Genomic DNA, 57671 nt, shown 5'->3' with positions numbered 1-57671 from the left:
TCTTCGTCGCCGAGGCGGACGAGTCCGACCGCAGCTTCCACAAGTACGCCCCCGAGGTCGCGATCGTCCTCAACGTCGAGCTCGACCACCACGCCAACTACGCGTCGATGGACGAGATCTACGCATCGTTCGAGACGTTCGTGGACCGCGTCACCGAGGGCGGCACACTGGTGATCGCGGCCGACCACGAGGGCGCGCGGGAGCTGACGCGCCGGGTCGCCGGGCGCGGCGTGCGCGTGGTGACCTACGGCGAGTCCGAGGACGCCGACGTACGCATCCTGTCGGTCGTGCCGCAGGGGCTGAAGAGCGAGGTCACCGTGGTGCTGGAGGGCGCGGAGCTGACCTTCGCGGTCTCCGTCCCCGGCCGCCACTACGCCCACAACGCGGTCGCCGCGCTGGCGGCGGGAGCGGCCCTGGGCGTCCCGGCGGCCGAGCTGGCCCCGGCGATCGCCGCCTACACGGGGGTCAAGCGGCGGCTCCAGCTGAAGGGCGAGGCCGCGGGGGTGCAGGTCATCGACTCCTACGCGCACCACCCCACCGAGATGACCGCCGACCTGGAGGCCATGCGCGCGGCGGCGGGCGACGCCCGGATCCTGGTCCTCTTCCAGCCGCACCTGTTCTCGCGGACCCAGGAGCTCGGCAAGGAGATGGGCCAGTCCCTCGCCCTCGCGGACGCCTCCGTCGTGCTGGACATCTACCCGGCCCGTGAGGACCCGATCCCCGGCGTGACCAGCGAGCTGATCATCGAGGCGGCCCGGGCCGCGGGCGCCGACGTGACGCCGGTGCACGACAAGGCGGACGCCCCCTCGGTCGTCGCGGGAATGGCGAAGCCCGGGGATCTCGTTCTCACCATGGGAGCGGGCGACGTCACCGACCTCGGCCCGCTCATCCTGGACCGTCTGTCGAACTGAGGGGCTGGAGGCTCATGCCGTACGACGTCGAGAAGCCGGACGAGCAGTGGCGCGTGGAGCTGAGCCCGGGCGAGTACGCGGTACTGCGCCAGGCGGCCACGGAGCCCGCCTTCACCGGTGAGTACACCGACACCAAGACCCGGGGCGTCTACTCCTGTCGCGCCTGCGGAGCGGACCTGTTCACCTCGGACACCAAGTTCGAGTCGCACTGCGGCTGGCCGTCCTTCTTCGACCCGAAGGACACCGACGCGGTCGAGCTGATCGAGGACCGGTCGCACGGCATGGTGCGGACCGAGGTGCGCTGCGCGCGCTGCGGCTCGCACCTCGGGCACGTGTTCGAGGGTGAGGGGTATCCGACGCCCACGGACCAGCGCTACTGCATCAACTCCATCGCGCTGCGCCTCACCCCCGAGCAGGACTGAGGCCGCGCTCAGCGGATCCGGCACTCCTTCTGGGTGAGGGGTGCCGTTTTCCCCGCCGTGCGGCGGCACACCACCCGGGGTTCGGAGGTGCCGTCGGCGGCGCGGCTGACCTCCTTGAGGACGATGCTGTGCCCCCTGCGGTCGCCGTACAGCGGCGCCCCCGTGAAATCGATGGTGCCGGTGGCCATGCCCTCGATCTTCACGCTGCGCAGATTCACCCAGGTCGAGGCCCGGCTCTGCGGCCGGTCGCCCCGGGTGGCCGCATAGAACAGGACCCGGGTCGCGTCGTGGGCGAGCGCGGTCTGGCCGCTGGCCAGGGCGGGGCTGTCGTAGCGCAGGCGGTGGCCGCGCAGTCCGGGCAGGTGCTTGGCGGCGTCCAGGTAGAAGCCCGTGCTGGTGGCGGCGATCTCCAGCTCCGCGAGGGCCGCGTGGTACAGCGTGACCTTCGGGGCGACGGACTGGCCGCCGCCGGCGAAGTCCGCCTTGGACAGGTCGTCGCCGGTGAGGATGGCCAGGGGCTTGCCGGCGCAGCCCGGCTCGGTGCCGAGCTGGTTCATCAGCGGGTCGATGTCCTCCACCCGGCCCGCGAAGTAGATCACCGACGGGACCCGGCCGCCGCGGCAGATCTCCTGGGCGTGCGAGCGCAGCTCCGGCTTGCCGCCGCTCAGGGTGTAGCGCCGCTGGTCGAGCGGGGTGAAGCCCTGCCGGCGCAGCATCCGCTGGCCGTAGCGGGCCTGCTCGTCGGTGTAGAGGTCGTCGGTCCGCGCCGTGTCGCGGGCCAGGACGAGGGAGTACTGACGCCGGTGCGGGGTGCGCAACTGGGCGGCGATCAGGCCAAGTTGCCGGGTCTGCCACTCGTCGGTGGCGGCCAGGCTGAACCAGTTGGCGAACTCGCGGGGCAGATAGGTGGCGGAATTCGTGCCGGAGACGACCGGCAGGCCGGCCTCCATCAGGATGCGGGTCGTCGCCCGGCTCGACTTCAGGTCGCGGCCGGTGCCGACGACCCCCACCACGGTCGGGTCGTGGGCGGCGTACGCGGCGATCGCCTCCGCCATCTCCACCTGCCGGCCCAGGTCCACGCCGCCGTTGGCGATCAGGACGCGCAGCTTCACGCTGGAGTTCTCGTTGATGACGGCCTGCGCCAGATACACGCCCGCCAGCTCCTCGGCGCCCTTCACCAGGGAGGAGCCGGCCGCGGTGTCGGCGCTGAGCGGCCCGGCGTAGACGACGGTGACGTACTTGCCGGCGTGCCGTCCGAGCACGTCCGCGTTCTGCCGGGCGATGAGTTCCTCCAGGTCGGCCACCGTCCAGGGCGCGTCGTCGTCGGCTGTGAGCGCCTTGACGTCGTCACCGGCCAGGGGCGCGGGCAGCCAGTCGGCGAAGCGGACGCCGTCCGTCGCGATGCCGATGCACTCCGTGCGGCCGTCGGACCCCAGCTCGCGCCGGGTGTCCCGGTTGGCGGTCAGCACGGACGCCGAGCAGTACCGGTCGTGCAGGGCGTCGGCCCGCATGACGGTCGCGGCGGTGGCCAGGGCGACGACCAGCACCAGGGTGTGCAGCGCCCACACCAGCCGGGCGGGCGTCGGCCGGGCGGAGGCTCGCAGGTGGAGGCGGCCCTCCTCGACGGGGCCCAGCTGGTCGTGCGGCAGCGGGACCTTCATCACCCACGGGAGGACGGACCGTCCCCGGCTGGGTGACTGTTCGGCGCGCAGGTTGCGGCCCCACTCCTGGTACCAGGTGCGCAGCCGGACCCCGAACGTGGGCGGCGCGGTGTCCGGCACGGGAGCCGTCCGGACGACGCTGCGCTCCAGGCGCGGCACGTCGTGCGCGCGCACCGCGGCCACCACGAGCAGCGGGTCGAGCTCGCTGCGCCGGCTGCGGACGTCACTGATGGCCCGGATCAGCTCGATGCCGCCGTTGCGGTCGTCCGCGTGCGGCAGGAACAGCATCGGCGGCCGGGGGCGTTTGAAGCCGCGCAGGTCCCAGCTCCAGCGGCGGTGGTTGTCCCGCAGGTCCTCGCGCAGCGCCAGCACGCACAGCTGGAGGTGGAAGTCGCCGCCGGCCGCCAGCGCCTCCGCGACGTCGTGGGCCCGGGCCGCGATCGCCTTCCAGGAGCGGACCGGCCGCAGCAGCGACACCTCGGTGGGCTCCTCCTGGTCCACCGCTCTCAGGAACGTCGTCGTCATGAACCAGCGGCTCTCCCGGCGCAGCCACAGGAAGATCGGGGCCCGGCCCGGCAGGACGTAGTTGAGGACGGTCAGCAGCAGCAGGAAGACCAGACCGGCGCCGACCGCGACGTACCACTCGCTGCGGGCCAGGAGCGCGGCGAGGACGGTCACGAGGCTCGCCGGGAGGATGTGCGCCATGTCGAAGAGCGGCAGACCGGAACGCCAGCGGGCGGTGTTCTTCGGCCGCCAGCGCTGCTGCGCCAGTTCGTTCAGCAGCCGCAGGCGCTGGTCCTGTCCCGCCTCGGGGCTGCCCGGGGCGGGGGACGGCCAGCTGTCGCCGAGCGCGGCGACCGCGTCGTCGATGGCGTGCACCAGCCGCAGCCGCGGGAACGCGTAGCGCCGGTAGACCGCCTTGGGGCCGCCCCACTTGCGCGGGTCGCTCAACGCCCTTACCAGGGCGGCGGCCCGGCGCACCTCCGTGGCCCCCTCGTAGGAGTCCTGCGTCACCGCGCAGCGCGTGCCGTGCGCCTCCTGGCCCGTGTGCAGCTGGCGGACCAGTCCGGCCACCGCGTCGTCGTCCCCGCTGTCCTGCGCGTGCACGACGAACACCGGCATCGGTGGTTCGGTGCTCCTGCGGAAGTCCTGGATGAGGATCTCGAGCTGGTTCTGGAGATGGCGCGCGGCGTCGCTGTCCGGCATGCCGTCGTGGCCCCCAGGGCAGTCCGGCGGCGTGCGAGCGTCCTTCACCATGGGCAACCCCCCGTCAACCTTCGGTGACCTACGACAGTAACCGGTGCCGATGGGGTGCGAGTGGGTGACGAACGAAGTCGAAGGGCCCGGTCCGGTGCCGGGCGACGGCCGGGCCGGCTCGCCGGGCCCTCCGGGTGGCGTACGACGAGTTCGGCAGCCCGCGCGACCCGCTGCCCCTCACCGGCGCCGACTCCCTCCCCTCGACGCCCGGCGCGCACGCCCCGCAGCGTGCGGACCGGCCGTCACCGCTTCGCACTTGGACGCGGTGCCGCCCCGGCCACGGGAGGGCCGAGGCGCCGCGGGGAGCGGTGGACGCGGCAACCGCTCCTGCGGAAACGTGAGTTCCGGCCGCCCGTTCGCTGGGCATCGTGTCAGGGGCGCGGGCCGTACCGTCCCGGAGGGGGAGCGGACGGGCCGTGCCGTCCGGGCGAAGGGATGGGAAGCCATGACGTCACCGCTGCCCTCGGGCGAGATGCTGCCGCAGCCGGTGCTGAACCCGCCGGCCTCGGTCGCGGTGTTTCTGGTCGCCACGATCGAACCCGGCGGGGAAGGCGCCGTACGGGAGGCGCTGGGCTCGGTCGCGGGCCTGGTGCGGTCCGTCGGCTTCCCCAGCCCCGACGGCGGTCTGGGCTGCGTCGCCGGGGTCGGGTCCCGGGCCTGGAGCCGGCTGTTCGGCGGCCGGCGCCCCGCCGAACTGCACCCGTTCCGCGAACTGGCCGGGCCCCGTCATCACGCGCCGTCCACCCCGGGAGACCTCTTCTTCCACATCAGGGCCGCCCGCACCGACCTGTGTTTCGCGCTGGCCGCCGAGCTGCTGCGGCGGCTGCGCGGCGCCGTCACCGTACGGGACGAGACACAGGCCTTCTCCTACTTCGACTCGCGCAACCTGCTCGGCTTCGTCGACGGCACCGAGAACCCGGTCGGGCAGGCCGCGGCCGACGCGGCCCTGGTCGGCGACGAGGATCCCGGCTTCCGGGGCGGCAGTTACGCGCTGGTGCAGAAGTACCTGCACGACGTGGACGCCTGGGACGCCCTCGCCGTCGAGGCGCAGGAGAAGGTCATAGGCCGCACCAAGCTCACCAACCTGGAACTCGACGCACCCGGTTCGCACAAGGACGTCAACACCGTCCTCGGCCCGGACGGCGCGGAGTTGCGGATCCTGCGCTCGGCGATGCCGTTCGGCAGGCCCGGGCACGGGGAGTTCGGCACGTACTTCGTGGCCTACGCGCGCACACCCGGGATACCCGAGACGATGCTGCGCACCATGTTCCTGGGCGGGCCGGGCTCGGGCCCCGACCCGCTGCTGGACTACTCGCGCGCCGTCACCGGCAGCCTGTTCTTCGTGCCGCCGGCGGGCTTCCTCGACGACCTGCCCGGCAGTTGACGCTCCAGCACATCGCCTTGCGCGAGGGGAAAGCCGCACTGCGCAGCACTCGTCGGGGCGGGGCGGGGCGGGGCGCCGGCGGGCGCGGCGGACGGTGGGCAGCCGACCAACGCCACCGCGCACACCCCCGCGGGCACGCAGGTGTCGGTGGAGATGGCCGTTGCACCCGGCGCGGCCGAGGTGCGGGTCGCCGACACCGGGCCGGGCATCCCGCCCGGCGACGGGCGCGCGTCTTCGACCGCTTCTACCGCGTCGACAAGGCCCGCAGCCGCGACCGAGGGGGCAGCCATCTGGGCCTGGCGGTCGCCCGGTCCCTGGTCCGCGCCCACGGCGGCCGCATCGAGGTGAACAGAGCACCGGGAGCGATGGTGTTCACCGTGCGCCTGCCAGGAGCGGCGTACGCCCTGCGGACCGGTGAGAGCCGCCCTCTAGACTCGTCCGGAAACAGCCCGTACGACCACTGGCCAACGCTTCCGCCAACCCGAAGGGCCCCGGCGCCTTGATACGGATCGAATCAGTCACCAAGCGCTATCCGGACGGCACGGTGGCTGTCGACCGGCTCTCCCTGGAGATACCCGACCGCTCGATCACCGTCCTCGTCGGGCCCTCCGGCTGCGGCAAGACGACCACGCTGCGGATGATCAACAGGATGGTCGAACCGAGTGAGGGAACGATCCTCCTCGACGGCGAGGACATCCAGCGCCGGCCCGTCACCGCCCTGCGCCGGTCCATGGGGTACGTCATCCAGAACGCCGGCCTCTTCCAGCACCGCACGATCCTCGACAACATCGCCACCGTGCCCCGCGTGCTGGGCTGGGGCAAGCAGAAGGCGCGGGCCCGGGCGGCCGAGCTGATGGAGCGCGTGGGCCTCGACGCCGCGCTCGCCAAGCGGTACCCGTACCAGCTCTCCGGCGGCCAGCAGCAGCGCGTCGGCGTGGCCCGGGCACTCGCCGCCGACCCGCCCGTCCTGCTCATGGACGAGCCGTTCTCGGCGGTCGACCCGGTCGTGCGCAAGGGACTCCAGGACGAACTGCTGCGCATCCAGGACGAGTTGGGCAAGACCGTCGTCTTCGTCACCCATGACATCGACGAGGCGATCAAACTCGGCACGATGGTCGCCGTGCTGCGCGAGGGCGGTCACCTCGCCCAGTACGCACCGCCCGCCGAGTTGCTCTCCAGCCCCGCCGACGCCTTCGTCGAGGACTTCCTCGGGGCAGACCGCGGCATCCGGCGGCTGTCGTTCTTCCCCTCGGCCGAACTCCCCCTGACCACCGGCCCGGTCGTCCCGGCCGACGCCACCGCCGAGCGGATCGCCGCCGCCGGCGCCGACTGGCTGCTGGTCACCGACGCCGAGGGCAGGCCCCTCGGCTGGGCCGGGCGGCAGCACCTTTCGGCCGGTGACATCGACACCGGCCGACTCCTGCCGCACGGACGGCCGTTCGTCCCGGGCACCGACTCCCTGCGGGCCGCCCTGGACTGCGCGGTGCTCTCCCCGGCCGGCTGGGCCGTCGCCGTGGACGACACCGGGCGGGTGACCGGCGTGGTCTCGCAGGCGACCATCGGCGAGGCGATCCGCAGCGCCCACGCCGCAGGCCACGCCGAAGCGGCCGAGGTCGCCTCGTGAACGGCTTCTTCGACATCCCGAGCGACCTCCAGCACAGCTACACCGGCCTGATCGCACTGCATCTGCGCGAGGCCCTGCTGCCCGTCCTGGCCGGGCTGGTCCTCGCGCTGCCGCTCGCTCAGCTCTGCGTCCGGTTCCGCTGGCTGTACCCGCCCGTACTCGGCGCCACCACCGTCCTCTACGCCGTTCCGTCGCTGGCCTTCTTCGTGGTCCTCATCGACTACACCGGGCAGACCGAGCTGACCGTGATGATCCCGCTGGCCGTGTACAGCCTGGTGGTGCTCGTCCCGGCCATCGTCGACGGGGTGCGGTCGGTGCCCCAGGAGACCCTGGCCGCGGCCACCGCCATGGGCTTCGGACCCGTACGGCGTTACGTGCGGGTGCAGTTGCCGATCGCCGTGCCCGCCATCATCGCCGGACTCCGGGTCGCCACGGTCTCCAGCATCTCCCTGGTCAGCGTCGGCACCCTCATCGGCAACCAGGGCGCCCTCGGCAACCTGCTCGCCGACGCGCAGAAGTACGACCGGCCCGAACTGGCCGTCAACTCCGTGATCACGACGGCCGTCCTGGCCATCGCGTGCGACGCCCTGCTGGTGCTGCTGCGCGTCGTGCTGACCCCGTGGATGCCGAGCGGCGCCCGCAGACGCCCGAAGACCGGAGCGCGGCAGCCCCTGCCGGCCCGCCCGCAGGACGTGACCCGGTGAACGTACTGAACTTCGTCAACGCCTTCTTCAGCGACAGCGCCCACTGGCACGGCTACGACGGCATCCCGCAGCGTCTGCTGGAACACGTCCAGTACTCCCTGCTCGCCCTGGCCCTCGCCGCCGCGATCGGCCTGCCCGTCGGTCTGCTGACCGGGCACACCGGGCGGGGCGGCAACGCCCTCGCCTTCATCGCCACCGCGGCCCGCGCACTGCCCAGTTTCGGTCTGCTGGTGCTGATCGTCATCGTGATGGGCTTCGGTCTGCTGCCCGTGATGATCCCCCTGGTCGTCCTCGCCGTGCCGCCGATCCTGGTGACCACCTACGAGGCGGTCCGCACCGTCGACACCGCCCCGGTGGACGCCGCCCGCGGCATGGGTATGCACGAGTCGCGGATCCTGTTCCAGGTCGAACTGCCGGTCGCGCTGCCGCTGATCCTGAGCGGACTGCGCTCGGCGGCCATCCAGATCGTGTCGACGGCCACCATCGCCGCGTACGTCAGCCTGGGCGGCCTCGGCCGGTACATCGTCGACGGGCTCTACCAGCGCGACTACGAGAAGGTGGTCGGGGGCGCCACCCTGGTGGCCGTGCTGGCCCTCGTCACGCTGACGCTGTTCTGGGCGGCGGGCCGGGTGGCCGTGTCGCCGGGCGTGCGCCGACGCTGAAGGCCGGCCGGGTCTGTGACAAACCGTGACCAGGACGCTCTTGACTGATCACAAAGCGGCTGGATTGGATCGGTGGATGACTAACACCGCGAACAGCAGCAGGTCCAGGACGAGGCACACCAGCGTGGCGGCCGTCGCGCTCACCGCCGCTGCGGCGCTGCTCGCGGGCTGTTCCTCCGGAGACTCCGGCGACAACCCCCTGGCGGGCGAGAAGGCGAAGGCCGGGACCGTCGTCGTCGGCTCCAACAACTTCGCCGAGAGCACCCTGCTCGCCGACATCTACGGTGAGGCGCTCAAGGCCAAGGGCATCGAGGTCACCTACAAGCACAACATCGGCAGCCGTGAGACGACGTACGGGCTGATGAAGAACGGCTCCGTCACCGTACTGCCGGAGTACAACGGCTCGTTGCTCGCCTACCTGGACCCCAAGGCCGAGCAGAAGTCCGCCGACGCGGTGAACGCGGCCGTCAAGGCCAAGCTGGACAAGAAGCTGACGCTGCTTCAGTCCTCGCCCGCCGAGGACAAGGACTCCGTCACCGTCAACGCCGAGACCGCGAAGAAGTACAGGCTCACCGCCTCCTCCACCCTCGCGGACCTCAAGGACGCCGCCCCGGACCTGGTGATCGGCGGATCGCCCGAGTTCCAGACCCGGCAGCAGGGCCTGAAGGGCCTGAAGTCCGTGTACGGGCTGGAGTTCAAGTCCTTCAAGGCGCTCGACGCGGGCGGCCCGCTGACCCAGGCGGCGCTGGCCAGGAACACCATCCAGGCCGCGGACATCTTCACCACCGACCCGACCATCGTGAAGGAGAAGTTCGTCGTCCTGAAGGATCCGGAGAACCTCTTCGGGTTCGCCAACGTCACCCCGCTGGTCGACAAGAGCGGCCTCTCCCGGAAGGGCGTCGAAGCCCTCGACGCCGTCTCCGCGAAGCTGGACACGAAGACCCTGCTGGAACTCGACGCGCAGGTGCAGCTCGAGAAGAAGGACCCGCTGGACGTGGCGACGACGTGGCTAAGGTCGGCGGGCCTGAACTGACGGCCTGACGGCAGCCGCCCTACGCCTGTACCGCCGAGGCGATCAACTGGTCGATCAGCGCGATCAGCACGTCCCGGCACGACTCCCGGTCGCGTGCGTCGCACAGCAGCACCCGGACGTGCTCCGGAACTGCCAGCGCCTCCTTGATCTCCTCGGCGGGATACGGGTGTTCGCCGTGGAAGCCGTTGACACCGACGACGAACGGAATGCCCCGGCGTTCGAAGAAGTCGATCGCGGCGAAGCTGGCCCGGGGCCTGCGCACGTCGACCAGGACCACGGCACCGAGCGCGCCGAGCGCCAGGTCGTTCCACATGAACCAGAACCGCTGCTGCCCCGGCGTACCGAACAGGTACAGCACGAGTTCCCGGCTGATGGTGATCCGGCCGAAGTCCAGGGCCACGGTGGTGGCCCGCTTCTCCTCGATGCCGTCGAGGTCGTCGACGCCCAGACCGGCCATGGTCAGGGGTTCCTCGGTGCGCAGCGGGGCGATCTCGCTGACCGACCCGACCATGGTGGTCTTGCCGACGCCGAAACCCCCGGCGATCAGGATCTTGACCGTGTCGGGTGCCGAAGACGCGTCAGTGGCAAGCTCAGAGCCGGCCAAGGCCGTCCCTCACTTTCTGCAGCAGGTCCAGGTCCGGAGCGATACGGGAGACCGGGCGGGGCGGGCGGACGGTGATCCGGCCCGCCTCCAGCAGGTCGCACAGCAGGATGACGATCACGCTCACCGGCAGGTCGAGCCGGGCCGCGAGCTCCGCCACGGCGACCGGCTCGGCGCACAGCCGCAGGATCCGGGTGTGCTCGGGCTGGCACCGGGCCGCCCTGGCGGGCGGCGGATCGACCGCCGTGACCGTCGAGATGAGGGTGAAGTCGGCGCGGCTGGGGCGGGTTCGGCCACGGGTCAGCGTGAACGGTCTGACGAGCCGGCCCGCCGTATCACCTACGTCCACCTCACGCGCCGGGACCGGCGACGGGGCCGGCCACGCCCCGGGGTGCCGCGCTGAGGTGCTCGCCGATCTTCTTCACCAGCATGTTCATCTGGTACGCCACCACCCCGACGTCCGCGCCCGGCCCGGTCAGCACGACCAGGTGCGCGCCGGGCCCGGCGGAGGTCAGGATCAGATAGCTGTTGGCCATCTCGATGAGCGCCTGGCGCACCGGACCGCCCCGGAAGTCCATGCTGACGCCCTTGCTGAGGCTCATCAGACCGGACGCGGTCGCTGCGAGCCGCTCGGCGTCGTCGCGCAGGAAGCCGGTCGACTTGCTGACCACCAGGCCGTCCTCGGAGAGCACCACGGCCTGGTTCACGTCGGCGACCCGCTCCACGAGTCCGGTCAGCAGCTGGTCGAGCTGGGTGTGCGTGGCGGGGATGGGGCGTGTCATTGCGGTGTCCTTAGTCAGCGGTCGGCGGGCGGAGTCGAGGGGACGGGACCGGCGGCCTGCCCGGGTACGACGGGCGTCTCGTCGGCGTGGGGCGGCGTGGCGGCGTCGTCACGGGCCCGGAGCGTGCCGCGCTGGAAACCGGCCAGGGAGGACGCGGCGGCCTCCGCGGTGAAGTCGTCGAGGGTGTCGTCGTCACCGGCGGGCGCGGCCTCCTCGCGCAACTCCTCCACCAGGCTGGTCTGCGGCACCCGGCGGGGGAGCGGGGCGAGACCGTCCCGGCGGGGGAGGACCTCGCGGGCGGCCGACGGGGCGGCCGGGGCGGTACGGGCCGTGACGAGGGCTCCGAGTTCGCGTGCGGCCCCGGCGGTGCCGTCGCTCCCGCGCGCCGCCCCGCCGCGCTGCGGCTGCGCACTCGCTTCGGCGTCCCCCGCGTCCGGTTCGTCCACAGCCGCCGGCCCTTCCTGCGGGCCGTCGCCGTCCGTCGCTCCGGTGTCCGCGCGTTCCCGCACCACGATCTCGTGCGGCATCAGCACGATCGCCGTGGTCCCGCCGTACGGCGACGAGCGCAAAGTGACGGCGATGCCGTGCCGGTGCGCCAGCTGGGCGATCACGAACATGCCGAGGCGCAGGTCGTCGGCGAGGGCGACCACGTCGAACTGCGGGGGCACCGCCAGCTGTTCGTTGAAGGACGTGTAGTCCTCCTCCGACATGCCGAGGCCCCGGTCCTCCACCTCCACGGCCAGGCCCTTGGCCACCATCTGGGCCCGCACCGTGACGGCGCTCGGGGCGGGGGAGTAGGCGGTCGCGTTGTCGATGAGTTCGGCCAGCAGGTGGATGACGTCGGCGACGGCGGGCGGCGCGACGAACACTTCCTCCTCCTCGGTGAGCACCTCCACCCGCTGGTACTCGGCGACCTCCCCGACCGCGCTGCGCAGGATGTCGATCAGCGCCACCGGCTCGGTCCAGCTGCGGCCGGGCCGTTCGCCGCTGACGATGACGAGGTTCTCCTCGTAGCGGCGCAACTGACTCGCGGTGGAGTCCAGTTCGTACAGGCCCTTGAGGATGTCGGGGTCGGTGTGCTCGCGTTCCAGCGTGTCGAGCTTGCTCAGCTGGAGGTTGACCAGGTTCTGGCTCTGCCGCGCGATGCCCAGGATGATCTTCTGGAAGCCGCGCCGGGTGTCGGCGAGTTCGACCGCGGTGTGCACGGCGGTGCGCTGGGCGGTGTTGAACGCCCGCGCCACCTGACCGAGTTCGTCGTGCCCGTAGTCCAGGGGCGTCGTCGCCGACTCCGGGTCGACCGTCTCGCCGCGCTCCAGCCGCGCCACCACGTCGGGCAGCCGCTCCTGCGCGAGGCTGACGGCGGCCCGGCGCAGGCCGCGCAGCCGCCGGGACAGCGAGCGGGTGATCCGCCACGACATGCCGACACACACCAGCAGCGCGAGCAGCCCGCCGGCGCTGAGCAGGGCCGCCTTGAGCAGCAGGGCGTCCGCCTTGTCGGCGCTGCGCTGCAGCAGGCCCGTCGTCTGCTGCTGGATGAGGCCCGCGTACCGGTCGGACAGCTTGCTCATGGCGGCGGACCACTGCCGGTGCGCGTCCGGCAGGTCGATCCGGTCGGTGCCGGCGCTCGTGTTGCGCGCCGCCAGCACCCGGTCCTCGACGGACTGCAGCGTCTGCCACTCCGGGCTCGCCAGGATCCGCTCGGTCTCCGCCTTGGCGCTGCCGGTCAGCTGCGGCAGGACCTGGTCCTGGACCAGCCAGCGCCGGGTGTTCACCATTTCCGTGAACTGGGTCCACGCCCTGTCGTCCAGGTGCCCGGTCGGCCAGGCCAGGGTCAGATGCGCGTCCTCCCGGGAGACCAGCTCCGCCGCGTGCTCGAGCCCGACCAGCGGGCCGGCCTGCGAGGTCAGATCGCCGTCGTCGACCTGGGACAGCTCCTGGAAGGCGTGGATCTGGTCGTCGATGATCGACGAGTACTGATCGAGCGCCTGCTGCGCGGTGATGTCGCTCGGGTCGTCCACCTGGTCCCGGTAGTACTCCAGACTGCCCACCGAGCCCAGGACCGAGTACAGCCGGTCGGATATGCGCGCGGGCGCCTTCTCGATCGCGTCCGCCTGCCCGACCAGCTTGGCCACCGCCTTGTCGGTCTCCTCGCGCTGGGCGTCGAGTGCCGCCCGTGAGCTTTTCGGGGAGGCCAGGAAGGCGGCCGACAGGCTGCGTTCCCGCTGCAGTGCGAGTGTCGCGTCGGTGCCCATGGCGCCGGTGGACCGGCTGAGCTCCGTCTGGTCGCGCAGCCGGAGGCCCTCCGAGAACATCTGGATCGTCGTCACGCCCCACATGGCGGCGAGGGTGACGCCGGGCACGAGGGCCAGGAGCACCAGGGAGAGGCGTATGGAACCGAGGCGGCGCCGGGCACCTGTCCGTCGAGACATCGTCGTCCTAGGGGCGATCAGCTGGGGGTGGGGAGCGGGGAGGCGGAGCGGTTGGGGGGTGTGGGGGACGGGGGCGGGGGTGGTGCCGTCCCGGGCGCGGCACATGGGATGCGCAGGATGTTATCCGTACAAGTGGTCATGCGGGCCGGGCCTGACCGATTCTTTGGCGACTCCGTCACAGGACGCGCCCGGTCACCGGGTCCCGGCGGCCGCGAATCGCGCGACGGCGGACACGTTCAACCTGGTCACGAAGGCGGGCCCGGTGAGCACCGGTGCCGTCCCGCCGCCGCTGACGTTGCCGTTGGTCCGGTACAGCCACAGGGCGTCCACCGCCAGGTAGCCCTGCAACCAGGGCTGCTGGTCCACGGCGAACTGCACCCGCCCGCTCCTCACCGCCTCGACCAGGTTCTTGTTGAGGTCGAAGGTGGCGACCTTCGCCCGGCTGCCGGCCTGCCGCACGGCGTCGACGGCACTGAGCCCGTACTGCGCGCCCAGGGTGACGACCTCGTCGATGCTCGTGTCCTGCCGCAGCCGGGCGGCGATCGCGGCGGTCACCGCGTCCATGTCGCTGCCGTCGACGTACAGGTTGTCGGTGTCGCCGTGGAACGTCTTCTTCATCCCGGCGCAGCGGGCTTCCAGCGCGACGTTGCCCCGCTCGTGCACCACGCACAGGGCGTGCCTGGCCCTGACGTCGTCCAGCTTGTCGCCGACGGCCCGGCCCGCGACGGACTCGTCCTGGCCGAAGTACTCCAGCAGGCCCGCGGGCCGCCAGGCGTCGATACCGGAATTGAGCCCGACGACGGGGATGCCGGCCGCCTTGGCCCGGGCGATCGGCCCGCGCATCGCCGCCGGCTTGGCGAGGGTCACGGCGATGCCGTCGACCTTGTCGTCGACCGCGTCGCGCACCAGCGCGGCCTGCGCCGCCGGGTCGGCGTCGCTGGCGTACGTCAGGTCGACGCCGTCCTTCGCGGCGGCGGTTGCGGCGCCCTTGCGCACCAGGTCCCAGAACGCGTCGCCCTTGCCGCCGTGCGTGACCAGGGCGACCTTCATCCCGCCGCCCCGTCCGCCCGCCGCGTCCCCGTCCGGGCCGTCCCCGGCCGTGCCGAGGACGGAGCAGCCCGACACCAGCAGACACAGGACGGACGCCAGGGCCGCGACACGCAGGCCTCTAGCGGAGGTGTGCGGCGGGCGGGGACTGTTCATGGGGGGCGGACCTCGCTGTGCGGCCGAGCAAGAGCAGGGGGAGAGCGCGGGCGGGGCCGCAGGTGCGCACCGCCCGGATGACTCTCGCTGGCCCGGAGCCAACCGTGTGTGACCACTGGTCGTCAAGTGAGCGGCCACATGCCGTGAGGTGATGCTGCCGCATCGTGATGATCTGACCGGTCGGTCGAACCATGCCGGTCGCGGGCGCTCCCACCTCGGCTTTCCGTACCGTCCGTGCGGTTCGGCCGCCCTGTGCGGACCGGCCCGGCTGCGACCGGAACGCTCGCTGCCGTGGGCGTTTCCGCCCGCCTGCACCGGGGCGGCGCACAGGGCGACGGGAGAGGAGAAGGGGCGTGACGGTGGCGGCTTCGGGGGCCCCTTCGCGGACGGGCCGGCCCGGGCGGCCGGGTCGTTGGGTCTGCTGGCCTCGCCCCCCGGCTGCACATCCACCGGCAGCGATCGCCGTCTCCGTCCCCCGTGCAGAACTGTTGACGCGAGGGAGGGCGGGACGTGCCGCGCAACGGAACTGGAGCCCTGGCGCCCGCTGATCGTGGCGATCGTCCTGTTCGGGTCGAAGAAGCTGCCGGCACGGCACGGTCGCGGGGCCGCTCCATGCGGAGCCTCAAGAGCGGGCCACGGCCCTGAAGGAGGGCGCCGCGGACCCGGACTCCCCGGCCACGGCGCCCGCCGCGCCGCCCGTCAGCCCGTCAGAACCGGCAGCGACCGATGGCCGTGCGAGATGAACGAGTCCACCGGCGGCAGCCCGTCCGCAGGTGCCGCGAGGGTGAGGCCGGGGAACCGGTCGAACAGGGCCGGCAGGGCCACGCGCGCCTCCAGCCGGCCGAGCGGGGCACCCAGGCAGTGGTGGACGCCGTACCCGAAGGCCAGATGATCCTTGGAGGCGCGCGTGACGTCGAAGACGGCGGCGTCCGGGCCGTGCTGCTCCGGATCGCGTCCGGCGGCGGCGTACGCGGCGAGGATCGCCTCCCCCTTGCGGATCACCGCGCCGTCCGGGCCGCCCAGTTCACCGAGGGGGAGGTCCTCGACGGCGTAGCGCAGCGGCAGGCTGGCCACCGGCGCCTCGGCCCGCAGGGTCTCCTCGATGACGTCGTCCCAGGAGGCCCGCCCCTCGTGGACGTGCGCGAGCTGGGCGGGGTGGGTGAGCAGCGCGTGGACGGCGTTGTCGAGCAGGTTCACCGTCGTCTCGTGACCCGCGCTGATCATCAGCATCAGCGTGTCGAGCAGTTCCTGCTCGCTGAGCCGCGTGCCGCCCTCCTCCTCGTGGGCCGAGATCAGCGCGGAGGTCAGGTCGTCGCCGGGCGCCGCCCGTTTCGCCACCACCAGTTCACCGAGGACGGCGTAGAACCGGGCGTAGATGTCGGCCACTTCGGCCGCGTCGGCCGAGGTGTGGAAGACGCCGTCCACCACGACCCGCAGCTCGGCGCCCAACTCCTCCGGTAGGCCGAGCAGTTCGCCGATGACCTGGATGGGCAGCGGATAGCAGAACTCCTCCCGCAGATCGACCGCGTGACCGTCGGCCCCCGCCTTGGCGACACGGTCGAGGAGTGCCGCGGTGATCTCCTCGATCCGGGGCCGCAGCGCGGCGGTGCGCCGGGCGGTGAACGCCTTGGAGACGAGGGTGCGCAGCCGTTTGTGCTCGGTGCCGTAGGCCGTGAACATGTTCCGTACCGCGACCCAGGTGTACAGCGGCCAGTCGGGCGAGACCTCGCCGTCGCTCCAGCGCTGCCAGTGCCGGCGTGCGTCCTTCGACACCCTCGGGTCGGTGAGCAGCCGCTTCAGGAGCGGCGCGCTGCTGACCGCCCAGGCCGGGACACCGTGGGGGAGTTCGACGGGCGTGACGGGTCCGCGTGCACGGATCCGGGCGGCCTCGCCGTGGATGTCGCGGCCGGTCGGGTCGATCACCATCGGGTTGCTGAACTCCATCGGACTCTCCCTGGGCTGACGGCTGGACACGGGACGCGCACGCCGGTGGGCGGGCGCGCGACACGTCCAGCCAAGTGGGCCGTGGCCGGGTGGCGCCAGGGGAGGGAGAATCACTGACCTGATTCAGGCGGTCTGGCCGGTCTTCCGCTCCTTCGGACGCGGTGCGGTGCGCGCGGCCTGGGCCTCCTTGCGGCGCTGCCTGCGGCCGACGCGGGGTTCCTGGTCCGGGAGCCAGCCGAAGGCGAGGCAGCTGCCGACCAGACCCAGGAGCAGTCCGACGAAGAAGCCGCCGAGGTTGGAGGTCAGCCAGGTGCCCAGGGAGACCAGCACCCCGATGACCGAGTAGAACAGCCGCTGGGCGGGGTTGAAGAGGATCAGCACCCCGCACAGCAGCATCACGACCGGGAGCAGGTAACCGGCCAGGCCCTGCATGCCGACGTGCAGGATGACGTCCAGCGACGCCTTCAGCGTGAGCAGCACCTCCGCCCCGCCCAGGGCGAGCAGCAGCCCGCCCCAGAACGGGCGGTCGGCCCGCCACCGACGGAAGGCGGGCCGGACACCCTCGCGCGTACTGCGCGACATCAGCATCCCGATCCGCTGAAGCCCAGCTTCAGACCGGGCAGCTTGAACACACCGGCGGTCGTGGCGTAGTTGGTCTGCCGCAGATGGGCGATGTGCACCGTGTCGGACTGCTGGCTGAAGACGCCCTTCGGCCCGCGGCCCTTGGGGCCGGCCTTGTCGAGCGTGCTGGCGTCGTTGCCGATCTCGATGTTGTTGAACGCGGCGTCGCCGGTCAGCTCGGTCGAGTCGGTCGTGAGGTCGCTGGCGGTGACCTTCTGCGCGCCCTCACCCGCCCGGATGACCAGGTTCGTGCCGCCCAGGTCGACGCTCTGGCACAGCTTGGAGAGAGTGGCGTTCTTGATCACGGACGTGACGACCAGCACCTGGCCGCCGGTGTCGCCGGCGTTCGGGCTGCCTTCGGCCATCTCGTCCAGGCCGCCGAACTGCGCGAAGCCGGTGCCGTTCAGCTCGGTCGCGGTGACGGTGAACGGCATGCCGGAGATGGCGAACTGCACCCCCAGCGCCCCCTGGGCGGTGAGCACGGCGAGGCCGGCGGCGGCCAGGGTGGCCGGCACCGCCATCACGGCGGCCCGGCGGGCCCGGACCCGTCCGCGGCGCGCGGGAGCGTCGCCGGCATCCGGGACGGCGGCGCCGTCCGGTCTGTCGGGGGTCTGTTCGGCGGAGGTCATGGCTGCTCCAGGTGCGTGTCGGTGCGGATCGGACGTCGGTGGCACGTTGCCCTGGCGCGGACATCGACCGCGTACGCACGTCTCCCGCAACTCCCGGCGGTTGCAAGGGCTTTCTCGTTACGCCGCAGTAGCCGATGAGGAAGTTACCGGGGGTTACATGAAGGGTCAAGGGAAGTGTGAACGAAGAGTGGTGATGGTGTGCAACGGGTGAGCCGCCGCCGCTGGGAAAGGCTCAGCCTCCTGACAACTCCCTTGCGGGGCCTTGACGTTGGTGGAGACGCAGGTCTACAACTCTCCTCGTCCCACCGGGTCCGTGGCGCCGGATCCGTCACGCGGCACGTCCTTGTGTCCCGGACCGCTCGTTTCCCGTACGGGCATCTCGTCGCCCGGTGCGTCCGCACGGGCTTTCCATGCCTGAGCACCCAGTCACGGCACGGCCGCCTCCCGTGCGCCGCGCCACCAGCCACCCCCCGCCCGGCCCGGCCGGAGGACCCCTCCCGTGTGAACCTCCGGCCGGTGACCGGCCTGCCGTCGCCGGCCCGTCACGTACGGAGAAGGCGTGACGGGCCGGCGACGCCTGACGCCCGGCACACCCCCCACCCCCTCACCCCCCTATCGAAAGAGGTACACCCGCATGCGTACGCGCACCCTCCTCACCTTCACCGCCGCCGTCGCCGCCCTGGGCCTCGCCGCCCCCGCCTCCGCGGCCGACACCCCCGTGCTGACCACCACCGACGGCGCGGCCGTCGCGGTCGGCGACGTCCTGGACGCGTCCCTGGCTTCCGGCACCGCCGCCACCTTCTACTCCAGCGCGACCGGCACCAGCGGCATCTCCTGCACCAAGTCGGCGTTCTCCGCCACCGTCACCGACAACCCGGCCGCCCCCGGCACCGCCACCGAGTCCCTGACCTCGCACAGCTTCGACACCACCGGCTGCACCACCAACGTCGTCGGCGTCCTCGGCGTCAGCGGCATCACCGTCGACAACCTGCCCTACACCACCAGCGTGACCTCCGGAGGCACCGTCTCCGTGACCCCGGCCGCGGGCTCCACCGTCCAGTCCACGGTCAAGCTGCGCACCCTGCTCGGCAGCGTCACCTGTGTCTACCAGGCCCCCGGCCTGACCGGCACCGCGAGCAACGCCGACAACAGCATCGCCTTCACCAACCAGCAGTTCACCAAGGTGTCCGGCTCGTCGCTGTGCTTCGCCAACGCCTTCTTCACCGCCAAGTACGCCCCGGTGAACAAGGGCGGCGTCGCCGTCAACGTCAACTAGCCGCAGCCGCGGCGCCGGTTCAGCGCCGCCGCAGTCGTACGGCCAGGACGACGCCGCCGGTGAGCAACAGCACCGCCGCGGCGCCGCCCGCCAGCACGGGCGCGGACGGGCCGGACGACGGGCCGGAGGTGGTGGCCAGCGGAGTGTGGTCGCCTTCAGGCGCGGGCCCGGAGGACTGCGCGGCGGGGCTCGCCGGCGGCGTCTGCTTCTCCGTCTCCTTCGCCTTCTCCGACCCGCTCTTCTGCCCGGCCGCCCTCTCCTCCGGTTCCTCCTGCTGCTGCGGCTCCTTCTCGGTCTCCGGGAACACCACGTCCGAGCACGAGTAGTAGGTGTCCGGCGTGCTGCTGTTCTGCCAGACCGTGTACAGCACGTGCCTCCCGGTCCGGTCGGACGGCAGCGTGGCCTCGAAGCGGTACACGCCGTCCGTCAGGGCCGGGTCCGTCACCTGGGCGAAGGGCTTCTCGGGCAGGTCGGACCAGGACAGCGGGCGGGACGGGTCGTAGCCGGGCTCGGTCAGATACATGCGGAACGTGCCGGTGTGCGGGATCGTCGAGACGTACCGCATCCGCAGAGTCGCACCGGGTGCCACGCGGGTGGCCGGCCAGTCGGCGCGGGCGAGGTCGAGGCCCCGGTAGGCGGGCAGGCCGCCGCTGCACAGCTTCCCGTCCGGGACGACCTGCCGGTCCCGGCCGTTCACGTCGGCCACCCGCAGGTTGTCCCACGCAGTGAACGGCGCGCCGTTCGCGGCGACGGCCGCGCGGCACGCCGCCGTGCCCGTGCGCTCACCGCCCTCCGGGGAACAGGCCACCACCCGGCTCACCGGGTCCGTCGGAGCGCCGTGCGCCCGGGCCGGCCCCGCCGCGAACAACGGCAGCAGCAACGGGGTGACGAGGGCGGCCGCGAGTGCGGTGCGGTGTGCGGTCGTACGAGGCATCCGTCTGCTTCTCCTCGGCCCGGGGCGGCGAACGTCCCCGTGGAGTACGGGAAATGGGCCCGACGCGTTCATCACGCCACGACCTGCTCGAAAAGGGTTCATCGGGCGCCCAACTGCCCGTCATAGAGGGTGGGGTGCCCGTCGGATCGAGGGTTTCCCCCGTATCCCGGTGACTGTCTCTTTGCCTATCGTTCGACCACAGCTGACCCACAGGTAACCCCGAACGGGTCCGCCCCCACCCCACGCCTGGCCGGCCATCGCGTCGCTCTTCGCTTTTCGAACCACCCCCCTGCGCTTCGAGGACGAAGCGAGTCCACCGCCGCTCCCTCCAGCCCGGAGCCGGCCACGAAAGGCAATGACCGTGCGTACCTCCCCAGAGCTCAGACGGAAGCTGATATCCGTCGCTGCCGTCTCCGCCGCCCTGCTGACCGCGGTTCCCGCCTCGGTCGCCGTCGCCCAGGAGTCCGCCCCCCGCCCGGCCGCGGTCCCGGCCGCCCAGACCGAGGCCGCCCCCGGCCTCCAGGCCGAGCGCCTCATCGTCGGCTACAAGTCCGGCGCCACCGAGGCCACCTCCAACAAGGCGGCCGCCGCCGACGCCGCGTCCAAGGCCGAGAAGACGGGCGAGGACGTCGACTTCCAGCGCCGCCTCGGCACCGGCGCCGCCCTCGTCGAGCTGGGCACCCACCCCACCCGTGCCTCCGTCGCCGACGTCGTCGCCCAGTACAAGGCCGACCCGCAGGTCGCCTACGTCGTCCCGGACCGCCTGAACAAGCCGACGGCCGTCACCCCCAACGACACCGAGTACAGCAAGCAGTGGGACCTGTTCGAGTCGACCGCGGGCATGAACGTCCCCGGTGCCTGGGACACCACCACCGGCAGCGGCGTCACCGTCGCCGTCATCGACACCGGCTACGTCACCCACTCCGACCTGGCCGCGAACATCGTCGGCGGCTACGACTTCATCTCCGACACCGCCGTCTCCGTCGACGGCAACGGCCGTGACAGCAACCCGGCCGACCCGGGCGACTGGTACAACGACAATGAGTGCGGCCAGGGCATCCCGGCCTCCACCTCCTCCTGGCACGGCACCCACGTGGCCGGCACCATCGCCGCCGCCACCAACAACGGCAAGGGTGTCGCCGGTATCGCCCACGGCGCGAAGATCTCCCCGGTCCGTGTCCTCGGCAAGTGCGGCGGCTACGACTCCGACATCATCGACGCCATCACCTGGGCGTCCGGCGGCACCGTCTCCGGCGTGCCCGCCAACACCAACGTCGCCAAGGTCATCAACATGAGCCTCGGCGGGGGCGGCGCGTGCTCCTCCGCGACCCAGAGCGCCATCAACGGCGCCGTGAACCGCGGCACCACGGTCGTCGTCGCGGCCGGCAACGAGAACCAGAACGTCTCGAACGCCTCCCCGGCGAACTGCAACAACGTCATCGCGGTCGCCGCGACCAACCGCGCCGGCAGCCGGGCCTCGTACTCCAACTACGGCTCGCTCGTCGACATCGCCGCCCCCGGTGGTGAGACCCGCACCTCCACCGCCAACGGCATCCTCTCCACGCTGAACTCCGGCACGAAGACGCCGTCGACCGAGAACTACACCTACTACCAGGGCACCAGCATGGCCACCCCGCACGTCGCGGGTCTCGCCGCGCTGGTGAAGTCGGCCAACTCCGCCCTCACCCCGGCGCAGATCGAGTCGGCCATCAAGGCCAACGTCCGTGCCCTGCCCGGCACTTGCTCCGGCGGCTGCGGAGCGGGCCTGGCGGACGCCGCCAAGACGGTCCAGGCCGTGAAGGGCGGTACGTCCACCGGCACGACCTTCTCCAGCACCACCGCCGTGGCCATCCCGGACAACGGCGCGGCCATCGAGTCGCCGATCACCGTCACCGGCCGCAGCGGCAACGCCCCCTCCGCCCTCCAGGTCGGCGTGGACATCACCCACACCTACCGCGGCGACCTCGTCATCGACCTGGTCGCGCCGGACGGTTCGACGTACCGCCTGAAGTCCGCCGCGTCGGACTCGGCCGACAACGTGAACACCACGTACACGGTGAACGCCTCCGCCGAGGCGGCCAACGGCACCTGGAAGCTGCGCGTCCAGGACACCGCGGCGCAGGACACGGGCACCCTCAACGGATGGAAGCTGACCTTCTGATCCTCCTGATCCTCCTGCGGGAACGCTGAACGAGGCAGGCCACAGAGCGGGCGGGCCGGCCGGTGCGGATGGGGCACCGGCCGGCCCGCCTTTACGTCCGGCCTCACATCCCCCACAGTTAGATACCGAACGCGCTGTTTTCTTTCACCAGTTGCGCTTGTTTTGCCGGATGTGCACCCGCACTCCGGCACACTGGTGTGGTGAGAGCCCTCTCAGGGTGAGTTATCGTGTACGGCGGGTAAAAACAAACGGCATGACCCGTTCATTTCCGTCCCGGGAGAGTTCAGCCGATGGCGAGGCAGTTGCGAGCCGAGCAGACCCGCTCGACGATCATCACGGCCGCCGCTGACCTGTTCGACCGTCGCGGCTACGAATCGACCAGTCTCAGCGACATCGTGGAGCACGCGTCGGTCACCAAGGGCGCCCTGTACTTCCACTTCGCGGCCAAGGAGGATCTGGCCCACGCCATCCTCGAACTCCAGTCGCGCACCGCACGTCGGCTGGCGACGGAGACCGACAACCGCGGCCACACCTCCCTGGAGGCGCTGATGCGTCTCACGTTCGGCATCACCCGCATGTCCGTCGAGGACCCGGTGCTGCGCGCCGGGCTGCGGCTCGCCACGGGCGGGATCCGGCCCCGGCCGCCCCTGAGTCACCCGTTCACCGAGTGGCTGGACATCGTCACGGCCCGGCTCGTCGGCGCGGTCAAGGAAGCCGACGTCCATCCCGACGTCGACATCGACGTCGTGGCCCACTCGTTGGTCTGCTTCTTCGTCGGCACCCGTGTCGTGGGCCGCTCCCGCGAGCCCGTCGCCCGCCAGCCCCGCCGGACGGCCGAGATGTGGAACATACTCATCCGCGGCCTGGTCCCGGTGACCCGCCGGGCCCGCTACCTGAGCCTGGCCGCGCGCCTGGAGCGGGAGATCGCCCCCGTCTGACCGGGGCGCCGGGTGCTGCGGCCCGTGCGACGGGTGCACGCGCCGACGGGCAGGTACACGCGCCACTGCGACGGGCAGGCGGCTGCCCGCGCCCACGGCGACGGGCCCGCGCGTTACGGTGAGGCGCATGCCCGACACCCCCTCCGCGCCCCTGCTCCTCGGCAACCAGCCGGGTTCCTTCCCGCACAGCGTGCTGGCCGAGCGGCACCCCGCGATCATCAAGCAGGTCCGCGAGGCCTTCCCCTACGAACCCGCGCAGCACCGCGCCCTCGACGAACTGCTCCTCAACTGCACCGAGGGCGTGATCGAACCGCTCCCCTCCGACGCGCCCGACCGTGCCCACTGGGAGGCCTGGGGACTGCCCGAGTACACCGGCCGGTCCTGGTTCGACGTGCCGTGGCTCTGGTCCGAGAGCTGGTTCTACCGCCAACTGCTGCAGGCCGTCGGCTGGTTCGGCCCCGGCCCCTGGCAGGGCATCGACCCCTTCCGCCCGTTCAAGCTCGCCGAACTCGACTCCGCCGAGACCGACGAGGAACTCGCCGCCCTGGACGACCTCACCGCCCGCCCCGCCGCCGAACAGGCGCAGGCCCTGCTGCACGGCTCCCTGTGGGGCAACCGAGCCGACCTGGGCTTTCGGCTCTCCGCCGAGGGCGCCCGGGACGCGGACGCCGCGCCCGGCCTGGTCGCCGACGACAGCGACCGGCTCTGGGCGCTGCTGGACCACGCCGACGGCGGTGCCACTCTGTGCCTGGTCGCCGACAACGCCGGCCGCGAACTCGTCCCCGATCTCCTGCTCATCGCCCACCTCATGGAGAGCGGCCGCGTCGGACGGGCGGTCCTGCACGTCAAGCCGTACCCCTACTACGTCTCCGACGCGACCACCGCCGACGTCGTCGACGCCCTGCGCCGGCTGACCGCCGCCGGGGGAGCGGCCGCCGGGTACGGGCGGCGGCTGTGGTCCGCCCTGTCCGACGGCCGTCTCACCCTGCGCGCCCACCCCTTCTCGAGCGCCCCGCTGCCCTACGAGGAGATGCCCGCCGACCTGCGCGCCGAGTTCGCCCCGGCCACGCTGACGATCGTCAAGGGCGACCTCAACTACCGCCGCCTGGTGGGCGACCGGCTCTGGGCCCCGACCACGCCGTTCGCCGACGTCACCGCCCACTTCCCCGGCCCGGTCGCCGCCCTGCGCACCCTGAAGTCCGACGTGATCACCGGCCTGGACGCGCACACCGAGGCCGCCCTGGACGCGGCGGAGGACCGGCGCTGGCGCACCGGCGGCACGCACGCGCTGATCCAGGTGAGGGCCCCCGGCTAGGTCAAGTCCTGCTCACCACACCTGCGTTCACGTTCGTTCACGCGATGGTGTGATCATGTCCCGCCCCGCGGATGCCGCCGCGGGGCGCCGGGTAGGGCCCGGCCATGACGCAGCCGTTCGAGCTCCCGCACTTCTACATGCCGCACCCCGCGCGGCTGAACCCGCACGTCGACGAGGCCCGGGCCCATTCGACCGCGTGGGCGCGCGCGATGGGCATGCTGGAGGGGTCCGGCGTCTGGGAGCAGGCCGACCTGGACGCCCACGACTACGGCCTGCTCTGCGCGTACACCCACCCCGACTGCGACGGCCCCGCCCTCTCCCTCGTCACCGACTGGTACGTGTGGGTCTTCTTCTTCGACGACCACTTCCTGGAGAGGTACAAGCGCAGCCCGGACCGGGCCGCCGGCAAGGCCCACCTGGACCGGCTGCCGCTCTTCATGCCGCTGGACCTGTCCGCTCCCGTACCCGAACCGGGGAACCCGGTCGAGGCGGGCCTCGCCGACCTGTGGGCGCGTACGGTGCCGAGGATGTCCGAGGAATGGCGGCGCCGCTTCGCCGTGGCCACCGAGCACCTCCTCAACGAGTCGATGTGGGAGCTGTCCAACATCGACGAGGGGCGGATCGCCAACCCCGTCGAGTACATCGAGATGCGCCGCAAGGTCGGCGGCGCCCCCTGGTCGGCGGGTCTCGTGGAGTTCGCGACCGCCGAAGTGCCCGCCTCCGTCGCCGGGACCAGGCCGCTGAGGGTGCTGATGGAGACGTTCTCCGACGCCGTGCACCTGCGCAACGACCTGTTCTCCTACCAGCGCGAGGTCGAGGACGAGGGGGAGAACAGCAACGGCGTGCTCGTCCTGGAGACCTTCTTCGGCTGCACCACCCAGGAGGCCGCCGACACCGTCAACGACGTCCTCACCTCCCGCCTCCACCAGTTCGAGCACACGGCGTTCACCGAAGTGCCCGCGGTGGCCCTGGAGAAGGGGCTCCGGCCGGACGAGCTCGCGGCCGTGGCGGCGTACACCCAGGGGCTGCAGGACTGGCAGTCCGGCGGGCACGAGTGGCATCTGCGCTCCAGCCGCTACATGAACGGCAACGCGGTACGTGCCAGCGGCCCCTGGCCGCAACACACCGGCATCGGCACGTCCGCGGCCGATGTGCGCACGCTGCTCACGACGGCCGGAGCGCAGCGGCTGCGGTCCTTCACCCACGTGCCGCACCAGAAGGTGGGGCCCTCGCGCATCCCCGACATCCGTATGCCGTTCCCCCTGCGGCTCAGCCCGCACCTCGGCCACGCCCGCCGGAGCCTGCGCGCCTGGGCGGACCGCACGGGCATCCTCGCGGAGGGCGTCTGGGACGAGGACAAGCTGCGCGCCTACGACCTCGCGCTCTGCTCGGCCGGCCTGGACCCGGACGGCACGGCCGAGGCCCTCGACCTCAGCGCGCAGTGGCTCGCCTGGGGCACCTACGGCGACGACTACTACCCGCTGGTCTTCGGCGGCCGCCGCGATCTCGCCGCCGCCCGGCTGACCACGGCCCGCCTGTCCGCCTGCATGCCGGTCGACGGCGAGGAACCGCTGGTCCCGGCCGACGCCATGGAGCGCGGGCTGGCCGACCTGTGGGCCCGCACCACCGCGCGGATGACGCCCGAGGCGCGGCTGTCGTTGCGCAACGCGGTCGAGGTGATGACCGAGAGCTGGCTGTGGGAGCTGTCCAACCAGCTGCAGAACCGCGTTCCCGACCCCGTCGACTACCTGGAGATGCGCAGGGCGACCTTCGGCTCCGACCTCACCCTGAGCCTGTGCCGGATGGGACACGGCCCGGCCGTCCCGCCCGAGATCTACCGCAGCGGGCCGGTCCGCTCCCTGGAGAACGCCGCGACGGACTTCGCGTGCCTCGTCAACGACGTCTTCTCGTACCAGAAGGAGATCGAGTTCGAGGGCGAGATCCACAACGCGATCCTCGTCGTGCAGTCCTTCTTCGGCTGCGACTACCCGACCGGGCTCGGCATCGTGCACGACCTGATGAGCCGGCGCATGCGCCAGTTCGAGCACGTCGTCGCCCGCGAACTGCCCCTTCTGTACGAGGACTTCCGGCTCAACTCGCAAGCCCGCGCGGCGATGGACACGTACGTGGCGGACCTGCGGAACTGGCTGTCCGGCATCCTCCACTGGCATCGAGAGGTGGACCGCTACAAGGAGACGTGGCTGTCCCGGCGCGCCCACCGCTTCCTCCCGGACCGGCCGCCCGCCGTGCCCGCCCTGCGCTGAGACGGCGATTTCCAGCCGGATCGGCGCGGAACGGGACATGACGGAACCCCCCGTGATGCGCCGGGGTCTTCCCGGGTGAGGGGAACACACCACGCACCACGGGGGATTCACCGTGACCGAGATCATCGAAAAGCCGGCCGACGCCATGGGGCCGGGAACTCCGGCACAGACACCCGCACCGGCCGAACTGGCGCCGTACGTGACGCCGTTGACCGTCCCGCCGGTCCTGCGCCCCGCCTCCGGGGACCTCCTGCGCGAGACCGAGATCGCCCTGCGGCCGGCCTGGACACGTCTGCACCCGCAGCTCCCGCCGACCCTGATGTGGGGCTACGACGGCCAGATACCGGGCCCGACCATCGAGGTCCGGCGCGGGCAGCGGGTCCGCATCGCCTGGACCAACCGCATCCCGGAGGACAGCGAGTACCCGGTCACCTCCGTCGAGGTGAAGCTGCGCCGGGACGGCCGCCCGCAGGCGAGCACCGAACCGGGGCGCGAGGGAGTGGAGCCGAACAAGGACGTCGCCGCCCTGCCCGCCTGGTCCGTCACCCACCTGCACGGCGCTCAGACGGGCGGCGGCAACGACGGCTGGGCCGACAACGCTGTCGCCTCCGGTGACGCCCAGCTCTCGGAGTACCCGAACGACCATCAGGCCGTGCAGTGGTGGTACCACGACCACGCCATGAACATCACCCGGTGGAACGTGATGGCCGGTCTGTACGGCACCTACCTCGTCCGCGACGACGAGGAGGACGCGCTGCGGCTGCCGTCCGGGGAGCGGGAGCTCCCGCTGCTGCTCGCCGACCGCAACCTCGACACGGACGAGGACGGCCGGCTCAACGGCAGGCTGCTGCACAAGACAGTCGTCGTCCAGGACGCGAACCCGGAGACGGGCAAGCCGGTCTCCATCCCGTTCACCGGCCCGTACACCACGGTCAACGGCCGCATCTGGCCGTACGCCGACGTCGAGGCGGGCTGGTACCGGTTCCGGCTGGTCAACGCCTCCAACGCGCGCATCTACGACCTCGTCCTCGTCGACGAGGAGAACAACCCGGTGCCGGGGGTCCTGCACCAGATCGGCAGTGACGGCGGACTGCTGCCGCGTCCGATCCCGGTCGACTTCGACGCGGCACTGCCCACGCTGACCGCCGCCCCGGCCGAACGCTTCGACCTGCTGGCCGACTTCCGCGGCCTGGCGGGCCGGACCCTGCGCCTGGTCAACAAGGGCCGCAACCAGCCGCCGGGCGTGCCGGACCCGGCGGGTGACGTGCCCTACCCGGCCGTCCTGGAGTTCCGGATCGGCGAGCTGTGCGAGCCGGACACCTTCGAACTGCCCGCGGTGCTCTCGGGTTCCTTCCGCCGTCTCACCCACGACATCGGTCACGGCCACCGCCTGGTCGTCCTCACCCCGCCCGCCACCAAGGGCGCCGGCGGGCACCCCGAGATCTGGGAGATGGCGGAGGTCGAGCACCCGGACGGCCTTCAGCTCCCGGCCGACGGCGTCATCCAGGTCACCGGCCCGGACGGCACGACCCGGACGTACCGGCGTACGGGTCGGACGTTCAACGACGCCCTGGGCCACACCATCGCCGAGGGCAGCCACGAGCAGTGGAGCTTCCTCAACCTCGCGCCCATCGTGCACCCCATGCACATCCACCTGGCCGACTTCCAGCTCCTCGGGCGCGACGCCTACGACGTGTCGGGCTTCGACCCGGCGGTGGGCGGCACGCGGACGCCGATCCGCCACGACGCGGGCACCGACATCCCGCTCGCGCCCAACGAGCGCGGCTGGAAGGACGTCTTCCGGGTGCCCGGGAACCAGATGCTGCGCGTCATGGGGCGGTTCGACGGCGCGCACGGCCGGTTCATGTACCACTGCCACCTGCTGGAGCACGAGGACATGGGCATGATGCGGCCCTTCGTCGTGATGCCCGCGCAGGTGCTGAAGTTCGACCACGGCGGGGCGCACGGCGGACACGGGGAGGGGCACACCGGCTGATCCCTGACCGGGCCGGGCCCCGGTCAGTCTCACTCGTTCGTGGCTCGTCGGCCCGCGGTGCGCCGGGTAGAGCACCTGCCGTGATCGCTCCGGGCTCCGCCGGAGGCGATCGGCACCATCCGGAGGCGAGCCATGGAACAGACCGCGCTGCGACCCAAGCCGATGCCGGGGCAGGACCCCGCGGGCGCCGCGCCGGCGACGGGGCACGGCCCGTCACGGCCGCGCCCGCACGCCGCCCGGCGGCGCGGGAGACGGCTCCTCAACGTCCTGCTCGCCGGGTTCACCGGTGTGGTCCTGGTGCTCTGCGGGATCGGCCTCGGGGCGACGGGCACCGCGGTGCTCGGCAAGGCTGGGCGCCTCGACCCCCGAGGGTGGCAGCACACGCCCTCGCCGTCCGGCCTCGCGCCCGCCGCCGCGGCGCCCTCCGCGTCCGCCGCCGCGACGCTCGGCGTGCAGGTCATGGACGCCCGGAAGCCGGGGGCCGTGGTCGTGGGACTGCACGTCCCCGGGCCGGCGCAGGCCGCCGGCCTGGTGCGCGGCGACGTCCTCCTGGCTTTCGGAGCGACCCGGATCGACACGGCGGCAGACCTGGCCCGGGCCGTCGCCCGCGCCCGCCCGGGCTCCGAGGTCAGGCTGACGGTCCGCCATCGCGGCGGCGGCTACGAGCAGCTGACGCTCGTACCGGCCGTCGCCGTGTGAGACCCGCCCGCCGGCCCGCACCTCACGGCCACGGCGCGCCGCGCCCCGCGCACGACGCGGTCACCGCGCGCTGCACCGCGCTCTGCTCACCCTCCCAGGGCAGCCACAGCGTCCACGTCACACCGGGCCCGACGACCAGCGGCCGCCCCGCGAAGGCGCGGGGGTGTGGGATGGCCGGTGACCAGCCCCGCGATCGAGGGCCTGCGGGGGCCGGCAGCCCGGCCCGCCGGCCGGGGTCGCGCAGCGCGTAGGAGTCCGGCAGCGGACGGTGCGGTGCCACCGGCGGGTGGCGGAAGGCGAGCAGAGCCGGCAGGCCGGGACGCTGGAGTCGCACATCAGCACCGCCCGTCGCCGAAGACCTGCACGCTGTCGACGGCCCCTCGCCCCCGGGACGGCCGAGCGGCGCCTTGCGATAGGGCGTACGGCTGTCGTGGTGGGCGTACGACGGTGCCGGTACTGGCGCGCATCGAACAGTAATGGCAGGACTGCGACCAGGCATTAGTTCTGATGCTTGGGCAATCCATTGGCGTTAGACAGGTCTGTCCGGGGCGAATGACCGCAGACCGCTCGCGCCGCACCCCTCGGCCGGGCAGGATGCTGCCCGTAGCCCCTTCGTCCGTCCTGGGAGGCCCGGATGACCGGAAGCACGGCAGTGTCCTTCACCGCCGACGACTACCGGGCCCGCATGGAGCGCGCCGCGCGGACGGCCGCCGAAGCCGGTCTCGCGGGCCTGCTGGTCGCCCCGGGACCCGACCTGGTGTGGCTCACCGGCTACACACCCCCCGCGATCACCGAGCGGCTCACCCTGCTGGTCCTCGCCGCCGGACAGGACCCCGTCCTGGTCGTCCCCGCCCTGGAGGCCCCGGACGCGCAGCGGGCGGCCGGCGCGGCCGCCCTGACCCTGCGCGACTGGACCGACGGCAAGGACCCCTACGCCGCCACCGCCGCCCTCCTCGGCACCTCCGGCCGGTTCGGCATCAGCGACAACGCCTGGGCTCTGCACCTGCTGGCCCTCCAGCAGGCCGTGCCCGGCAGCTCCTACGCCTCGCTCACCGAGGCCCTGCCGATGCTGCGCGCCGTCAAGGACGCGGCCGAGCTGGACCTCATGACGGCCGCGGGAGCCGCCGCCGACGCGACGTTCGAGGAGATCCGGTACGTCCCCTTCGCCGGACGCCGGGAAGCGGAGGTCGCCGCCGACCTCGACCGGCTGCTGCGCCGGCACGGCCACGAGCAGGTCGACTTCACCATCGTCGCCTCGGGGCCGAACGGCGCCGATCCGCACCACGAGGCCGGTGAGCGCGTCATCGCCCGCGGCGACATGGTCGTCCTCGACTTCGGCGGCCTGCGCGACGGCTACGGATCCGACACCTCCCGCACCGTCCACGTGGGCGAACCCACCGACGAGGAGCGGCGCGTGCACGATCTCGTGCGCGAGGCGCAGGAGGCCGGCTTTCGCGCCGTGCGGCCCGGGGCGGCCTGCCAGGACGTGGACCGGGCCGCCCGCCGGGTCATCGCCGACGCCGGCTACGGCGAGTACTTCATCCACCGCACCGGACACGGCATCGGCGTCACCACCCACGAGCCGCCCTACATGATCGAGGGCGAGGAACGGCCCCTCGTGCCCGGCATGTGTTTCTCCGTGGAACCCGGCATCTACCTGCCCGGCCGCTTCGGGGTCCGCATCGAGGACATCGTGACCGTCACCGAGGACGGCGGGCGGCGCCTGAACACCACCACGCGCGAGCTGGTCATAGTGGAGTGAGGCCCCGATGTCCCCAGCACGCCTCCCGAACGGCAACGGCGCGACCATGACCCAGGCACCCACCCCCACCGTGGACGTCGTCCGACGGCTGGTCCAGTCCCTCCTCGACGACGCCAAGGAAGGCAGAAACGCCAAGGACGCCAGGAGCGGCAGGGGCGGCAAGCAGAACCGGCAGGGCGGGAGCGGCCCCGACGTCAGGCCCGCCACCCCGGACGCCGAACCCGTCACCTGGTGGGTCGGCAGCCGCCACGTCCTGCGCCTGGCCCCCGACCGGGAGGCCACCCTGCGCCAGCGCCGCGAACTGCGCCTGCGCGACCTCGTCCGCCCGCACCTCCCGGTGGCGGTGCCGGTCAGCGTCGCGCACGGCGAGTGGGCACCCGGCCTGGGCTACACGCTGGACACCAAGGTGCCCGGTGGCTCGGGCGAGGAGCACGACGTGTCCGCCGTCGGCGAGGCCGACCTCGCCGGGCTCCTCACGGGGCTGCGCGAGGTGCCGGTCCGGCAGGCCGAGACGCTCGGCGTGCCGCGTACCGCGCCGCGCTCCCTGGAGGCGCTGCGCCGGGCGGCCGTGCGCGCCGCCGAACGCCTCGGCCAGGCCGACGAGTTCGACCCCGCGCGCCTGCACCAGCTCACCCAGCCCGCCGCGTCCCAGCTCGCCGCCCAGCCCGGCTCCGCGGTCCTCACCCACCACGCCCTCACGGGCGGTCACCTCGTCGTCAGCGCCGACGGCAGGGTGCGCGGCGTGCTCGGCTGGGCGGGAACGGCCGTCGGCGACCCGGCAGAGGACATCGCCGGTCTCGCGCTCGCCGTCGGCTCACCCGCCGCCGTACGCGCCGCCACCCTCGCCGGCTACGGCGCCCGCCCCTGCCTGCGCGGTCTGTGGCTCGCCCGCTGCGACACCGTCGTCCACCTCGCCGAGGACCTCGCCGCCCAGGACGCCACCCTGCTGCGGACGCGGCTGCGCCGCGCCTGGGAGCCGATCCTGCTGGAACGGGTGACGGACCTGGGGCACGCGGACGACGCCCCGTAGCGGGCACCGCCTCGGTGACGAGACGGGGGCGAGCCCGAGGACGCCCCCGCGGCCGGCGACGAGGCCCTCGCCCACCGCGGCGTCGTCACACCCGAGGGAGACCCGCCCCGGCCGGTCCGCACCACCGTCGTGCGCCACGGCGACACCGTCGCCGTCTGCGCCGGCGGTGGGGTGGTGCCCGCATCGGGAGGCCGGCGCTCCTCACGCCCGTCCTCGAGGCACAGGACGCGACACTCCGCTGGCCTCCCCGGGCGTCAGTCCTGGGTGAGCACCACGGCCGACTCCCCGGGCAGCCGCACCACGCCGTCCTCCCCGGGCGTGTCCACCGGCTCCCACGCGGCCAGCACGCGCGCGTGCGGCACACCGAGCGGCAGGGCGGCCGGCTCGGCGGCCAGGTTCACCGCCACCAGGACGTCCCCGCGCCGGAAGGCGAGCCAGCGGTGCTCCTCGTCGTAGGCCACCTTCGTGTCGGCGAGGTCCGGGTCGGTCAGGTCCGGCTGCTCGTGACGCAGGGCGAGGAGCCGCCGGTACCAGGCCAGCACGCGCGCGTGCGGCTCGCGTTCCGGCTCGGACCAGTCGAGGCAGGAGCGGTCCCGGGTCGCCGGGTCCTGCGGGTCGGGCACGTCCTCCTCCTTCCAGCCATGCGCCGCGAACTCCCGCCGTCTGCCTCGGCGGACCGCGTCGGCGAGCTCCGGGTCGGTGTGGTCGGTGAAGAACTGCCAGGGCGTGCCGGCCGCCCACTCCTCGCCCATGAAGAGCATCGGCGTGAAGGGCGCCGTCAGGATCAGCGTGGCCGCGCAGGCCAGCAGCCCGGGGGAGAGAAGGGCCGAAAGCCGGTCCCCCTGGGCGCGGTTGCCGACCTGGTCGTGGGTCTGGCCGTAGCCGAGCAGCCGGTGCCCGGCCACCCGCGTGCGGTCCAGCGGACGCCCGTGGTGCCGTTCCCGGAAGCTGGAGTACGACCCGTCGTGGAAGTAACCACCGGTCAACGTCTTGGCGAGCCCGCCCAGCCCGGCGCGCGCGAAGTCGGCGTAGTAGCCCTGCGACTCGCCGGTCAGGGTGGTGTGCAGGGCGTGGTGGAAGTCGTCGTTCCACTGCGCGTGCAGTCCGAGGCCGCCCTCGGCGCGGGAGGTGATGAGCCGCGGGTCGTTCAGGTCCGACTCGGCCACCAGGAACAGCGGCCGGTCCGTCTCCGCGGCCAGGGCGTCCACGGCCGCCGACAGCTCCTCCAGGAAGTGGTATGCGCGCGTGTCCACCAGCGCGTGCACCGCGTCCAGGCGCAGCCCGTCGATCCGGTAGTCGCGCAGCCACGCCAGCGCGCTGCCGATCAGGAAGGCGCGCACCTCGTCCGATCCGGGCGCGTCCAGGTTGACCGCGGCACCCCAGGGCGTGTGGTGGGTGTCCGTGAGGTACGGGCCGAAGACGGGCAGGTAGTTGCCGGACGGCCCGAAGTGGTTGTGCACCACGTCGAGCACCACGCCCAGACCGAGTTCGTGGGCCCGGTCGACGAAGCGTTTCAGCGCCTCGGGCCCGCCGTACGGCTCGTGCACCGCCCACAGCGACACCCCCTCGTAGCCCCAGCCGTGCGTGCCCGGGAAGGGGCACAGCGGCATCAGCTGCACATGGGTGACGCCCAGTTCCGCGAGATGGCCGAGCCGCTCGGCGGCCGCGTCCAGGGTGCCCTCGGGGGTGTACGTCCCCACGTGCAGCTCGTACAGCACCGCGCCGGGCAGGGGCCGCCCCCGCCACTGCGCACGCCAGCGGTACCGCTCGTGGTCGACGACCGCGCTCAGCCCGTCCGGGCCGTCCGGCTGCCGCCGCGACCGCGGATCGGGCAGCACGGGCCCGTCGTCGAGCGCGAATCCGTACCGGGACCCCTCGCGCGCCTCGGCCTCACCCCGCCACCACCCCGGCCGCTCCGGATCGCGCTCCAACGCGTGTGTGACGTCGTCGCACCTGAGCGTCACTCGGCCGGCCTGTGGTGCCCACACCTCGAACTGCACGGACGGTTCCCCTTCGTCTGCTCACCGTGATGTAGCCCGTCCATGGTGCGCCAAAAGAGATCAATCCGCTGGAGCATCCACCCATTTGCGGCGGGTCTCACCGGGTGGGCCCGGGGGCGGACGATTTCCTGTTTTCTGGACAGCCCGCCCGCGCTGTCCGACAATCACCAGCGTGACGTCGTCCTTCGAGTTCAACACGTCCCCCGCGCGGCTCTCCGACGCGGAGCGCGACCGGGTGCTGAAGGTGCTCCGCGACGGCGTCGCCGTGGGCCGCCTCTCCCACGACACGTTCGTCCGCCGCATGGAGCTGGCGCTCGCCGCCCGCCGCCCGGACGAACTCGCCGTGCTCACCGCCGATCTGCGCACCGAGAGCCGTCTGTCGCGCCTGGTGTTCGGCACCGTCGAGGCGGTCTCCGGGTTCTCGCTGCGGCTGCGCAGGGCCTGGCAGGCCGAGCGGCTGCCCAAACTGCAGCTGCCCCACCCGTCGCACGGTCATCCGCTGCGCATAGGGCGCGACCCCGCCAGCGGACTGCGCCTCAACCACGAGACCGTCTCGCGCGTCCACGCCGAACTCCGTCACCAGGGCGGCCTGTGGGTGCTGCGGGACCTCGGCTCCACCAACGGCACCACGGTCAACGGCAGGCGCGTCGTCGGCGCGGCCGTCGTCCGCGCCGGAGACCAGGTGGGCTTCGGCCGGATGATGTTCCGGCTGTCGGCCGGCTGACCGGAAACGGAGTCGCACCTCACCCCCGGCCTGGGCCTTACCGGCCGTCGGTCCGGTGACCTTGGCCGAAACCCGTTGCGGTTCACGGTGTTGACGCGCCCCCGAAGTCGTGACTCACTGTGCGTACACCATCTACACCTGGTGAACCGACGGCACCGCATTGGGGAGGTGTGCCCTGCCGCCCCTGCTGCGCTACCCGACCGTCGACGAACTGGGCACCCGGGCCGCCGCCCTCGTCGCCCGCCACCCGCGTGACGCCCGGCTGCGCCGGATCGGCACCTCCCGCGCGGGCAGCCCCATGTGGCTGCTCTCCGTGGGGCACGGCAGCCGCCAGGCCTTGGTCGTCGCCGGCCCGCACGCCAACGAACCGGTGGGCGGCGCCACCGTGCTGCGTCTGGCCGAGCGGGCCCTGGCCGACCCGCGGCTCACCGAGGGAGCCGACGCCACCTGGAACCTGCTGCTGTGCCTCGACCCGGACGGCTCGCGCCGCAACGAGGGCTGGCTGTCCGGCCCGTACACCCTCGGCCACTATGTCCGGAACTTCTTCCGGCCCGGCTTCCTGGAGCAGCCCGAGTGGCTGCCCGACGGCGCGGCCGGCGCCGCCCTGCCGGAGACCCGGGCACTGCTCGACCTCCAGGACGAGCTGCGCCCGTTCCTCCAGTGCTCCCTGCACGGCGTCGACGTCGGCGGCGGCTTCGTCGAACTCACCCACGACCTGCCGGGCCTCGACCGGCGCCTCAGCCACATCGCCGCCCGGCTCGGCATCCCCCGCGAACTCGGCGCGTACGACGCCCTGTACTGGCCCGGCCTCGGACCCGCCGTCTACCGGATCCCGCCGCCGCGCCGGGCCGATCTGCTCGCGGCCATCACCGAGGCCGCCGTCGAGTCCACCTGGTTCCACCCCTACCGGCACGGCACCGTCACCGCGGTCGTCGAGGCGCCCATGTGGGGCGTGACGGCGGTGGCGGACAGCTCACCGCCCGTGGACCGGGACGCCGTGCTCCGGGCCGTCAGCCGCACCCTGCGCCATGACGCGGGCCTCCTGCGGCACCTCCTGACCCTGATCCGCCCGCACCTCGCCACCGTGCCCGACGCGGCCCGTCTGCTCGCCCCGGTCGACGACTACCTCCTGGTCTGTCCCGGCCTCGCCGACGCCTGGGACCCCGACACCGGCGACAGCCCGGCCCATCCCCTGCCGCCCCTGAGCACCGCCCATCTGGTCGCCCTGCGCATCTCCGGGCGGCGGCTCGCGCTGCGCACGGCGGGACTGCTGCACCGGCTCGTCCGTGCCGCCGGCCGCGACCCGGCCGGGGTGCTGCCGGAGCTGGACCGGCTGATCGACCAGTGGTGCGCCGACTACCGCGACGGCTTCGGGGCGCGCTGGATCCCGGTCGCCCGCCAGGCGGAGTACCAGGCCCGCGTGGTGATCGCCGCGTTCGAGCTGGCCGGCCGGCACGCGCGCGCGTGTCCGGAGCCGGGTGAGCCGGTGCCGATGCAGCGCGACTGAGCCGGGAGGCCGGCGGCCGTCGGGCCGCACCCCGGCCCTTGTTCCGCCCGCTTGCCTGCCTGTGGGCATCGGCGGTGCCCGGCGCGTCCCCGCATGGGACCTACCACGCCCTCTCACGGGCGTGCAGCGCCGCCGCGACGACCGTGCGGGACTGGTGCTCCACCTGGTGCTCCAAGGGCACCCAGCGGGCCCGGAATCGTTCCGCGAAGGCGTCGCTCCACGTCGACACGAGTTCTTCGAGCTGCTTCGCCGCCCGGTCGTCGGTGCCCCGCAGCACCCGCAGCAGCATGGCCGCCGCCCGCAGCGGCACACGCCGCGCGAACGCGTCCACACTGCCGACGTACGCCCGGGTGAGATCGGCGGGCGGGATGTGCAGCAGGTCGGAGGCCAGGCCCGGAACCAGCTCGAGCCCCCATCGGGCGGCCCGCAGCAACGGACCGTCCAGATCCGCCAGCCGGGGCAGCGCGTGGTCGAGCACGCGCGTCACCTCCAGCGCGTCACGCTGCAGCCGACGGGCCAGCCGCCCGATCGCCGCCGCCGGAGCCGGATGCGGAGCCGGGTCGTCCACCAGGTCGCTCGCCCACATCGGCACTTCGACCACCGCGGTCAGTCCGCCGTAGCGGTGGGCGTGGTACCAGGTGCTGTGCCGCGCGTCGTCCGGCAGGCTCGGGTACGCGGGCCCGATCCCCGGCGCCGGCATCACGTGCACGCCCGGCCCGGACGCCGGCCAGCCGGCCGCGTCGGAGGCGCCGGTCTCCACCGGGATGTGCAGCTCGGCCGCGGACTTCGCGAACGGTTCCGCCAGCCCGGGCACGTCCCGCGTCAGCTGCACCCAGCTACCGCCCAGGTCCGTGCCGTGCAGGGTGACCTGGAGGTAGGGGCGCAGCTCGTCGATGACACCCGTCAGGGCCCGGGTCTCGGGCGGCAGCCGGTCCGGCGGCAGCACCGAGGGCGCCCACTCGGGCTGTTCCGGGCCGGCGGGCCGGAAGAACCCCAGGTGGTAGTCGAAGAGGCTGCGCGGTGCCGGCGTCACGTGCAGGCTTGCCCCGTCGGGGTCCGCGCACAGCAGGAAGTGCCAGGAGACGCCGTCGCGCAACTCCCGCTGCTCCAGGACCCGCCGGGCGAGGTCGAGCTGGGTGCAGGAGCCGGTCGGCTCGTTGGCGTGGGCACCCGCGACCACCAGGACGGCACGGCGGGCGCGGCCCACGGACAGCAGGTGCAGGGGCCTGCCCGCGCGTGAGGTGCCCACCTGCCGCAGGGTGCACACGCCGGGACGCTGGGCGGACAACGCCCGGGCAGCTGAGACCTGTTCGGTCACCGTCGGGTAGCGCAGCTCCGGCAGGACACTCACCCCCGTCACATCCGCCCGAGTTCGCCATCGCAGTACCCCACGGCCATGGTGCGGTGTCAAGGGCGCGACCGGGGAGCCCCCAGGGGGCGCCCGGAAGCACGGCCCACCGCTCTTTGCTGGTGCAACCCCCGCCCCACCAGGGTGAGGAACATTCGCCGACCGCCTCGGACAGCGTCGGGTGTGGGTGGACGTGCCGGGCCACGTCGGACGGTTCGGCGTCCCAGCCGACGACCGGCCGACGCGCCGCCCACCCCCGCATGGCGGTGCACCTCCACGAACACGCCACAAGGCGCTGGAGGAGCGGATCGCGCGCGGCACCGTCGATCTCGCCGGGCCCCGTCGTCCCGGTCGGCGAGGAGGAGATCGTGCTCGTGGTGCCCTTCGACGACCGCTTCGCGGGCCGGACGTCGGTGACCCTGCCGGAGCCTGCCGCCGACCGGCGTGGCGGAGCGGTTCGTCGACCTGCTGCGGACGGCCTTGCCGCAGCCTGCGAGCTCCGCTGCCCGTCTACGAGGACTGCCCCGAAGGCGGCCCCGCAGTCGCCTGACCTCGGGACTCCCGTCCAGGAGGACCGCCCGCATGACGGCCCCGAGGTCGCCCGAGCTCAGTCACCCGCCCGTTCCAGCAACGCCACCGGCAGCTCGGCGAACAGTTCCTCCACGCGCGCGTGCCCGGAGAACTCGCGCCCGGGCCGCAGCACGTCCGCCCAGCGGCCCGGCGGCAGCGGCAGCCGCGTGTCCCGCCAGCCACCCGCCTCCGCCAGCCGCAGCGACAGCCGGGTCACGGCCGTCAGCACCGCACCGGAGCGGACGAAGGACAGGCAGTGCGCCGCCGCCGGTCCCTCGGCGGGCAGCGGCATGTACGTCGCCGTGTCACCGAAGGAGCCGGGCCGCCGGGCCCGCAGCCCCAGTGCCGCCCGTGTCACCTCCGTCTTCTCCCCGGAGGTGCTGCCGGACTCCGGGGGCGGGAAGTCCACCGCCCGCCGGTTGTCCGGGTCGACCAGCGCCCGGTACTCCGCCTCCGTGCCCTGGTACACGTCCGGGACGCCCGGCATCGTCAGCTGCACCAGGGCCGTGCCCAGCACGTTGGCCCGGATGTGCGGCGCCAGCGACTCCCTGAACGCGGCGATCCGCTCACCCGGCGCCCCGCACGGCCCGGCCGCCACGAAAGCCGCCACCGCATCCTCGTACGACGGCTCCTGCTCGGTCCAGCTCGTGTACAGGCCCGCCTCCCGCACGTGCTTCAGCAGCGCCCCCCGCACCCGCTCCAGCGCCTCCGGGGCCGGTCCCAGCCCGAACACCGTCTGCCAGGCCGCCCACGCCAGTTGTGCGTCCGGCACGCCCTCCCCGGTCCGGGTCACCTCCGTGAGCACGTCCGCCCAGCGGTCCGGGCACTCGGTGAGCACGTGCAACGCCGCCCGGACGTCCGCGCTGCGCTTGGTGTCGTGCGTCGTCGCGACCGTGCCGGTGACCGGCCAGTCGCGCTGCACGCGCGTGCAGTACGCGTGGAACTCCTCCGGCGACAGGGCCGGAGCACCCGGGTTGCCGCCCACCTCGGTCGCCGACAGCAGGGGCACGTACCGGTAGAACGCGGTGTCCTCCACGGACTTGGCCCGCAGCGCCGACGAGGTCTGCGCGAACCGCGTCCGGAACTCCAGCTGCGCGGGTTCGTCGCCGTAGCGTCCCAGCACCAGGTCCCGCACCACGTCCACGGCCCCGGCCTCCTCGGGGACGGCGAAGGCGTGCCGGGCCTCGGCGGCGGCTTCCTCGGTGACCACGGACGCGGCGTCGGAGGACTCGTAGGGCCGGTAGACCTCCATACGGACCAGGAGCTCCTGGAGGGCGGTGCGCAGCGCCCAGGGCGCGCGGTCGCGCAGGGCGGGCTCCGGGGAGGTCGCGCACAGCCGGCTCACCACCCGGGTGAGGCGGTCGGTCTCGGTCGCCAGCTCGTGCGTGAGGACCTTGTACGCCGCCCTGCGCACCGTCGCCTCCCACTGCCCGCCGCGGTCCGTCTGCGGGGCCGCGAAGCGCCGGTACCGCCCCAGCAGGTCCCCGAACCCTGCCGGGTCCGTGAACACCCCGTCCACGTGCCGCAGGGCGTCGTAGCCGGTGGTCCCGGCGACGGGCCAGGACGCCGGCAGGTGCTCGCCGTCGGCGAGGATCTTCTCCACGACCGTCCAGCGGCCCCCGGTCGCCTCGTGCAGCCGGCGGAGGTAGCCGCCGGGGTCGGCGAGCCCGTCGGGGTGGTCGACGCGCAGCCCGTCGATCACGCCCTCGTGCAGCAGTCCGAGGATCTTGTCGTGGGTGGCCTCGAACACCTCCGGGTCCTCCACCCGCACCCCGATGAGCTCCGAGATGCTGAAGAACCGCCGGTAGTTGAGCTCGGTGCGGGCCAGCCGCCACCACACCGGGCGGTACCACTGCGCGTCCAGCAGGTGCGGCAGCGGCAGGTCCTCGGTGCCCTCCCGCAGCGGCAGGACGTGGTCGTAGTAGCGCAGCACGTCACCGTCGACGCGCAGCTCGTCGAGCACCTCGGCCAGCGGCCCGCCGAGGACCGGCAGCAGCACCTGGCCGTCCTGCGCCTCCCAGTCGATGTCGAACCACCGCGCGTACGGCGACTTCGGGCCCTCCCGCAGCACCTCCCACAGGGCGCGGTTGTGCCGCGGGGCCATGGCCATGTGGTTCGGGACGATGTCCACCACCAGTCCGAGGCCGTGCTCGCGCGTGGTGCGCGCCAGCGACCGCAGCCCCTCCTCGCCGCCCAGCTCCGCGCGCACGCGCGCGTGGTCGACGACGTCGTACCCGTGCATCGAGCCCGGCACCGCCTCCAGGACGGGGGACAGGTGCAGGTGCGAGACGCCGAGCGAGGCCAGGTACGGCACGACGGCCGCGGCTGCTCCGAACGGGAACTCGGGCTGCAGCTGCAGCCGGTACGTGGCCGTGGGCACCACCGGGTCAAGTCGCTCAGGTGTCATGGAAACGTACGTACCCGCCCTGCCGCCGTTCGTGTCATCCCGCGCGGCAGGTGCGCCGCGCGTCGCCCGGACGAGTGGCTTTCCGGACGACGCGCACGCGCCTGGCGGTCACACGGGCCGCTGCAGCACCGTCATGCTCCGGTCCGCCAGGGTCAGCCGGTCACCGGCCTGCACCTTGGAGCCGGTGTCCGAGGGCACCCCCTCGGCGCGGGCGGTGTCGACCACGACTTCCCACTGCCGCCCGTGGTTGACCGGGACGACGAACTCCAGCGGCTTCGGCGAGGCGTTGAACATCAGCAGGAACGAGTCGTCGGTGATGCGCTCCCCGCGCGCGCCCGGCTCGGAGATCGCGTTGCCGTTGAGGAACACCGTCAGCGCCGACGCCTGCGCCGAGTCCCAGTCCCGCTGGGTCATCTCCCGGCCGTCCGGGGTGAACCAGGCGATGTCGGATAGGTCGTCGTGCGTGCCCTCCACGGGCCGTCCGTGGAAGAAGCGCCGGCGGCGGAAGACGGGGTGGTTGCGGCGCAGCCACACCATCGCGCGGGTGAAGTCCAGCAGCCCGGTGTTCGCACCGCCCCGCGCGTCCTCGCCGCCCTCGGTGTCCTCGTCGTTCTCGGGCCACTCGACCCAGGAGATCTCGTTGTCCTGGCAGTAGGCGTTGTTGTTGCCGCGCTGGGTGCGGGCGAACTCGTCGCCGTGGCTGATCATGGGCACGCCCTGGGACAGCATCAGCGTCGCGATGAAGTTCCGCATCTGCCGGGCCCGCAGTTTCAGCACCTCGGGGTCGTCGGTCTCGCCCTCGACGCCGCAGTTCCAGGACCGGTTGTGGCTCTCGCCGTCCCGGTTGTCCTCGCCGTTGGCCTCGTTGTGCTTGTCGTTGTAGGACACCAGGTCGTGCAGCGGGAAGCCGTCGTGGCAGGTCACGAAGTTGATCGAGGCCAGCGGGCGGCGCCCGTCGTCCTGGTACAGGTCGGACGAGCCGGTCAGCCGCGAGGCGAACTCCGCGAGCGTGCGCTGCTCGCCCCGCCACAGGTCGCGCACGGTGTCCCGGTACTTGCCGTTCCACTCGGTCCACAGCGGCGGGAAGTTCCCCACCTGGTAGCCGCCCTCGCCCACGTCCCACGGCTCGGCGATCAGCTTCACCTGGGAGACCACCGGGTCCTGCTGCACCAGGTCGAAGAACGACGACAGCCGGTCCACCTCGTGGAACTGCCGGGCGAGTGTCGCCGCCAGGTCGAAGCGGAACCCGTCGACGTGCATGTCCGTGACCCAGTACCGCAGCGAGTCCATGATCAGCTGGAGCACGTGAGGCGAGCGCATGAGCAGGGAGTTCCCTGTCCCTGTCGTGTCCATGTAGTAGCGGGGGTCGTCCGTCAGCCGGTAGTAGCGCGGGTTGTCCAGGCCCTTGAAGGACAGGGTGGGGCCCAGGTGGTTGCCCTCGGCGGTGTGGTTGTAGACCACGTCGAGGATCACCTCGATCCCGGCCTCGTGCAGCGCCTTCACCGCGGACTTGAACTCCAGCACCTGCTGGCCCCGGTCCCCCCAGGACGCGTAGGCGTTGTGCGGGGCGAAGAAGCCGATGGTGTTGTAGCCCCAGTAGTTGTTCAGGCCCATGTCGACCAGCCGGTGATCGTTCACGAACTGGTGCACGGGCATCAGCTCCAGGGCCGTGACCCCGAGCTCCGTGAGGTGCTCGATGATCGCCGGGTGCGCGAGGGCCGCGTACGTGCCGCGCAGCTCCTCCGGGAGGCCCGGGTGCCGCATGGTGAGGCCCTTGACGTGGGCCTCGTAGATCACCGTGTGGTGGTACTCGGTGCGCGGGCGGCGGTCGTCGCCCCAGTCGAAGTAGGGGTTGACCACGACCGACGTCATGGTGTGCGGCGCCGAGTCGAGATCGTTGCGCCGGTCGGGATCGTCGAAGTGGTAGCCGTAGACCTCCTCGCCCCAGCGGATCGAACCGCTGATCGCACGTGCGTACGGATCGAGGAGCAGCTTCGCGGAGTTGCACCGCAGCCCGTGCTCCGGTGCGTACGGCCCGTGCACCCGGAACCCGTACCGCTGCCCGGGCATGATGCCGGGCACGTACGCGTGCCGGACGAACGCGTCGCTCTCGCGGAGCTCGATCGCCGTCTCCGAGCCGTCGTCGTGCAGCAGACACAGCTCTACTCGGTCCGCGGCCTCCGTGAAGACCGCGAAATTGGTACCGGCGCCGTCGTACGTGGCACCGAGTGGATACGCCTCGCCAGGCCAGACCTGCATGTCTACGACTCTTTCAGGTGTGCGGCGCCGGTGGGGACGCCTTGGTCCCGAGTCTCCCCGAAAGTGAGGGAACCTCCTATGACTTATCTCCCTCTTATCGAGTGACCAGTGCATACGCGGTATGCCAAACCAATGGGGCCGACGCATACTCCCGGGGCTTGGGGGAGTAGGGGGAAGACGTGCGCAACATAGTGCACCGCCACCTGGGGAAGATGGTGGCCGGTACCGCCATCGCGGTGGCCGGGACCGCCGTGATGGTGGCGGTGACCCTGCCCGGCACGGCGGGGGCGGACGACAGCGGGACCCGGACGGGCCGGTCCGCCGCGCAGGAGGCCGGCGCCGCGGGGGCGGGCGCCGCGGGGGCGGGCGGCCGGGCCGTGGCACCGGGTGTCGTCGAGGAGGCCCCTGCCGAGGGGCGGAAGGGCGAGGGCAGCGATCCGCTGACCGACGACGAGCTGGAGCGAGCCGGGAAGATCGCCCTCAGCCGGCAGCTGTTCGGCAGCAGTGAGAGCGTCGACGGGGAACGCGGCCCGCAGCGACTCGGCGTCGACCTGGCCGAACCCGAGGCCGACGGGGCCGCCGGGCCGGACGCGCCCCGGCGCGCCGACGTGACCTTCTACGACTACCGGGACGACACCCTCGTCACCCGGACCGTCGACCTCGGCACCGGCAAGGTGGTGCACACCGACACCCAGCACGGCGTCCAGCCGCCGCTGAGCCGCGCCGAGAAGGCCGAGGCGGCCGGCCTGCTGCTCGCCGACCCGCTCGGCTCGGGTCTGAAGGCCGACTACCAGGACGCCACCGGCAAGGCACTCACCTCGCCCGACCAGCTCCAGCTCAGCGGAGCCGTCTACCGGGCCGCGCCGGGCGCCCAGCCCGCCGCGCTCGACCAGTGCGGAGAGCACCGCTGCGTCCGGCTCTTCCCGAAGATCAAGAACGGACCGTGGGTCGACGCCAGGTCGCTGGTGATCGACCTGAGCGCCCGCAAGGTCGCCCGGCTCGACCGCTGAGCCGCCCGTTTCACCCACCGTCCACCTCGCTCCTCCTCGTCTGGGAGTCATCTCGTCATGCGCGTGAACAGCAACACCAAGGCCCGCACCCGGGCGGCCGTGGGCCTGACCGTGGCCGCGCTGGCCGCGGGGGCCACGGCCGGCGCGGGACCCGCCACCGCCCGGCCCCAGGCCGCTCCCGCCCCGGCCGCCGACTGCAGCGCCGCCTACCGCATCGAGCAGAAGCTCTCCTCCGGCACCACCTGGCGGATGTGCTGGCGCTACGACGGCAAGGCCGGCCTCGTCCTGGACGACATCGCGTACCAGCCCAAGGGCGAACCCAAACCGATCAAGGTCCTCAACAGCGCCCGCCTCGGCCAGATCCACGTCCCCTACGACGACGGCAACGTCGAGTACGACGACCTCACCGGCTTCGACTTCGCCCAGGGCCTGATGAACCTGGCGCCCGGCGAGTGCCCCGGCGGCGCCATCAAGACGGTCAAGGTCCCGGACTCCTGGAACGAGGACCCGAACGTCAAGGGCCTGTGCACCACCACCCGCTCCCGCGGCCACGCCTACCGCATGCAGGGCGACACCGCGAACAAGGTCTACCAGGCCGAGGGCAAGGACCTGCTCGTCTACACGGTGAACCAGGTCGGCTGGTACGAGTACATGACCGAGTGGCGCTTCCAGGACGACGGCACGATCACCATGAACGTCGGCGCGACCGGCAGTCTGTCCTGGGACGACTACGACGCCGGCGACGGCCGGGGCTGGCCCATCGGCAAGGGCGCGAGCGCGGCCAAGGCCACCAGCCACAGCCACAACGTCTTCTGGCGGCTCGACTTCGCCCTGGACGGCTCCACCAAGAACAAGGTCGAGCAGTACGACTCCACCGTCGCCGCCCCCACCCGGGGACAGCGCGCGCCCACCGTCAGGACGACCCGCACCAAGGTCACCAAGGAGCTGGCCGGAGACAGCAAGAGCTACCGGTGGTGGCGCGTGGTCAGCGCCACCGGCAAGAACAAGGACGGACACGCGCGCTCCTACGAGATCGTCCCCGGACCCACCACCAGGTACCCGGGACGCGGCTACACCAAGCACGACGTGTACGTCACGCAGTACAACAAGTGCGAACTCTTCGCCAGCAACAACCCGGGAGCCTGCGGTGCGGGCGCCGGGAAGTCCGTCGACAAGTGGGTGAACGGGCAGACCCTGACCCACCCGGTCCTCTGGACGAACATCGGCTTCCACCACATAGCCCGGGACGAGGACCAGCAGCCCATGCCCGTCCACTGGCAGGGATTCTCCATCGTCCCGCGCGACGTCACGGCCATGAATCCGCTCACTCCGGCCGAGCTCGGATGGCAGAACGGGCACTGGCGGCCCCGGGGTTGAGAATCAGCCTGCCCATCCGGCTGCATCGCCGACCGCTCCCGGAGTACCCTTCCTTGATCGTTGACAAGGGCAGTGCGGGGGAGCGGAAGGCGGTGCGCGGGTGGGCTCGGGAGGGCTGGAGCTGCCCCCTGGTGACGAGGGTCACGAGGGGAACTCCACAGATGTCCCGACCGGAGCCGTGTCCCTGGCGCGGCCGATGGACGCGACGGGCTCGATCGGTCCGGAACTGGACTGGAACGCCGACGCCTGGCGCGAGGTGCGCACCCGCGCCCAGCGGGCCGGCCGGGCCTACATCTGGCTGAACCTCGTCGAACAGCGGCTGCGCGCGGTCGTCGCCGCCGTGCTGCGGCCCGTGTACGAACCCGTGCACGGCGAGGACTGGGTGGTGGCCGCCGCCGGACCGGCCGGCCAGGAGTGGGTGCAGCGCGCGGTGGCGGTCCGCGAGGTCAGCCGCCGCAAGGGCTATCTCCTCGACCCGGCGGACGACAACGTCCTGTCCTTCCTCACCCTGCCGCAGCTGCGCGAGCTGATGGTGCAGCACTGGCCCTGCTTCGAGCCGTACTTCGACGACCGGCGGGACGTCGAACTCGCCCTGGACGAGCTGGAGGTCACCCGCAACGTCGTCTCCCGCAACCGGGCCCTGTCCGAGGCCGTGCTGAACCAGGCCGAGCGGGCCTCCGCCCGGCTGCTGGAGATGCTCGGCGCGGGCGGTGACGTGCCCTCGGCGCGCCGGCTGCCGATCGACGCGGTCGAGGACCTGGTCGGTGACCGGTACGCCGACGTCGTCGCCGTCCACCCGGACCGGGTGCGGCTGATGCGGCAGTTCCCGGCCGAGGACATCTTCGGCGGCGCACGCCGCCTCGACGCCATCGGCATCGGCCTCAACCTGCTCGTGCAGAACTTCTCCGGCCGGCGTCTGGTGCGGCTGGCCGAAGCCGGCTGCCGGGTCAGGCTGCTGTTCCTCAACCCGGCCTCCAGCGCGGTCAAGCGCCGCGAGCGCGAACTGGGCATCAAGCGCGGCGAACTCAGCCGGGCCGTCGAGATGAACATCCTGCACATGCGCCGGGTGCGCGCCCGGCTGCGCGACCCCGGCGCCTTCGAGATCCAGGTCTTCGACGAGACGCCCCGCTTCACGGCGTACCTGGTGGACGGCGACGGCGCGGACGGCATCGCTGTCGTGCAGAACTATCTGCGCCGGACCCGGGGCATGGAGGCGCCGGTGTTCGTGCTGCGTAACGGCAGCAAGGTGGTGAAGTCGGGTGAGGCGGACGAAAGTGGCCTCTTCCCCACCTATCGCGAGGAGTTCGAGGTGATGTGGGCGGATTCGCGGCCGGTGTCATGAACTGCGCTCCGGTGCGCGGTGGTTCTCCGGCCTGCCGCCGGGCGTGAGCGGAACGCGATCCTCTGATTGTCAGTGGCGCATGCGAAGGTGGGGACCACTGGGGGAACGCACCACAAGAAGGGGGACCGCCCATGGGCTGGCACCGGGAGCTGCTGGTCGGCTTCGACCTGGAGACGACGGGTACGGATCCGCGCGAGGCGCGCATCGTCACGGGGGCCGTGATCGAGGTCAGGGGCGGAGAGCCGATGGGCCGCCGCGAATGGCTGGCCGACCCGGGAGTGCCGATCCCCGAGGAGGCCGTGGCGGTGCACGGCATCAGCAACGAGCGCGCGGCGGCCGAGGGCAGACCGGCCGACCAGGTGGCGGACTCCCTCGCGGACGTCCTCGCCTCCTACTGGAAGTCGGGCGTCCCGGTCGTCGCCTACAACGCGACGTTCGACCTCACGCTGCTCTCCGCGGAGTTGCGGCGCCACGGTCTGCCGTCCCTGCGGGACCGCCTGGGCGGCGCGGACCCGGCCCCGGTCATCGACCCGTACACCATCGATCGGCAGGTCGACCGCTACCGCCGCGGCAAACGCAACCTGGAAGCGGTCTGCGCCGAGTACGGCGTCGTCCTCGACACCGCCCACGACGCCATGGCCGACGCCCTCGCGGCGGCCCTCCTGGCGGGTGCGATAGCCGACCGCCACCCCAAGATCGCCATGCTCGGCCCGGCGGCCCTGCACCACCGTCAGGTCGAGTGGTACGCGCAGTGGGCGGCGGACTTCCAGAGCTTCCTGCGCGGCAAGGGCGACCCCACCGCCTCGGTCGACGGGGCCTGGCCCCTGCGGGAGTTGCCCGGCGAACCGGTCCGACAGGGCTCGCCGGCCGTCAGAACGGGTACCACCGCACCGTCTCGTCCCCGTCCCTGAGGGACCGCACCCGCCGTTCGAACTCGGCCAGCGCCTTCGGGTTGCCCGGCGCGTGCTGAGCCACCCACGCGCAACTGGCCGTCTCCCGGGCTCCGCGCAGCACACCGCAGCCCTCCCAGCCGCGTACGTCCCAGCCGTAGGCCTCCGTGAACGACGCGTACGCCTCGTCCGGCATCCCGTACCGGTCGTGGGACAGCGCCATCACCACGAGATCGTGCTCCCGCAGATCCACCGACACCGTCTCCAGATCCACCAGCACGGGCCCGTCGGGTCCGATGTGCACATTGCGCGGCAGCGCGTCCCCGTGGATCGGCCCCGGTGGCAGATGCGGCGTGAGCGCGGCGGCCCGGTCGGCGAACCCGTCCCGCCGCTCGCGCAGATACGCCGCGTCCGCGGGATCGATCGCGTCCCCCGCGAGCCGCAGCCATCGCTCCACCCCGCCCAGCAGATCGCGGGCCGGGAGTGCGAAGGGAGGAAGCGGCGTGGCGTGCACGATCCGTAGCAGTTCGGCCAGATCCCGCGGCTCGGCGGGCCGTACGGCGTCCGGCAGCCGGTGCCAGACCGTCACGGGATGCCCGTCGACCAGCAGCGCCTGCGGCTCGGCCGCCCGCACCGCCGGCACACCCGCGTCGGCGAGCCACTGCGCGACGTCCAGTTCGTGGCGCGCCCGGCCGAGGAGCTCGGCGTCGCGGCCGACCTTGACGACCAGGTCACCGGCGGCGAACACCGCGTTCTCGCCCAGGGCGAGCAGCCGCGCCTCGCGGACCGCACCGGGCAGCACCCCTGCCGCGTCCAGTACGTCCCGCGCCCGTGCCTCGTCCATCGTCCGCCTCCGTCGTCCACGCCCCGGCCGTCGGGTTTGGGCCATCCACCGGCCAGTGTCGCATCGGCACAGGTCGGACGGTGTACGCGGTGCCTTGACGAGGCAGCAGGCCTGCACGAGCATGACCGGGCCGGCGAGCCGTGCAGAGGGGCTGATTCCGTGACATCGGTGACCGAGGCCGCATCCCCTTCGCCACCCTCACCGCCCTCGCCGCCGGGGTGGCGGGCCCGTCGCAGACCCGGCCCGGACCGGCCCGGGGCCGACGTCGACCACGGTGCCTGGTTCCTGGTGCTGCCGGCCCTGATCCCCATCCTCGTCCTCAGCGTCGGGCCGCTGCTGTACGGCATCCTGCTGGCCTTCACCGACGCCCAGTCGGGGCGCACCGAGCCCACACAGTGGATCGGCGCCCTCAACTTCCGGGACCTGCTGCACGACACGCTGTTCTGGGAGTCGTTCCGGGTCGGGCTGGTGTGGGCGGTCGGGGTGACCGTGCCGCAGTTCCTGCTCGCGCTGGGCCTCGCGCTGCTGCTGAACCAGGACCTGCGACTGCGCTGGCTGGCCCGCGCCCTCGCGATCGTCCCCTGGGCTATGCCCGAGGTCGTCGTCGGCGTCATGTGGCGGCTCGTCTACCACCCGGACGCCGGCATCCTCAACGAGACCCTGCGCGACCTCGGTCTGGGCGTCGGCCGGGACTGGCTCAGCGGACTGGCGACCGCGCTGCCCGCGGTGATCGTGGTCGGCGTCTGGGCGGGTATGCCGCAGACGACGGTCGCGCTGCTCGCCGGGCTGCAGAACACCCCGCGCGAACTGCACGAGGCGGCCGCGGTCGACGGCGCCGGCGCCTGGCGCCGCTTCCGTACGGTCACCTGGCCCGCCCTCAGGCCCATCGCCCTCGCCATCACCGCGCTCAACCTCATCTGGAACGTCAACTCCTTCGCCCTGGTCTACGTGCTGACCAACGGCGGCCCCGGCGGCCGGACCCGGCTGCCCATGCTCTTCGCCTACGAAGAGGCCTTCCGGTACGGGCAGTTCGGCTACGCGGCGGCGATGGGCTGCGTGATGGTGGCCGTGATCTCGATCGCCCTGGCCGTCTTCCTCGCCGGCCGCCTCAGGGGAGGTGACCGGACGTGAGGACCGCACTCCCGGCCCGCGTCGGCCGGTACGCCGCGCTGCTCGCCTATCTGGTCTTCCTCGCGTTCCCGTTCCTCTGGCTGGTCTCCACCGCGTTCAAGCCGCCGCGCGAGCTCGGCAGCCTGCACCCCACCTGGATCCCCGAGGAGCCCACCCTCGACAACTTCCGGCAGGCCTTCGCCGAACAACCGCTGCTGCACGCCGCCTTCAACTCCCTGGCCGCCGCGCTCGCGGCCGCGGTCGTCGCCGTGCTGATCGCGACACCGATGGCCTACGTCCTCGCCCGGCGCCGCACCCGGCTCGCCACGGCCGTGACGGGCTGGGTGGTCGTCAGCCAGGCGTTCCCCTTCGTCCTGCTGATCATCCCGCTCTTCCTCGTCCTGAAGAACCTCCGCCTGATCGACTCCGTGCCGGGGCTGGTGCTGGTGTACGTGGTGTGGGCGCTGCCCTTCGCGCTGTGGATGCTCGCCGGCTACGTACGGGCCGTGCCACCCGAGCTGGAGGAGGCCGCGGCGGTCGACGGGGCGGGCCGGGTGCGGACGCTGGTGTCGGTGACCGCGCCGCTGCTCGCGCCGGGCATCGTGGCGACCGGACTGTTCGCGTTCATCACCGCGTGGAACGAGTTCTTCTTCGCGCTCGTGCTCCTCAAGACACCGGAGAAGCAGACCCTTCCGGTGGTCCTCACCCACTTCATCGGTGCCGAGGGCGTCGCCGACCTGGGCCCGCTCGCGGCGGCCGCGTTCCTCGCGACCCTGCCCTCCCTGGTCGTCTTCGCGCTCATCCAGCGGCGGATCACCGGCGGCATGCTCACCGGGGCGGTGAAGAACTGATGCGCACCCGCCTGCTGGCCCTGGTCCTGCTGTTGCTGCTCGGCGGCTGCTCCGCCGGCGGCACCCGTGACGACGGCCGGATCACGCTGCGCTTCCAGTCCCTGGCCTGGCAGGAGGAGTCCGTCGAGGTCAACAAGCAGCTGGTGAGGGAGTGGAACGCCACCCACCCCGACGTCCGGGTCGAGTACGTCCAGGGCTCCTGGGACAGCGTCCACGACCAGCTCCTCACCGCCTTCGAGGGCGGCGAGGCACCCGACATCGTCCACGACGCCTCCGACGACCTCGCCGACTTCGCCCACGGCGGCTACCTGGCCGACCTCACCGAGCTGCTGCCCGCGCGGCTCACGTCGGACATCCCGCGGCGCAGCTGGGAGACGACCACTTTCGGGAACGGCGTTTACGGCGTCCCGTTCCTCCAGGAACCGCGCGTGCTGATCGCCAACGCCACATGGCTGCGACGGTCCGGAGCGCGGATACCCACTCCCGAACAGCCGTGGACCTGGGAGGAGTTCCGCGGGATCACCGAACGCCTCAGCGGCCCGGGCAGGTTCGGCGTCGCCTGGCCCCTGAAGGAGCCCGTCTCCGCCACGCTCAACCTCTCCCTGTCGGCGGGCGGACAGCTCTTCCACCGGGGCCCGGACGGCAAGGTGACGGTCCGGTTCGGGGCGGCCGAGGAGGTGGTGCCGCGCACCGTCCACGCCCAGGCGAACACCGACCGCAGCGCCTCGCCGACGACCCTGGGCAGCGGTGGCTCCGACACGCTGCCGGGCTTCTTCGCGGGCCGGTACGCGATGGTCCCGCTCGGCTTCTCCTACCGCCAGCAGATCGCGCAGCAGGCCCCGAAGGGCTTCGCATGGCAGGTGCTGCCCGCCCCGGCGGGCGCGGACGGGCTCATTCAGGGCGTCAGCCCGCAGACGCTCTCCATCGCCGAGGACTGCCGGCACAAGAAGGAAGCCGCGCAGTTCCTCGCATTCTTCCTCCGACCGGCGAACATGGTCCGGCTCGCCCTCGGCGACTGGATGCTGCCCACCGGTCGGCAGGCCCTGAAGGACCCCGCCCTGCGCCGGCACAAGGACGGCTGGGACATCGGCACGGCCCTCGCCGAGCACCTGAGACCGGCACCGGCCCAGTCCGTACGCGGCTACCCGGAGTGGAAGGACAAGGTCGCCACGCCCGCCTTCCAGGAGTACTACAGCGGGGCGATCGGCATCGGAGAGCTGCGCCGGCGTCTGGAGCGGGACGGCAACCTGGTGCTGGCCCGCTACCAGCGCTGAACCGCTACCAGCGCTGAACCGGCGAAAACCCGTTGTCGGCGCGCTCGGGCAGCCCTTGGCGTGCTGCCCGTGGGTATCAACGCGATCTACATCTCCGCTGACGGTCCGGAGCCGGCCCCGCCTCGAGTGGCGGCTGCTCGGTCGGGTCGGGCGGCGCAACTTCCGGTCGGTGCCGCGCGTGGACGCCGGCGTGCTGCGCCTGGAGCGGCGCGGGACCCCGCTGCTCGACGACGCCTTCCGCAGTCGGTGCTCCCTGGTCGAACTGGGCTTCTCCGGGGTGGGCGGCTCACAGCACACCTCGCTGCGCCGGGCTCATCCGAGGCGGCGGGTGGACGCCGCGTTCCGGGTGGCGCGGCTGGATGCGGGCGTGCTGGTGGGCCAGGTGACTCCGGCGCAATGGCTGCGCCTGCACGACGTGCCGACCTCGTAGAGCACAGAGGAGGCGTAAAGACATTGCACGAGACGTCTCGTCTCGTCTAGTCTCGGCGCATGACCAGTCGCGCCCACATCGCCATGTTCTCCATCGCCGCCCACGGCCACGTGAACCCGAGTCTGGAGGTGATCCGTGAACTCGTGGCGCGTGGCCACCGGGTGACCTACGCGATCCCGCCGGTCTTCGCCGACAAGGCCGCGGAGACCGGCGCCGAGGTGAAGCCGTGGACCTCGATCCTGCCCTCGCCCGACGACGACCCGGAGGCGTGGGGGAGCACCCTGCTGGACAACGTCGAGCCGTTCCTGGACGACGCGATCCAGGCCCTCCCGCAGCTGATCGAGGCCTACAAGGGCGACGAGCCGGACCTCGTCCTGCACGACATCGCCTCCTACCCGGGCCGTGTGCTCGCCCACCGCTGGGGCGTCCCCGCGGTCTCCCTCTCGCCGGCCATGGTCGCCTGGGAGGGGTACGAGGAGGAGGTCGCCCGGCCCTTGTGGGAGGAGCCGAAGAAGACCGAACGGGGGCAGGCCTACTACGCCCGCTTCCAGGCCTGGCTGGAGGACAACGGGATCGACCGGCACCCCGACGACTTCGGGGGACGGCCCGACCGTTCGATCGTCCTGCTCCCCAAGGCGCTCCAGCCGAACGCGGAGCGCGTCGACCAGAGCGTGTACTCCTTCGTCGGAGCCTGCCAGGGCGACCGCACCGCCGAGGGCGGCTGGCAGCGGCCGGCCGGCGCCGAGAAGGTCGTGCTCGTCTCCCTCGGGTCCGCGTTCACCAAGCAGCCCGGCTTCTACCGGGAGTGCGTCAAGGCGTTCGGCGACCTGCCCGGCTGGCACCTGGTGCTCTCGATCGGCAAGCACATCGACCCGGCCGAGTTCGCGGACGTCCCGGCCGACGTCGAGGTGCACACCTGGGTGCCGCAGCTGGCGATCCTGAAGCAGGCCGACCTGTTCGTCACGCACGCGGGCATGGGCGGCAGTCAGGAAGGCCTCGCCACCGCCACTCCGATGATCGCCGTACCGCAGGCCGCGGACCAGTTCGGCAACGCGGAGACGCTCACGGGTCTCGGCGTCGCCCGCTGCGTCCCCACCGAGGAGGCGACCGGGGAGACGCTGCGCGCGGCGGCCCTCGCCCTGCTCGACGACCCGCAGGTCGCCCGGCGTCTGGAGGAACTCGGGGCGGAGGCGGCCCGGGAGGGCGGCACATGGCGCGCGGCCGACCTCATCGAGGCCGAACTGGCCGCCGCACGAGGCCGGTCGAGCACAGCCGCAACGGCGCACCGGCGTACACAGGGGCGTGCCGGGAAGCCCTCCGCCCCGGCGCGTCAGGTCGTCGTCACACCGCGACCGCCTGGCGCGTGAGGGTCAGGCGGGCGTTGTCGAGCGTGGCGTCCATGCGCGCCGACTGGCCCTTGGTGAACATGAACATCGCGGCGTCGTCGGTGTAGTCCATGTAGTTCATGAACATGTCGCCGTCGGGCCCGTTGCTGCACGTCACATGGGGGAAGGCGGGCCTGCCGGTGTTCGCCCCGGCCTGGTTGGGAGTGTCCGCGACGAAGTCGCTGCCGCTGCACCCCTCGTCGTCGTCGCCCCAGATGTGCCGCAGGTTCAGCCAGTGCCCGATCTCGTGCACGGCCGTGCGACCGCCGTCGAAGGGCGCCGTCGCGGTACCGGTGGTCCCGAGGGCGGTGTGGGTGACGACCACGCCGTCCGTGGAGGCCGCGCCGCCCGGGAACTGGGCGTAACCCAGCAGCCCGCGGCGCAACTGGCAGACCCAGAGGTTCAGGTAGATGTCCGCGGGCCAGGCGTCCTGGCCCCCGCTCAGGCTGAACTTGACCAGGTCGTCGGTGTCCCAGTCGTCGACCGCGCTCTCGGTGCGTGTGATGCCGTCCGTGGGGCGGCCCAGCGGGTCGGTGCGGGCGAGGTGGAACTGCAGGCGGGCGTCGGCCACCAGGTCCTGCCAGACCGCGGGCACCTGGCTCACGTCCGGGTTGCTCGCGCGGAAGTCCCGGTTGAGCACGTCGATCTGACTGTGGATCTGGGCGTCGCTCACATTCTGCTCGGGGGAGCTGTGCACGACGTGCACGACGACGGGGATGTCGATCAGGCCCTGCCGGGCGGTGACCTGATCCATCGACTCGTAGGCGAACGCGGTGTTCTCGATCAGGGCCCGGTTCTCGGCGTACTCCGGGTTCAGGGTGAGGAGTCTGCGGTGGACCTCCATGGCGCCGCACCAGCGGCTGTAGTCGGGCGAAGTGGCGCGAAGGAATGCCTGCGCATCGGACATGGCGTGTCCCTCGGGGGAGCTGGGGTGCCGCGCACGCGGCTGCGGACCTGCGCGTCTCACACGCGCCGCGAGGGCCGGGCGACGCCGGGCGGAGCGGTCGGTTGCCCGTTCCCTGCGAACCCATACACTGATAATTCTAGTCACTTCGGTGTAAGAGCGGCACGGTGAATGCCGTCGGGCGAGCGAGGGGGGCCGTGTCATGCGAGAGCCCTCACCGGACCTGTTCCGCTCCTGGTTCCACTCCTATGAGGAGGACCACGAGGACGTGCGGGTCTACCGGCCGGAGGACTTCCCCTTCCCGCCCGCGCGGGGGCGCCGGGGCATGGAGTTCGTCTCGGACGGCACCGTCGTCGACCATCCGCTGGGCCGCGGTGACGCCCCGGGCGCCGTGCCCGGTCGCTGGCGCCTGGTGTCGGACCGTCACCTCGTCCTGACCTTCGGGGGCGCGCGTCCGGACCGGGAGCTGGAGATCGTGCGCTGCGACGATCAGGTGCTCCAGGTGCGTCGGCTGGTGTAATGCCTGCTCGCGGGCCGTTGCCCTCGCAAGTTGAAGGCGTAAACGTACAGTCGAGCCGTCAAGTGCGTTCCTCTCCGCGCGACTTGTCACCCTGCTCCGAGCGGCGGAGACTGGAACCGATGACGTGGAGCCCACCGACACTCCGACTCCGCGCCACCCCGACGAGCACGAACGAAGGGGTGAACCGGTGGAGAACGAACTGCACGTCCTCCTCACCGAAGAGGACGCGGAAGCCGAACGCGTCGCGGAGCTGACCGGCTATCTCCGTGAGGAACTGCTCGATCTCGACGTGGACGACGTCACCGCCCTGCCCGGCGGGGAGGTCCCGCCCGGAGCGCGGGCCGTGGACGTCACCCAGATCGGTGCCCTGCTGGTGACCCTGGGCAGTTCGGCGACCGCCCTGAACCAGGTGGTCACCGTGATCCGGTCGTGGATGGGCCGGCGCCACGACACCCGCCAGACCGTGCACCTGCGGATGGGGGACGACGTCCTGGAGGTGTCCGAGGCGACCGACGACCAGGTCGCCCAGGCATTCGAGATCTTCGTCGCGCGTCATTCCCCGGCCGGAGCCGAGCCATGACCGACACCCGACACGCGCTGATCATCGCCAACGACCGGTACGCCGACCAGGGGCTCAAGAAGCTCAGGGCGCCCGCCCAGGACGCCGCGGCCCTCGAGCGGGTGCTGCACGACCCGCAGATCGGCGACTTCGAGGTCGAGGTCGTGCACAACGCCTCGGCCGACGTCATGCGCCGGCGCATCCAGGGCTTCTTCAACGACCGCCGCCGCGCCGACACCCTCCTGCTGCACTTCTCCTGCCACGGCCTCAAGAGCGAGTCCGGCGAACTGTACTTCGCGGCGAGCGACACCGAACCCCCGCTGCTGGCGGCCACCGCTGTCCCCTCCCAGTTCGTCCGTGGCTGCATGTCCGCCACCCGGGCGGGCCGCAGCGTCCTGTTCCTCGACTGCTGCTACGGCGGCGCCTTCTCCCGGGGCTCGGCCTCCGTGCGTGCCACCGGAGAGGTCAACGTCCTCGAGTCGTTCGCCAAGGACGAGCCGGTCAGCGGGCGGGGCTGGGCCGTCATCACCGCGTCCGACTCCATGGAGTACTCCTTCGAGGGCAACGAACTCGCCGAGAACTCCGCCGCCCGGCCTTCGGTGTTCACGCACGCGGTGGTCGAAGGCCTGGAGACCGGCGAGGCCGACCTCGATGCGGACGGGAACGTCTCCCTCGACGACCTGTACGAGTACGTCTACCGACACGTACGGGACCAGAACCCCCATCAGACGCCGAAGAAGTCGGCGGAGCTGCAAGGGGAGCTGCACCTGGCGCACAGTCGGCGCGGCCGCATCAAGATCGTCACCATCCCCTCGCCGGCCACCCTGCAGACCGCCCTGGCCAGCGACGAGGTCCTCACCCGGCAGGGCGCCGTACTGGAGCTGCGCAAACGGCTGCGGCACACGGAGCTGTCCGTGGCGGAAGGCGCGCGCAGGCACTTGGAGGACGTCGCGCGCAACGACATCCAGCAGATCGCCGATCTGGCGTCCGAGGCTCTGAGCGAGATCCGCCTGGCCCCGTCCCCGGACCACCTGGACTTCGGCCTGGTGCCGAGGGGCGCGCCCCCTGAGAAGCGGTCCGTGACCCTGTACGGCCCACCGCTCGCCCGTCACTGCGTGGCTCAGCCCCACCAGTCGTGGATCAGGGTCGATCCGACCCGTGACGGTCTGGAGATCCGGGTCGAGACGGCCGCGGAGGGGCGCCTGTCCGGCGACGTCGTCCTGAAGGGGGTGGCCGACGAGGCAGTGATCCACGTCGAGGCGGAGGTGGCACCGGCACCGGCTCCCGGCCGCGACGTGCCCGAACCCGGGCAACCCAGCCCCTCCGGCGGCTCCGGCGGCTCCGGCGGCTCCGGTGGCTCCGGTGGCTCTCCGGGGCCGGCGCCCGGACCGGCCGACAAGCGGGACACCGTGATCATCGAGCCTCCCCGCGTTCCGCCCCAGCCCCAGAGGCCGCCCCCGGCCGCCGCACACCGGCCACAGCCCCGGAAACCGTCCCCGCCCCCTGCGCACCAGGAGAAGAAGGACCGGCCATCCCCGATCCGGCGCGCTCCCGCCCTGGCCGCTGCCGCCCTGGCCCTCGCCGTCACGGCGGTCGCCACGCTCGTCCTGTCCCTCCAGAGGACGGTGGTGGCCCTCGTGGAGCGGGGCGACGCAGGGGTGAACGGGAACGTCGAGGACAACCTCCGCGAGCAGGGAGCGCTCACCCCGCTCATCGTATGTCTGATCACCGGCGCGGCGGCGCTGGCCGTCGGCGCGTTCGCCCGCCACGATCTGGGCGCCCGGGACGAGCACTACACGAAGCAGGCGGTGAGCGGTACGCACACGCTGACCGCCGTCGCGAAGGGCATGGCGATCCCGGTGCTGATCCTGGCCGTCCTCGCGGGCATCACCTACCTGATGGGCAGCGGCAAATGGTGACCAACCGCCGCAGCAGCACGCCCGGTTCGGTGTTCCGAGCCACCTGCCGGGCGTGACGCACACGGAAGGGCCCGTCGGTTCCCCTGTGACCGACGGGCCCTTTCGCGCGGTGGGGATCAGACCTTGAGGGGCTCGCCCTCACCGTCGCGCGCCGACGCTCCTGCGACCGCCTGCGGCGTCTCGTCGTGCGTGAGGTCCG

The 57671-nt window shown here is 72.4% G+C and carries 46 protein-coding genes and 3 pseudogenes (2 of these 49 cut by a window edge); 31 read left to right on the top strand and 18 right to left on the bottom strand.

What is annotated here, in order from left to right:
* Positions 1-911: the 3' portion of a UDP-N-acetylmuramate--L-alanine ligase gene (gene murC / locus ACFZDI_RS30780; RefSeq protein WP_391254937.1), read on the top strand. 481 nt of this gene lie to the left of the window's left edge; the window shows 911 of its 1392 coding nt (coding positions 482-1392); its start codon lies off the left edge, out of view; the stop codon is at positions 909-911.
* 14 nt (positions 912-925) lie between these two features.
* Positions 926-1333: a peptide-methionine (R)-S-oxide reductase MsrB gene (gene msrB, locus ACFZDI_RS30775; RefSeq protein ID WP_234846453.1), complete on the top strand. Its 408-nt coding sequence runs from the start codon at positions 926-928 to the stop codon at positions 1331-1333.
* Between the two features lie 8 nt (positions 1334-1341).
* On the opposite strand, the gene ACFZDI_RS30770 is transcribed toward msrB, so the two are convergent.
* Positions 1342-4251, bottom strand: a complete 2910-nt coding sequence (locus ACFZDI_RS30770; RefSeq protein ID WP_391254932.1) for an ABC transporter substrate-binding protein — start codon at positions 4249-4251, stop codon at positions 1342-1344.
* Between the two features lie 445 nt (positions 4252-4696).
* Between ACFZDI_RS30770 and ACFZDI_RS30765 the strand changes: the two genes are divergently transcribed.
* The 6 genes and pseudogenes from ACFZDI_RS30765 (at position 4697) to ACFZDI_RS30740 (ending at position 9658) form a co-directional block, all read left to right on the top strand.
* Positions 4697-5635 (top strand): Dyp-type peroxidase, encoded by a 939-nt coding sequence (locus tag ACFZDI_RS30765; protein WP_391254930.1) that lies wholly within the window; start codon positions 4697-4699, stop codon positions 5633-5635.
* 105 nt (positions 5636-5740) lie between these two features.
* Positions 5741-6024: pseudogene (locus tag ACFZDI_RS30760) on the top strand (sensor histidine kinase); the annotation flags it as partial.
* A 110-nt stretch (positions 6025-6134) separates the two neighbouring features.
* A complete protein-coding gene (locus tag ACFZDI_RS30755; protein ID WP_391254927.1) occupies positions 6135-7259 on the top strand; it encodes an ATP-binding cassette domain-containing protein in 1125 nt (374 codons plus the stop codon).
* Positions 7256-7963, top strand: a complete 708-nt coding sequence (locus ACFZDI_RS30750) for an ABC transporter permease (protein WP_234846449.1) — start codon at positions 7256-7258, stop codon at positions 7961-7963. Before ACFZDI_RS30755 ends, ACFZDI_RS30750 begins: the two co-directional genes overlap by 4 nt.
* The gene (locus ACFZDI_RS30745) at positions 7960-8625 is read left to right on the top strand and encodes an ABC transporter permease subunit (protein WP_391254923.1); all 666 of its coding nucleotides are present in this window, start codon (positions 7960-7962) and stop codon (positions 8623-8625) included. Before ACFZDI_RS30750 ends, ACFZDI_RS30745 begins: the two co-directional genes overlap by 4 nt.
* Before the next feature lie 76 nt (positions 8626-8701).
* Positions 8702-9658 carry a glycine betaine ABC transporter substrate-binding protein gene (locus tag ACFZDI_RS30740; protein WP_391254920.1) on the top strand — a complete coding sequence of 319 codons (957 nt, stop codon included), beginning with the start codon at positions 8702-8704 and terminating at the stop codon, positions 9656-9658.
* A 19-nt stretch (positions 9659-9677) separates the two neighbouring features.
* Here ACFZDI_RS30740 and ACFZDI_RS30735 read toward each other — a convergent pair whose 3' ends face one another.
* The 8 genes from ACFZDI_RS30735 to ACFZDI_RS30700 all read right to left on the bottom strand — a co-directional run bounded on the left by ACFZDI_RS30735 (position 9678) and on the right by ACFZDI_RS30700 (position 17867).
* Positions 9678-10262, bottom strand: coding sequence for an ATP/GTP-binding protein (locus ACFZDI_RS30735; RefSeq protein ID WP_234846446.1), 585 nt, complete (start codon positions 10260-10262; stop codon positions 9678-9680).
* Positions 10249-10608 (bottom strand): DUF742 domain-containing protein, encoded by a 360-nt coding sequence (locus ACFZDI_RS30730; protein WP_234846445.1) that lies wholly within the window; start codon positions 10606-10608, stop codon positions 10249-10251. The genes ACFZDI_RS30735 and ACFZDI_RS30730 overlap by 14 nt, the downstream gene beginning before the upstream one ends.
* Position 10609: 1 nt before the next feature.
* Complete coding sequence (locus ACFZDI_RS30725) at positions 10610-11041, bottom strand: roadblock/LC7 domain-containing protein (protein WP_234846444.1); 432 nt, start codon at positions 11039-11041, stop codon at positions 10610-10612.
* A 14-nt stretch (positions 11042-11055) separates the two neighbouring features.
* Positions 11056-13470, bottom strand: coding sequence for a nitrate- and nitrite sensing domain-containing protein (locus tag ACFZDI_RS30720; RefSeq protein ID WP_391254915.1), 2415 nt, complete (start codon positions 13468-13470; stop codon positions 11056-11058).
* 192 nt (positions 13471-13662) lie between these two features.
* The gene (locus ACFZDI_RS30715) at positions 13663-14673 is read right to left on the bottom strand and encodes a substrate-binding domain-containing protein (RefSeq protein WP_391254913.1); all 1011 of its coding nucleotides are present in this window, start codon (positions 14671-14673) and stop codon (positions 13663-13665) included.
* Positions 14674-15372: 699 nt separating this feature from the next.
* Positions 15373-16617: a cytochrome P450 gene (locus tag ACFZDI_RS30710; protein WP_391254911.1), complete on the bottom strand. Its 1245-nt coding sequence runs from the start codon at positions 16615-16617 to the stop codon at positions 15373-15375.
* 123 nt (positions 16618-16740) lie between these two features.
* Positions 16741-17199 carry a DUF6114 domain-containing protein gene (locus tag ACFZDI_RS30705; RefSeq protein WP_372486710.1) on the bottom strand — a complete coding sequence of 153 codons (459 nt, stop codon included), beginning with the start codon at positions 17197-17199 and terminating at the stop codon, positions 16741-16743.
* A complete protein-coding gene (locus tag ACFZDI_RS30700; protein WP_234850886.1) occupies positions 17199-17867 on the bottom strand; it encodes a DUF6230 family protein in 669 nt (222 codons plus the stop codon). Before ACFZDI_RS30700 ends, ACFZDI_RS30705 begins: the two co-directional genes overlap by 1 nt.
* Before the next feature lie 634 nt (positions 17868-18501).
* On the opposite strand from ACFZDI_RS30700, the gene ACFZDI_RS30695 reads away from it, so the two are divergent.
* Positions 18502-19143 (top strand): Tat pathway signal sequence domain protein, encoded by a 642-nt coding sequence (locus tag ACFZDI_RS30695; protein ID WP_234846441.1) that lies wholly within the window; start codon positions 18502-18504, stop codon positions 19141-19143.
* A gap of 19 nt (positions 19144-19162) precedes the next feature.
* Here the strand turns inward: ACFZDI_RS30695 and ACFZDI_RS30690 are convergent, their stop codons facing one another.
* Entirely contained in the window at positions 19163-20077 is a 915-nt protein-coding gene (locus ACFZDI_RS30690) for a lytic polysaccharide monooxygenase (RefSeq protein ID WP_391254907.1), read from the bottom strand.
* Between the two features lie 361 nt (positions 20078-20438).
* Here ACFZDI_RS30690 and ACFZDI_RS30685 point away from each other — a divergent pair, with 361 nt between their 5' ends.
* The 6 genes from ACFZDI_RS30685 to ACFZDI_RS30660 all read left to right on the top strand — a co-directional run bounded on the left by ACFZDI_RS30685 (position 20439) and on the right by ACFZDI_RS30660 (position 29450).
* Positions 20439-22238 (top strand): S8 family serine peptidase, encoded by a 1800-nt coding sequence (locus ACFZDI_RS30685; RefSeq protein ID WP_391254905.1) that lies wholly within the window; start codon positions 20439-20441, stop codon positions 22236-22238.
* A gap of 290 nt (positions 22239-22528) precedes the next feature.
* Complete coding sequence (locus ACFZDI_RS30680) at positions 22529-23176, top strand: ScbR family autoregulator-binding transcription factor (RefSeq protein WP_234846438.1); 648 nt, start codon at positions 22529-22531, stop codon at positions 23174-23176.
* 127 nt (positions 23177-23303) lie between these two features.
* Positions 23304-24491, top strand: a complete 1188-nt coding sequence (locus ACFZDI_RS30675; protein WP_391254901.1) for an ARMT1-like domain-containing protein — start codon at positions 23304-23306, stop codon at positions 24489-24491.
* Positions 24492-24595: 104 nt separating this feature from the next.
* Positions 24596-26755, top strand: coding sequence for a germacradienol/geosmin synthase Cyc2 (gene cyc2 / locus ACFZDI_RS30670; RefSeq protein WP_391254898.1), 2160 nt, complete (start codon positions 24596-24598; stop codon positions 26753-26755).
* Positions 26756-26900: 145 nt separating this feature from the next.
* Positions 26901-28751: an O-aminophenol oxidase PhsA gene (gene phsA / locus ACFZDI_RS30665; RefSeq protein WP_391255266.1), complete on the top strand. Its 1851-nt coding sequence runs from the start codon at positions 26901-26903 to the stop codon at positions 28749-28751.
* Positions 28752-28883: 132 nt separating this feature from the next.
* Positions 28884-29450 (top strand): PDZ domain-containing protein, encoded by a 567-nt coding sequence (locus tag ACFZDI_RS30660; RefSeq protein ID WP_391254896.1) that lies wholly within the window; start codon positions 28884-28886, stop codon positions 29448-29450.
* Positions 29451-29472: 22 nt separating this feature from the next.
* Here ACFZDI_RS30660 and ACFZDI_RS30655 read toward each other — a convergent pair whose 3' ends face one another.
* Positions 29473-29784, bottom strand: coding sequence for a hypothetical protein (locus ACFZDI_RS30655; RefSeq protein ID WP_391254892.1), 312 nt, complete (start codon positions 29782-29784; stop codon positions 29473-29475).
* Between the two features lie 300 nt (positions 29785-30084).
* Between ACFZDI_RS30655 and ACFZDI_RS30650 the strand changes: the two genes are divergently transcribed.
* Together ACFZDI_RS30650 and ACFZDI_RS30645 are read left to right on the top strand one after the other, a co-directional pair.
* Positions 30085-31212 carry a M24 family metallopeptidase gene (locus ACFZDI_RS30650; RefSeq protein WP_391254890.1) on the top strand — a complete coding sequence of 376 codons (1128 nt, stop codon included), beginning with the start codon at positions 30085-30087 and terminating at the stop codon, positions 31210-31212.
* 7 nt (positions 31213-31219) lie between these two features.
* A complete protein-coding gene (locus ACFZDI_RS30645; RefSeq protein WP_391254887.1) occupies positions 31220-32242 on the top strand; it encodes a phosphotransferase in 1023 nt (340 codons plus the stop codon).
* Between the two features lie 254 nt (positions 32243-32496).
* On the opposite strand, the gene treZ is transcribed toward ACFZDI_RS30645, so the two are convergent.
* On the bottom strand, positions 32497-34242 hold the full coding sequence (treZ, locus tag ACFZDI_RS30640; RefSeq protein ID WP_391254884.1) for a malto-oligosyltrehalose trehalohydrolase: 1746 nt from the start codon (positions 34240-34242) through the stop codon (positions 32497-32499).
* A 172-nt stretch (positions 34243-34414) separates the two neighbouring features.
* On the opposite strand from treZ, the gene ACFZDI_RS30635 reads away from it, so the two are divergent.
* Entirely contained in the window at positions 34415-34966 is a 552-nt protein-coding gene (locus tag ACFZDI_RS30635; protein ID WP_234846432.1) for a DUF1707 and FHA domain-containing protein, read from the top strand.
* 160 nt (positions 34967-35126) lie between these two features.
* Positions 35127-36473: a M14 family zinc carboxypeptidase gene (locus ACFZDI_RS30630; protein ID WP_234846431.1), complete on the top strand. Its 1347-nt coding sequence runs from the start codon at positions 35127-35129 to the stop codon at positions 36471-36473.
* A gap of 100 nt (positions 36474-36573) precedes the next feature.
* Here ACFZDI_RS30630 and ACFZDI_RS30625 read toward each other — a convergent pair whose 3' ends face one another.
* From ACFZDI_RS30625 to glgX, 3 genes are all read right to left on the bottom strand, one after another.
* Positions 36574-37824: a M14 family zinc carboxypeptidase gene (locus tag ACFZDI_RS30625; protein WP_391254881.1), complete on the bottom strand. Its 1251-nt coding sequence runs from the start codon at positions 37822-37824 to the stop codon at positions 36574-36576.
* 604 nt (positions 37825-38428) lie between these two features.
* The gene (gene treY / locus ACFZDI_RS30620) at positions 38429-40798 is read right to left on the bottom strand and encodes a malto-oligosyltrehalose synthase (RefSeq protein ID WP_391254877.1); all 2370 of its coding nucleotides are present in this window, start codon (positions 40796-40798) and stop codon (positions 38429-38431) included.
* Between the two features lie 108 nt (positions 40799-40906).
* The gene (gene glgX, locus ACFZDI_RS30615) at positions 40907-43057 is read right to left on the bottom strand and encodes a glycogen debranching protein GlgX (RefSeq protein ID WP_391254874.1); all 2151 of its coding nucleotides are present in this window, start codon (positions 43055-43057) and stop codon (positions 40907-40909) included.
* Between the two features lie 179 nt (positions 43058-43236).
* Here glgX and ACFZDI_RS30610 point away from each other — a divergent pair, with 179 nt between their 5' ends.
* The 4 genes from ACFZDI_RS30610 (at position 43237) to ACFZDI_RS30595 (ending at position 47697) form a co-directional block, all read left to right on the top strand.
* Positions 43237-44067, top strand: a complete 831-nt coding sequence (locus ACFZDI_RS30610; RefSeq protein ID WP_391254872.1) for a Tat pathway signal sequence domain protein — start codon at positions 43237-43239, stop codon at positions 44065-44067.
* A 57-nt stretch (positions 44068-44124) separates the two neighbouring features.
* Positions 44125-45444 (top strand): copper amine oxidase, encoded by a 1320-nt coding sequence (locus tag ACFZDI_RS30605; protein ID WP_391254869.1) that lies wholly within the window; start codon positions 44125-44127, stop codon positions 45442-45444.
* A 100-nt stretch (positions 45445-45544) separates the two neighbouring features.
* Entirely contained in the window at positions 45545-46786 is a 1242-nt protein-coding gene (locus tag ACFZDI_RS30600) for an SAV2148 family HEPN domain-containing protein (RefSeq protein WP_391254866.1), read from the top strand.
* Between the two features lie 131 nt (positions 46787-46917).
* Positions 46918-47697, top strand: a complete 780-nt coding sequence (locus tag ACFZDI_RS30595) for a 3'-5' exonuclease (RefSeq protein WP_234846424.1) — start codon at positions 46918-46920, stop codon at positions 47695-47697.
* Here ACFZDI_RS30595 and ACFZDI_RS30590 read toward each other — a convergent pair.
* Positions 47657-48520 carry a phosphotransferase gene (locus ACFZDI_RS30590; protein ID WP_391254864.1) on the bottom strand — a complete coding sequence of 288 codons (864 nt, stop codon included), beginning with the start codon at positions 48518-48520 and terminating at the stop codon, positions 47657-47659. The two genes, ACFZDI_RS30595 and ACFZDI_RS30590, sit on opposite strands and share 41 nt — an antisense overlap.
* A gap of 159 nt (positions 48521-48679) precedes the next feature.
* On the opposite strand from ACFZDI_RS30590, the gene ACFZDI_RS30585 reads away from it, so the two are divergent.
* From ACFZDI_RS30585 to mgt, 5 genes and pseudogenes are all read left to right on the top strand, one after another.
* Positions 48680-49651 (top strand): ABC transporter permease subunit, encoded by a 972-nt coding sequence (locus tag ACFZDI_RS30585; RefSeq protein WP_391254860.1) that lies wholly within the window; start codon positions 48680-48682, stop codon positions 49649-49651.
* On the top strand, positions 49648-50481 hold the full coding sequence (locus tag ACFZDI_RS30580) for an ABC transporter permease subunit (RefSeq protein WP_391254857.1): 834 nt from the start codon (positions 49648-49650) through the stop codon (positions 50479-50481). The genes ACFZDI_RS30585 and ACFZDI_RS30580 overlap by 4 nt, the downstream gene beginning before the upstream one ends.
* Entirely contained in the window at positions 50481-51755 is a 1275-nt protein-coding gene (locus ACFZDI_RS30575; RefSeq protein WP_391254853.1) for an extracellular solute-binding protein, read from the top strand. Before ACFZDI_RS30580 ends, ACFZDI_RS30575 begins: the two co-directional genes overlap by 1 nt.
* A 91-nt stretch (positions 51756-51846) precedes the next feature.
* A pseudogene (locus ACFZDI_RS30570) lies at positions 51847-52185 on the top strand (rRNA adenine N-6-methyltransferase family protein); the annotation flags it as partial.
* Between the two features lie 59 nt (positions 52186-52244).
* Positions 52245-53444: pseudogene (gene mgt / locus ACFZDI_RS30565) on the top strand (macrolide-inactivating glycosyltransferase); the annotation flags it as partial.
* Between the two features lie 82 nt (positions 53445-53526).
* Here mgt and ACFZDI_RS30560 read toward each other — a convergent pair.
* Positions 53527-54477, bottom strand: a complete 951-nt coding sequence (locus tag ACFZDI_RS30560; protein ID WP_391254851.1) for a M43 family zinc metalloprotease — start codon at positions 54475-54477, stop codon at positions 53527-53529.
* A gap of 199 nt (positions 54478-54676) precedes the next feature.
* Here ACFZDI_RS30560 and ACFZDI_RS30555 point away from each other — a divergent pair, with 199 nt between their 5' ends.
* From ACFZDI_RS30555 to ACFZDI_RS30545, 3 genes are all read left to right on the top strand, one after another.
* A complete protein-coding gene (locus ACFZDI_RS30555) occupies positions 54677-54994 on the top strand; it encodes a hypothetical protein (protein ID WP_391254849.1) in 318 nt (105 codons plus the stop codon).
* Between the two features lie 187 nt (positions 54995-55181).
* Positions 55182-55574: a hypothetical protein gene (locus tag ACFZDI_RS30550; protein ID WP_234846417.1), complete on the top strand. Its 393-nt coding sequence runs from the start codon at positions 55182-55184 to the stop codon at positions 55572-55574.
* Positions 55571-57472 (top strand): caspase family protein, encoded by a 1902-nt coding sequence (locus ACFZDI_RS30545; RefSeq protein ID WP_391254846.1) that lies wholly within the window; start codon positions 55571-55573, stop codon positions 57470-57472. The genes ACFZDI_RS30550 and ACFZDI_RS30545 overlap by 4 nt, the downstream gene beginning before the upstream one ends.
* Before the next feature lie 116 nt (positions 57473-57588).
* Here ACFZDI_RS30545 and ACFZDI_RS30540 read toward each other — a convergent pair whose 3' ends face one another.
* Positions 57589-57671: the 3' portion of an MMPL family transporter gene (locus ACFZDI_RS30540; protein WP_391254844.1), read on the bottom strand. It continues 2176 nt past the right edge of the window; the window shows 83 of its 2259 coding nt (coding positions 2177-2259); the start codon falls outside the window, past its right edge; it ends in the stop codon at positions 57589-57591.

This window comes from Streptomyces sp. NPDC007907 (assembly GCF_042959365.1).
Classification (GTDB): domain Bacteria; phylum Actinomycetota; class Actinomycetes; order Streptomycetales; family Streptomycetaceae; genus Streptomyces; species Streptomyces indiaensis.
Note: the sequence above shows the minus strand (reverse complement) of the source record. Positions and strands in the feature narration are given on the sequence as shown.

Coding starts and splice junctions, on each gene's coding strand:
- ACFZDI_RS30675 (WP_391254901.1), top strand. CDS start 23,304: ATGCCCGACACCCCCTCCGCGCCCCTGCTCCTCGGCAACCAGCCGGGT.
- ACFZDI_RS30690 (WP_391254907.1), bottom strand. CDS start 20,077: ATGCCTCGTACGACCGCACACCGCACCGCACTCGCGGCCGCCCTCGTC.
- ACFZDI_RS30680 (WP_234846438.1), top strand. CDS start 22,529: ATGGCGAGGCAGTTGCGAGCCGAGCAGACCCGCTCGACGATCATCACG.
- ACFZDI_RS30555 (WP_391254849.1), top strand. CDS start 54,677: ATGCGAGAGCCCTCACCGGACCTGTTCCGCTCCTGGTTCCACTCCTAT.
- ACFZDI_RS30720 (WP_391254915.1), bottom strand. CDS start 13,470: ATGTCTCGACGGACAGGTGCCCGGCGCCGCCTCGGTTCCATACGCCTC.
- ACFZDI_RS30645 (WP_391254887.1), top strand. CDS start 31,220: ATGTCCCCAGCACGCCTCCCGAACGGCAACGGCGCGACCATGACCCAG.
- treY (WP_391254877.1), bottom strand. CDS start 40,798: ATGACACCTGAGCGACTTGACCCGGTGGTGCCCACGGCCACGTACCGG.
- cyc2 (WP_391254898.1), top strand. CDS start 24,596: ATGACGCAGCCGTTCGAGCTCCCGCACTTCTACATGCCGCACCCCGCG.
- glgX (WP_391254874.1), bottom strand. CDS start 43,057: ATGCAGGTCTGGCCTGGCGAGGCGTATCCACTCGGTGCCACGTACGAC.
- ACFZDI_RS30660 (WP_391254896.1), top strand. CDS start 28,884: ATGGAACAGACCGCGCTGCGACCCAAGCCGATGCCGGGGCAGGACCCC.
- ACFZDI_RS30725 (WP_234846444.1), bottom strand. CDS start 11,041: ATGACACGCCCCATCCCCGCCACGCACACCCAGCTCGACCAGCTGCTG.
- ACFZDI_RS30700 (WP_234850886.1), bottom strand. CDS start 17,867: ATGACCTCCGCCGAACAGACCCCCGACAGACCGGACGGCGCCGCCGTC.
- ACFZDI_RS30770 (WP_391254932.1), bottom strand. CDS start 4,251: ATGGTGAAGGACGCTCGCACGCCGCCGGACTGCCCTGGGGGCCACGAC.
- ACFZDI_RS30715 (WP_391254913.1), bottom strand. CDS start 14,673: ATGAACAGTCCCCGCCCGCCGCACACCTCCGCTAGAGGCCTGCGTGTC.
- ACFZDI_RS30710 (WP_391254911.1), bottom strand. CDS start 16,617: ATGGAGTTCAGCAACCCGATGGTGATCGACCCGACCGGCCGCGACATC.
- ACFZDI_RS30765 (WP_391254930.1), top strand. CDS start 4,697: ATGACGTCACCGCTGCCCTCGGGCGAGATGCTGCCGCAGCCGGTGCTG.
- ACFZDI_RS30705 (WP_372486710.1), bottom strand. CDS start 17,199: ATGTCGCGCAGTACGCGCGAGGGTGTCCGGCCCGCCTTCCGTCGGTGG.
- ACFZDI_RS30575 (WP_391254853.1), top strand. CDS start 50,481: ATGCGCACCCGCCTGCTGGCCCTGGTCCTGCTGTTGCTGCTCGGCGGC.
- ACFZDI_RS30650 (WP_391254890.1), top strand. CDS start 30,085: ATGACCGGAAGCACGGCAGTGTCCTTCACCGCCGACGACTACCGGGCC.
- phsA (WP_391255266.1), top strand. CDS start 26,901: ATGGGGCCGGGAACTCCGGCACAGACACCCGCACCGGCCGAACTGGCG.
- ACFZDI_RS30695 (WP_234846441.1), top strand. CDS start 18,502: ATGCGTACGCGCACCCTCCTCACCTTCACCGCCGCCGTCGCCGCCCTG.
- msrB (WP_234846453.1), top strand. CDS start 926: ATGCCGTACGACGTCGAGAAGCCGGACGAGCAGTGGCGCGTGGAGCTG.
- ACFZDI_RS30590 (WP_391254864.1), bottom strand. CDS start 48,520: ATGGACGAGGCACGGGCGCGGGACGTACTGGACGCGGCAGGGGTGCTG.
- ACFZDI_RS30740 (WP_391254920.1), top strand. CDS start 8,702: ATGACTAACACCGCGAACAGCAGCAGGTCCAGGACGAGGCACACCAGC.
- ACFZDI_RS30595 (WP_234846424.1), top strand. CDS start 46,918: ATGGGCTGGCACCGGGAGCTGCTGGTCGGCTTCGACCTGGAGACGACG.
- ACFZDI_RS30560 (WP_391254851.1), bottom strand. CDS start 54,477: ATGTCCGATGCGCAGGCATTCCTTCGCGCCACTTCGCCCGACTACAGC.
- ACFZDI_RS30545 (WP_391254846.1), top strand. CDS start 55,571: ATGACCGACACCCGACACGCGCTGATCATCGCCAACGACCGGTACGCC.
- ACFZDI_RS30605 (WP_391254869.1), top strand. CDS start 44,125: ATGCGCGTGAACAGCAACACCAAGGCCCGCACCCGGGCGGCCGTGGGC.